This is a genomic window from Nocardioides sp. P4_G4, from assembly GCF_056401085.1.
This window is the reverse complement of record NZ_JBFUKA010000026.1, coordinates 1-45,847: the sequence shown is the minus strand read 5'-3', so window position 1 is coordinate 45,847 and position 45,847 is coordinate 1. Positions and strand designations below refer to the sequence as shown.

Genomic DNA, 45,847 nt, shown 5'->3' with positions numbered 1-45,847 from the left:
ACCTCGACCCGACGAAGCTCCCCCGCCACGGAGGGACCGCCACCTCGGTGGTCATCACCATGGACTTCGACACCCTCGTCAGTGGGCTCGGGGTCGCGACCACCGACACCGGCCACCGCATCAGCGCCTCCGAAGCCCGGCGCCTGGTCTGCAACGCCGGCCTCATCCCGGCCGTCCTGGGGGGTAGGTCCGAGGTCCTCGACCTCGGAAGGTCGAAGCGGCTCTACGAGAACGGCCCGCGGCGGGCGATGGATCTCCGCGACAAGCACTGCCGTGCCGAGGGCTGCGACATCCCCGCCGCCTGGTGCGAAGCACACCACCTCGTCCCCTGGAGCAAGGGCGGCAAGACCGACCTCGCCGACGGACTCCTCCTCTGCTCCCACCACCACCACGTGGCCCACGACGACAGCTACCTCCACGACCGACTCCCGAGCGGCGACCTGAGGTTCCACCGCCGCAGATAGGACCGGCCGGCGAAGGGTCGGAGATCACCCCCCGAGTCCCAGCGATGGACTAACGGGGCGTCAGTAACGGCCGGCGTCGCCACTGGCGACATGGACGTGCAGGTGCTTCGAGTCCTGGTAGCGCCCGAGGTTCGTGACGACTCGTGCCGCCCCGTGCTGTCGTTCGACCTGCCGAGCCACCGACTGCACGACATCGAGCAGCTCTCGCAGGAGCCGCTCGTCGGCGCCCGCCAGGTCGGTGAAGGAGGGCACGTGGACCTTCGGCACCACCACGACGTGCACGGGCCAGTGCGGCCGCGTGTGGTGGTAGGCGAGCACGCCGGTGCCGTGGTGGACGACGTCGAGCGCCGAGATGTCCCCGAGTGCGACGTCGCAGTAGAAGTCATCGCCGGAGTAGCCGCTCGAGGTCATGGTCGATCCTGACATCGCCATCGGCGGTGGGGCGCCGACTCCGCAAAGTCATACGAGCGCGACTCACGTGACAACGCCCCGCGAGGTCGACCACGACCTGGTGGTCATGGCCGACCCCGAGGGCAACGGGTTCTGCGTGGAGTGAGGCGCGACCTCAGTGGCGGGCGGGGCGCTTCCACACCTGTGCCGTCCGCAGGAGCACGGCCGCCATGACCGCGACGACGCCGAAGGTCGCGATGCCGGTCTCGCCGGCCACGAGGGCCAGGCTCGTGGGCGTGGTGGACGCGACGAGGGTGAACCCCCAGGCGAACGTCATGTTGGCGAAGGTGTGGCCCATCGTCACGGACCACACGCTGCCCGAGCGGTCCCACAGCCAGGCGTAGAAGACCCCGGCGGCGGTGATGGTCAGGACCGCCAGCGGTGCCGCGATCCAGCGCGGCCCCACGGTGTCGTACGTCGTCGCGAGCAGGATCAGCGGCAGGTGGAAGCAGCCGTGGATGAAGCCGGTGACGACCGCGGCGCGGCGCCGGGAGGTCAGCTGCTGGATGCGGGGCAGCATGAACCCGCGCCAGCCGATCTCCTCGCCCACCAGGACGACCATCATGACGAGGAAGTTGAGCACCGAGCTGACGACGACGTTGGCGACCGTGAAGCCGGTGACGTGGAGGGGCTCCAGGTGTCCCGCCCCCACCAGCAGGGCGATGCCGAACGCCCCTCCGCAGAGGAGGATCGGCATGCCGAACGCCGAGCCCCAGGTCTGCCTGCCGGCCCGGCCCACGCCGATGCTGCGCCACAGCTCGCGACGACGCCCCCTCCTGAACATCGTGAACGTGAGCACCGTGACTGCCACGGTCGGCAGGAGTGCGCTGATGAGCACGTTGACGTGGGCGTCGGGGATCCACAGGACGAGACCGAGCGCCATGGCGAAGGTGAGGGAGACGAAGGCGAGGACCTCACGCAGCGGGGAGCCCTGCTGAACCGATGTGGGGGTGGATGTCGGGGATGGTCCGACCGTAGGCGGCGGGGTGAATGTCTGGATGGGTGTCCGGGTCGATGTCATGTCTCCAGACTCACCGTGCGACCACCCCGGCCGCGTCTGGCTCGGGACCCCACATGACAGGCCTCGGGACAGAGCCGGGTCGTCCCGCGGGCCACCCGGAGCGGACGACTCAGCGACCGCCCGGGACCGCGAGACCGGACTCGTAGGCGTACATCACCAGCTGGGCGCGGTCCCGGAAGTCGAGCTTGGTGAGGAGGTGGCTGACGTGTGTCTTCACGGTGCCGTAGCCCAGGTGCAGCTGGGCCGCGATCTCGTGGTTGGACAGGCCCTGGGAGACGGCGAGCAGCACCTCGCGCTCGCGGTCGGTGAGCCCGTCGTCGTACGTCGGGTCGCGTCCGGCGGGCAGTGCGGCGAACCGTTCGATCAGGCGGCGGGTCACGCGGGGGTGCAGCAACGCCTCGCCCGCGGCGACCACCTCCAGCGCCTCCAGCAGCTGGTGCGGGCGGGTGTCCTTGAGCAGGAAGCCGCTCGCCCCCGACCTCAGGGCCTCCAGCACCAGGTCGTCGTCGTCGAAGGTCGTGAGCACCAGGATCCGGGTGGCACGGCACGCCGGGTCGGCCAGGATGGTCCGGGTCGCGGCCAGGCCGTCGAGGTGGGGCATCCGGACGTCCATCAGCACCACGTCCGGGGCGGTACGCCGGCACAGCGTGATCGCCTCCAACCCGTCCCGGGCCTCGCCGACCACCTCGACACCCTCCGCCGACCGCAGCAGCAGCACGAACCCGGCGCGCACCAGGTCCTGGTCGTCCACCACGGCGACCCGGATGCTCGACGGGCCACTCATCTGCGGGCCCTCATCGACGGGCCAGCGGGAGCGTGGCGTGGACGCGGAAGCCCCGGCCGCGCGCGCCGTGCTCGACCGTACCGCCGAGCAGTCGGACCCGTTCCTCGAGGCCGACGAGGCCGTGGCCCCGGGCCTTCCGGCCCGCGGCGCGTGGTGGACCGGGGTCGGTGACCTCGATGTCGAGCACCCCGGCCGATGCGGTGACACCGACGGTGGCGGTGGTGGCGGCGGAGTGCTTGACGATGTTGGTCAACGACTCCTGGACGATGCGGTACGCCGTCAGCGAGACGGCCGCGTCCATCGGCGGCGCCGGACCCGACCGGACCAGGTCGACCTCGAGGCCCGCGGCCAGGAGGTCGTGGGCCAGCGCCGGCAGGTCGTCGACACCCTGGCCCGGCGGGCGCGTCCCCTCCTGGGTCTCCTCGCGCAGCATGCCCAGCATCGAGCGGGTCTGGTCGAGGGCCCGACGACTGGTCTCGGCGATGGTCTCGAGCGCCTGCGCGGCGGCGTCGGGGTCGGTGCGGATGACGTGGGCGCCCACGCCGGCCTGCACGGCGATCAGCGACATGCTGTGCGCCACGACGTCGTGCAGCTCGCGCGCGATGCGCAGCCGCTCCTCGGTGACCACCGCGTGCAGCACGGCCCGCTGCTGCTCGCGCCGGGACCGGACGACCTCACCCGCCGCCCACGCGGCGACCACGAGCGCGAAGGCGAGCAGGACGTCCTTCGTGCGAAGGTCCGGGACACCGGCCAGCCCGAGCACGACGAAGCAGGCGAGACCGGCGCCGAGCCCGATCGCGGCGTCGCGGCGCCGGCCGTACGTCGCGAGCGAGTAGAGGCTCAGCAGCATCAGGACCGACAGCAGGCCGATGTAGTGGAAGGTGCCGCTGACGACCAGGGCGCCCACGAGGAACACGGCGTACGACGCCCGGGGCCTCGTGCGGCGCCACGCCAGCGCGCCGGCCGCGACGACCGTGGCCACCGCTGCGAGCAGGTCGGGCTCGTGCAGCCGGGGGTCGATCCCGGCGACGTCCGTGGCGAGGAGGGAGGTGAGGGCCAGCGCCGCGGCCACGATCCCCAGGGCGGGGTCGAGCCAACGGTCCAGGCGTCGCCACAGCGAGTTCCCCCCGCTGCCCCGGAACGCCGGTGCGACCGACTCGGCGCCCATCCCAGGAGGCTACGCGCGGAGGTGGGGCTCGCGCCTCTGTCCCGGGACGTAGGTCCCGGGACGTATCGCCCAGGGTCGGGGTCGGTCAGGCGGTCTTCGGGAACCGCACGCCGGTGTTGGCGTGGCACCGGTAGCCGAAGGGGTTCTTCGCGAGGTACTGCTGGTGCTGGTCCTCGGCGTAGAACCAGCCGGCCTCGGAGGCCGGTCGGATCTCGGTGGTGATCGAGCCCAGGCGGCGACGGGCGAGCTCGTCGCCGTACACCTTGGTCAGCTCGCGAGCAGTGGTCTCCTGCTCGGGGGAGGTGACGTAGAGGGCCGAGCGGTACTGCGTGCCGACGTCGTTGCCCTGCTGCATGCCCTGGGTCGGGTCGTGGATCTCGAAGAACTTCTTGACCAGGTCGGCGTACGAGACCACGGTCGGGTCGAAGACGATCCGCACGGCCTCGGTGTGACCGGTGCGGCCGGAGCAGACCTCCTCGTACGACGGGTGCGGGGTGTGGCCACCCGCGTAGCCGACCGACGTCGACCAGACGCCCGGCAGCTGCCAGTAGATCTCCTCGGCGCCCCAGAAGCAGCCGAGGCCGAAGATCGCCACCTCGTGGCCGGCGGGGACCTCGTCGGTGACGACGGGCGTCTTGAGGACCACGTGCTCGCCGAGGGCCCAGGGTGAGGAGTCGCGGCCGGGGAGGGCCTCGTCGGGGGAGGGGAGGGTGGAGGGCTTGCCGAATCCGAACATGGCCCCATTCTCCCCGGGCGGACAAGGGCAGCCGGTCCGGCGGCCCGCGACCTCACCCGAGCCGGTAGAACCGCCAGAAGCCGAAGTCCTCGATCGGGAGCGTCTCGCAGGTGGAGAACCCCGCGTCGCGCCCGTACGCCGCCAGGGTCGAGGGTCGCATCACGGTTCCCGTGCCCACGCTCGGCGGCGACGAGAGGCCGTCGGGCAGGCACACGAAGAGGCTGAAGCCGTACATCAGCCGCTCGAGCTCGTCGCCGTCCGGGGCGAACGCGTCGGCGACCGCCTCGTCCATCACCACCAGCGGTGCGCCCGGGGCCAGGGTGCGTCGGACGGAGGCGAGCACCTCGACGGGGCGCGGCATGTCGTGGACGCACTCGAAGGCGAACGCCGTGTCGTACCCCTCGCCCTCCAGGGTGCCGGCGTCCGCATGGGTGAACGTGACCCGGCCGTCGACGCCCGCAGCCCGCGCGTTGTCCCGCGCCATCGCCACCGAGGGGGCGTCGATGTCGATGCCGGTGAACGTCGCGTCCGGGTAGGCGCGCGCGAGCGAGATCGTCGACCAGCCGGCCCCGCACCCGACGTCCAGGACCCGCCCCCCGGGTGAGGAGAGCCGGGCGTGGAGGTCGGGGACGGAGGCGAGCGCGTCGGCGAGACGTCTCTCGTACCAGGGCCGGTTGGCATCGGCCTGGCCCGTACGCGCGTCGTCGCCGAGGTCGTCCCAGCTCACACCGCTGCCGTCGTGGTAGGCGCGGAGCAGCTGGGGCAGGACCGGACCCACGGCGCCGATGAGACGCGCGACCGGGGCGAGGTAGTCGAGGCTGCTGGCGTCGGTCAGCACCTCGCGCATGCCGTCAGGCAGGGAGAAGAGGGGGTCGGAGGTCGTCTCCGGGGACGAGATCGAGGACGGGTCGACGGTGAGGAGCGAGGTCACGGCCTGCTGCTCCAGCCACTCGCGGGTGTAGCGGGGATCGGTCCCGGCGCGCGTCGCCAGCTGCGCGGCGGTCGCCGGACCCTCGTCGGCCAGGCTGCGGTAGTAGCCGAGGCGGTCCCCGAGATGGATCGAGAGAAGGTCGACCGCGCCGAGGATGGCGCCGAGGACCCGCTCCGCGGCGACCTCCCGCGCGTCGTCTCTCGAGCCGTCGGTGGGGGTGTCGGTGGGGGTGTCGGTGGGGATGGTCATTGTCGATGGTCCCGCCACGCGGCCCGGGAGGAAACCCCTGCGCCCCACGAGGTTCCGGACCCGCCGAGCGCCGGGTCTAGGCTCGCTGCCGTGACTTCCTCCGAACACGTGAGCAAGGCCGGCTTCGAGACGCGGGCGATCCACGCGGGCTACGAGCCCGACGAGATGACCGGCGCGGTGATCCCGCCCATCTACGCGACCAGCACCTACAAGCAGGACGGTGTCGGCGGGCTGCGTGGCGGCTACGAGTACAGCCGCTCGGCCAACCCGACGCGCACCGCGCTCGAGGGTGCGTTGGCGGCCGTGGAGATGGGGGAGCGGGGCTTCGCGTTCGCCAGCGGCCTGGCCGCGGAGGACACCGTGGTCCGCGCCCTCACCCGGCCGGGCGACCACGCGGTGATCCCGGACGACGCGTACGGCGGCACGTTCCGCCTCTTCGACAAGGTCGAGAAGGTCTGGGGCCTCGACCACAGCCCGGCGCCGGTGAGCGACGTCGACGCCGTCCGCGCCGCCATCCGGCCGGGCAGCACCCAGCTGGTCTGGGTGGAGACGCCCACCAACCCCATGCTCAACGTCGGCGACATCGAGGCCCTCGCCGCGGTCGCCCATGACGCCGGCGCGCTGCTGGTCGTCGACAACACCTTCGCCTCGCCCTACCTCCAGCAGCCGCTCACGCTGGGTGCCGACGTGGTCGTCCACTCGACGACCAAGTACGTCGGGGGGCACAGCGACGTGGTCGGCGGCGCGATCGTCGTGCGCGATCACGAGCTGGCGGACGCGATCACCTTCCACCAGAACGCCATGGGTGCGGTGGCCGGACCCTTCGACTGCTTCCTCACCCACCGCGGGCTGAAGACGCTCGGCGTGCGGATGGACCGGCACTGCGACAACGCCGAGAGGGTCGTCGAGTTCCTCACCTCGCACGCCGCGGTGACCGAGGTGATCTACCCCGGCCTGGAGTCGCACCCCGGCCACGCGGTCGCCGCGAAGCAGATGAAGCGCTTCGGCGGCATGGTGTCCTTCCGGGTCGCCGGTGGCGTCGAGCAGGCGCTGCGCGTCTGCGAGTCCACCGAGGTCTTCACCCTCGGGGAGTCGCTCGGCGGCGTCGAGTCGCTCATCGAGCACCCGGGGAGGATGACGCACGCCAGCGTGGCCGGCACCGACCTCGAGGTGCCTGCCGACCTCGTCCGCCTCAGCGTGGGCATCGAGACGATCGACGACCTGCTGGCCGACCTCGACCGTGCCCTGGGCACCAGCGCGAGCTGACGGGCGCACGGTTGTGACCGACCCCGACATCCGCTTCACGCTCGCCAACGAGCGGACGTTCCTCGCGTGGGTGCGCACGGCGATCGGGCTGGTCGCGGCCGGGGTCGCGGTCTTCCGCCTCCTCGACGAGTCGGTGGCGACGACCGTCCTGACCGTGGTGCTCCTCGCCTCGGGGGCGCTCGCGGGGTGTGTGGGCTTCGCCCACTTCCGCGGGGCCGACCGGGCGATCCGTCGCGGGGAGACCATGCCGACCAGCATGGTCACGGTCACGGTGATGACCGCCGGTGTGCTCGTCGCCGCCGCGGTGGCCACGGTGAGCGTGTTCCTCACATGAGCACCGTCAATCCTGTGGGCACCGTCAGTCCTGTGGGCACCGTCGTCTGCGTCGACTTCGGCTCCACCTTCACCAAGGCGGCGCTGGTCGACCTCGACACCGGCGCCATCGTCGCCGCCGCCAGCCACCCGACCACGCTGCCGGACCCGGACGGGGTGGGTGACGTCCTCGACGGGTACGACGCGTGCGTGGCCGCGCTGGTCACCCAGGACACCCGGGCGGCGGACGCCGACGTGCTGGCCTGCTCCAGTGCCGGCGGTGGCCTGCGCATCGCCGTGGTCGGCAACGAGGAGCTCGTGACCGCCGAGGCCGGGCGGCGGGTCGCGCTGTCCAGCGGCGGCAAGGTGGTCGCCGTCCGGGCAATCAGTCGCGACGACGACCTGTCCGACCTCGAGGACCCCGATGTCGTGCTCCTGACCGGGGGTACCGACGGTGGCAACGCCGAGCCGCTGCTCGCCGCCGCCCGCGGCATCGTCGACGGCGGCTGGCGTGGGCCGGTCGTGGTCGCGGGCAACGTCGAGGCGCAGACGGAGGTGGCCGCGGTCCTCGGCGGGCTGCCCGTCGTGCTCGCCGACAACGTGGTGCCCCGGATCGGCGTGCTGGCCCCCGACAGCGCCCGGGCGGCGATCCGCGAGATGTTCCTGTCGCACGTGATCGGGGGCAAGCACCTGAGCGCGCACACGTCCGCCGACGGCCACGTCTTCACCGCCATGGTCCGCGGGGCCACCCCCGACGTGGTGCTCACCGGGGTCGAGCTGCTGGCCCGCGGGCTCGGCCCCGAGGATCCCGGCGCCGGGGACGTGGTGGTCGTCGACATCGGCGGCGCCACCACCGACGTGCACACCGTCGTGGAGCTGGACCCCGAGGACGCCGGCCTGTCCCGTGAGGTCGTCGGACTCACCCCGGTCACCCGCACGGTCGAGGGCGACCTCGGGATGCGCTGGTCCGCGGTCAGCACGGTCGCCGCCGCCGGTCTGGTCGAGCTCGCCGATGCGGCGGCACGACGGCACGCGGACCCCGGCTTCCTGCCCGCCGACGACCCGGAGCACGAGGACGAGGAGCGCGAGGTGGACGAGGCCATCGCTCGAGCCGCCGTCGACCTCGCCCTCAAGCGGCACGCCGGTCGCAGCCGGGTCGTCGTCAGCCCGGAGGGTCGCGTGGTCGAGCGCAGCGGCAAGGACCTGCGCGAGGTCGACCTGCTCGTGGGCTCCGGCGGTGTGCTGCGGCACGGCGCGGAGGGCGTCGTACGACGCGTGCTCCTGCCCAGCACGGGGGAGCACATCGAGGGTGGCTGKCAGCTGCCGCGGGCGCCGCGCGTGGTCGTGGACCGTGACTACGTGCTGGCGGCGGCCGGCCTGCTCGTCGCCGATCACCCCGCAGCAGCGCACCGGCTGGTGCAGCGACTGGCCACCGGAGCCGGTGAGTAGCCTGCACCCGTGAGGGAGACGATCCGGTGAGCCCGGAGGACGTGGGTCGGGCGGTGCCCGCCGACAGCGCGGGGGTGGACGACGACGGGAGTGGCAGCGAGGAGGACTCGCGCCGCGAGCGGTTGACCACCCAGCTGGTCCAGCAGTGGTCCAGCCTGCGGGCGGAGCGTCGTCCCGAGCCGATCGCCATCACGACCGGCAGCAGCAACTTCAGCCGCGCGCAGGTGCCGTGGGGCCTCGACCTCGCCGCCGCGTGGTCGTGGCGGCTCATCATCATCTCGGCGGCGGTGCTCGGCATCGCCTGGGTGCTCGCCTACCTCGCGGTCATCACGCTGCCGCTGGCCGTGGCCCTGCTGATCACCGCGCTCGTCGGTCCGGCCGTCGCCCGTCTGCAGTCGATCGGACTGCCACGACCGCTCGCGACCGGCGCGGTGATGATCGTGGGCATCGCCCTGGTGGTGATGCTCCTGGCGTACGTCGGGCAGCAGGTCGCCACCGGCGCCCAGGACCTCGCCGACTCCGTGGTCGAGGGGCTCGACCAGGTCCGCCAGTGGTTGCTGACCGGTCCGCTCAACCTGAGCGACAGCCAGCTCAACGGCTGGCTCGAGTCGGCGCAGCGCACCATCACCGAGCAGTCGCGCGCCGGCGGTGCGGTCACCCGGGTGACCGAGGTCGGCACCGTGCTGGGGCACGTGGTGGCGGGCTTCTTCATCATCCTGTTCGCCACGTACTTCTTCCTCGCCGACGGGAGCCGCATCTGGGCCTGGCTGGTGCGCCTCGCGCCCCGCGCCGCCCGCGAGCACGTCGACGGCTCCGGTCGGGTCGCGTGGATCTCGCTCACCCAGTTCGTCCGCGCCACCGTGCTGGTCGCGCTCGCCGACGCGATCGGCGTCATGGTGGTCGCCGCGATCCTCGGGGTGCCGTTCGTGCTCGCCATCGGCGTGCTCGTCTTCCTCGGCGCGTTCATCCCCATGGTCGGGGCCACCGTGGCCGGCCTGGTCGCCATCCTGGTCGCCCTCGTCGACCAGGGCCCGATCACCGCGCTGCTCATGCTGGGCGGGGTGATCCTGGTCCAGCAGATCGAGGGGCACATCCTCCAGCCGTTCCTGATGGGCCGCTTCGTCTCCCTGCACCCGCTCGGCGTCATCGTGGCGATCGGCTGCGGCGTGCTGGTGGCCGGGATCGCGGGCGCGCTGGTCGCCGTACCCCTCGCCGCCGCCGGCAACGCGGTCGTCAACCACCTCGCCCGGGACCGCGATCGGGAGGACTTCGAGTCGCCGGTGACCACCGACGACGAGGAGGAGGATCTCGAGGAGGGACTCGACCGTGAAGAGCACGACCACCACGAGCACGACCACCAGCAGCACGACGACCACGAGCACGACGACCACGAGCACGACACCGAAGGGCACCGCAGTGACTGACCAGCAGACGAGGCCGGTGACGCTCGGCGACATCGAGGAGGCCCGCGAGGTGCTCGCCGACATCGCGGTGCGCACCCCGATGGAGGAGTCGCGCTGGCTCTCCGCGCTGGCCGGCGGCCCGGTCAGCCTCAAGTGCGAGAACCTTCAGCGCACCGGCTCCTTCAAGATCCGTGGCGCCTACGTGCGCATCTCCCGGCTCTCGGCGCAGGAGCGTGAGCACGGAGTGGTGGCCGCGAGCGCCGGCAACCACGCGCAGGGCGTGGCCCTGGCCGCGACCACCCTGGGGATCGCCTCCACCGTCTTCATGCCCGAGGGGGCGCCGATCCCCAAGGAGAAGGCGACGCGCGGGTACGGCGCGGAGGTGCGCTTCCACGGCCGCTACCTGGAGGACGCCCTCGTCGAGGCGCGGCGCTTCGCCGAGGAGACCGGAGCGGTGCTCATCCACCCCTTCGACCACCGCGACATCGTCGCCGGGCAGGGCACCGCCGGCCTCGAGGTGCTCGAGCAGGAGCCCGACGTCCGCACCGTGCTGGTGCCGACCGGCGGCGGGGGACTGCTGGCCGGCATGGCCATCGCCATCAAGGCGATGCGCCCCGACGTCCGCGTGGTCGGCGTCCAGGCCGAGGGGGCTGCCGCGTTCCCGGGCTCCCTGCGGGCGGGCGCCCCGGTCCCGCTGGACACCATGACGACGATGGCCGACGGGATCGCGGTCGGGCGTCCGGGCGACATCACCTTCGCCGCCGTCCAGGAGCACTGCGACGACATCATCACGGTGTCGGAGGAGTCGCTGTCGCGCGCGCTGCTGGCCCTGGTGGAGCGGGCCAAGATGGTCGTGGAGCCGGCCGGTGCGGCCGCGGTCGCGGCGATCCTGGACGACCCGACCGCTTTCGAGACCCCGGCCGTGGCCGTGCTCTCGGGCGGCAACATCGATCCGCTGCTGCTGAGCAAGGTGATCCGCCACGGTCTCGTCGCGGCGGGCCGCTACCTCTACCTCCGGGTCGTCATCCCCGACCTGCCCGGCGGCCTGGCCGCCCTGCTGCACGAGGTCGGGGAGGCGGGCGCCAACGTGCTCGAGGTGGCCCACGAACGGATCTCGCCGCGCCTGACCCTCAACGAGGTCGAGGTGCTGATCCAGCTCGAGACCCGCGGCGTCGAGCACGCCGAGACCGTGATGGCGCGACTGCGCGCACGCGGCTACCGCGTCTACCCCTGACCGACCGCCCTGCCGGGGGAAGGCAGGAGGCCGGTCGGGCGGGGCCCGACCGGCCTCGTGGCTGGTCTCGTGCGGTCCTGCGTGGCAGCGCCACGTCAGGAGGTCTGCAGGTCAGGACGTCTGCAGGTCAGGAGCGGTAGGGCTCCGCGTCGAGGATCTCGACCGTGACGTCCTTGCCGTTGGGGGCCGAGTAGGTGACCGTGTCGCCCTTGGACTTGCCGTTGATCGCGGCGCCCATGGCGGACTGCGGCGAGTAGACGTCCAGCTTGTCGCCCTCCGCGAGGTTCTCGCGGGCACCGAGGAGGAACTTCTCCTCCTCCTCGAAGTCGGTGAGCCGGACGGTGACGACCATGCCGGGCTCGACGACGCCGTCGTTGGGCGGGGTCTCGCCGACCTCGGCGCGACGCAGCATGTCCTCGAGCTGACGGATGCGGGCCTCCTGCTTGCCCTGCTCGTCCTTGGCGGCGTGGTAGCCGCTGTTCTCCTTGAGGTCGCCCTCGTCGCGGGCGGCGGAGATCTTCTCGATGATCTCCTGGCGGCGGGGGCCCTTGAGGTCCGCGAGCTCGGCCTGCAGCTTGTCGAAGGCGTCCTGCGTGAGCCAGATGGTGCCGGCGTCCTGGGTCATGGCGGTGTACTCCTACGGTGTCGAATCTGCCTTCGGTGTCGGTCTGAAGAGCAGTGGTGGGTGCGACGATCCGCACCCGACGTGGGTGGTGGTGGTGCTGGTCTGCGTCCGTTCCGGGCGCTCGCGGCCGACGACGGGCCGGCGCTGCCGGTCGAGCAGTTCGGCCACAGTAGCAAGTGAAGGCTGGCTGCGCAGGTCGAGCGCACACCCCGGGGGAGGGGGGAGGGACCGGGATCGTCAGCGCGGACGCTGCTGGTCGGGCGTCGTGCAGCCGATCAGCTCGACGCTGGTGGCCCGTCGCTCGGTGCGCACCTCGACGTCGTTGCGCCCGTCGGTGGGCGTGAAGGCGAGCTCGCCCACGATGCTGTGGTCCTCGGCCAGCGCCCGCACCCGGCAGCTCGCGTCCGCCCCGTCGTCGAGGGCGACCTCCACCACGGCGGTGGCCGCGTGCTCGCCTGCGACGTCGTACGCGGCGAGCTCGGACTCGACGGTGGGGGTGCCGTGGGACCACGCCGCCCAGAGGACCCAGCCGACGAACACGGCGGCCAGGAGGGCGATCCCAGTGACCAGCGCGGGACGCCGCCAGGGCGCGGGCGCGCCGTACCGCTCGGAGAGATCGGTGGTCGACGGCCCTGGGTTCACGCCCCCAGCCTAGAAACTAGACTCCGACCATGCAGCAGCAGACCCCCCCGAGCCCCTCTGCACCGACCTCCGACCGGCCCCGCGCCGGCCTTCGTCTGATGCACGTGCACGCCCACCCCGACGACGAGTCCAGCAAGGGCGCCGCATCGACCGCGAAGTACGTCGCCGAGGGCGTGGACGTGCACGTGGCCACCTGCACGGGCGGCGAGCGCGGGTCGATCCTCAACCCGAAGATGGAGCGGCCCGACATCTTGGAGAACATCACCGAGGTGCGCCGCCAGGAGATGGAGCGGGCGCGCGACATCCTCGGGATCCGCCAGGACTGGCTGGGCTTCGTCGACTCCGGCTGGCCCGAGGGCGACCCCAAGCCCCCGCTTCCCGAGGGCTGCTTCGCGCTGGTGCCCGTGGAGGAGGCCGCCGAGCGCCTGGTGCGGCTGATCCGGTCGTTCCGACCGCACGTCGTCACGACGTACGACGAGAACGGCGGCTACCCGCACCCCGACCACATCCAGTGCCACCTGGTGAGCGTCGCGGCCTTCGAGGCTGCCGGCGACCCCGAGCGCTATCCCGACGCGGGGGAGCCGTGGYAGCCCTCCAAGCTCTACTACCACCACGGCTGGAGCTGGGCGAAGATCAACGCCCTGCACGAGGCGATGCTCGCCCACGACCTCGAGTCGCCCTACACCGAGCGCCTCGCGACCTGGGAGCGCGACCACGACTGGGACAACCGGATCACCACGAAGGTGCCGTGCGGGGACTTCTTCGGCGTGCGCGACCAGGCGCTGCTCGCGCACGCCACCCAGATCGACCCGGACGGCTTCTGGTTCGCCATCCCGCGCGAGATCCAGCAGCACACGTGGCCCACCGAGGACTACGAGCTCGTGGTGAGCCACGTCGACTCGCCGACCCCGGAGGACGACCTGTTCGCCGGCATCACCGTCGACGGGACCTGATGGTCCAGCGTCGGGGGGTCTGACGGATACTGGAGCCATGCTCGATCTGCTGCTGATCACCCTGACCGACAAGACGCCCGAGCCGGAGGACGTGAAGGCCGGCTGGACCGCCCTGATCATCTTCCTGCTGCTCGCGGTCGCGGTCGCCGTGCTCGGCTTCAGCCTCGTCAAGCAGCTGCGCAAGGCGCAGTCGGCCAAGGACGCCGGGGTGTACGGCGACGAGCCCGTCGACCGGACCGCGGCCACGTCCCCCGAGGACCGGTCCGACCCGGGCCCGGCCGGACCGGTCGCGCAGGCCGGCGACGAGCCGACCGCCCGCCCGGACGACGGGGTCGACCACCGCTCCTGAGCCGGGTCAGGCGTTGACGTCGCTGGGGTGCACGGCCAACGGCGTCACCGCGATGTCCATGTAGGGGAACAGCGGCAACCCCGACAGCAGGTCGTGGAGCGCGTCGTTGGACTCCACGTCGAGGATCGACACGTTGGCGTACTCGCCGACCACCCGCCACAGGTGGGGCCAGCGACCCGAGCGCTGCACCTCCTGGGCGTAGGCCTTCTCGCGGGCGACGAGGTCGGCCCTGACCTCCGGGTCCATGTCCAGGGGGAGCCGGACGTCCATCCGCACGTGGTACAGCACGCGATCAGCCCCGCACCGGGTCGAGGACGAAGCCGTACGCCACGGTGGCGCTGCCGTCGGCCTGCTGGTGGGGGTCCAGGACCAGCTCGGGCTTGACCGCCGAGGCGATGTCGTCGTCGTTGTGCTCGTCACCGGGGAAGTAGAGCTGCGCGGTGAGCAGCTCGTGACCGGGCGCGGACACCTTGACGTGCAGGTGCGCGGGACGCCAGGCGTGCCACCCGGCGGCCGCGATCAGCTTGCCGCAGGACCCGTCGGTGGGGATCTGGTAGGGCGCGGGCTGCACCGTGTGGATCTCGAAGGCGCCGTCCTCCCCGGTGGTGAAGGTGCCGCGCAGGTTCCACTCCGGGATGCCGGGGGCGAACTGGGAGTAGAAGCCGTCCGAGTCCGCGTGCCACAGCTCGACCCTGGCGCCACCGAGCGTCGAGCCGTCGGTGGAGGTGACCCGGCCGGTCCAGGTCAGCGGCGTGCCACCCTCGCCGTCGCGCATGGGGATGGTGCCGTCGGCGCCCTGCTCAGGGGCGTCGGGCACGTAGTAGGGACCCTCGATCGAGCCCTTGTTGCCCTCGCGGTGCTCGGTGTTGACGTCCTCGACGACGTGCTCCAGCCACACGTCGAGGAACAGCGGCCACTCGCCGTCCTCGCCGACGCCGATCATCCAGGCCTTGAGGGCGYTGAACTCGTCGTAGGTGACCTTGTGCTTGCGGACGGTGGCGTAGATGGCGTCGAGGACCTCGCGAGCCATGGCGTCGACGCGCTCGGCGGGGACGTCCCTGACGGCGGCGTACGGCGACTTGTCGGCGTGGAAGCGCTCGGTGGCGCTGGCGCCCGAGGCGGCCGCGGTCGCGGACTCGTGGACGGGGCTGCTGGTGCTGGTCATGGCGGTGCTCCTTGATCGGTGTGGGTGGCGGTGCAGGTGTCGGTGCGTCGAACGGGAGTGGTGCGTCGAACGGGGGTGGTGCTTCGAGCGGGAGTGGTGCCGGTCAGTCCTGGCGGTAGCGCGCGAGCTTGTCAGGGTCGAGGACGGCGCCGAGGCCGGGGCCGCCACGGACGACGAGCTCGCCACCACGGATCTCGAGCGGCTCGGCGAGCAGGTCGTCGGTCATGTCGAGGAAGTTGGAGAGCTCTCCGGCGCGCCGGGAGGTGAGCTCGAAGGCCGACCCGAACGCGAGCGAGCACAGCGACCCGAGCTGGCCGTCGATCTGGTTGCCCATGACCAGCTCGATGCCGAGACCCTCGGCGAGGTGGTGCACCCGGCGGCTGGTGGTGAAGCCGGTGCGGGCGGTCTTGATGCTGGCGGCGGTGGCCGATCCGCCGAGGACCTCCCGGGTCACCTCGGCCGGGGTCACGACGGACTCGTCGGCGATGAAGGGCACGTCGAGCTGCTGGACGAGCCAGCGCCGCCCGACCACGTCGTCGGCCGGACACAGCTCCTCGGCGAAGGTGAGTCCGAGGTCGGCCATCTCCCGCATGGCCCGGGCGGACTCGGAGGCCGACCAGCCGCGGTTGGCGTCGACGTACAGCTCGATCTCGTCGCCCAGGCCCTCGCGCAGCGCCCGGACCACGGCGGTGTCGAGGGTGTGCGGTCGGCGACCGACCTTCACCTTGAAGGTGGTGATGCCGTAGGTGTCGCGCATCCGCTCCGCCTCGGCGACCATCGCGGCGGGCTCGTCGAAGCCGAGCATGTGCGAGACGCGCATGCGGTCGGTGTAGCCGCCGAGGAGCTCGGTCACGCTGTAGCCCAGCGCCTGGCCCAGCGCGTCCCAGATGGCCATGTCCAGGGCGGACTTGGCGGTCGGGTTGCCGATGGTGCGGGACAGACGGGAGTGGATCTGCTCGCGCTCCATCACGTCGAGGCCGGTGACCTGCGGCGCGAAGATGCCCCCGATCACGGCGATGATCCCGGCCTGCGTCTCGCCGTACGTGAAGGGCCGCGGGGGCGCCTCCGCCACGCCGACGACGCCCTCGTCGGTGGTGACGCGCACCAGCACGTGCTCGGCGACGTGCACCTCGCCGCTGGCGAACCTGAGCGGCTTGGAGTAGGGGATGGCGAAGGGGATGGCTTCGACCTGGGTGATCTTCATCGGCGGGCCTCATCGACGGTGCTGGTGGCGTGGGGGGCTGGGGGTGTGTCGGTGCCGGCCCCGGCGATCGTCTCGACCACCGCGAGCACGGCCGCGTTGGTCTCCCCGGAGCGCCAGACCAGGGCGAGCTCGACGGTGGCCGCGTCCGTGACGTCGCGGAACACGACGCCGCTGAGGGGGGCGGCGCGCACCGAGGCCGGCACCAGGGCCACCCCGAGGTCGGCCGCGACGAGCGGCAGCAGCACGGAGATGCCGGCCGCCTCGTGCTCGCGGTGCGGGACGAAGCCGGCGTCGCGGCAGCTGCGGAGCACGGCGTCGTTGACCGCCGAGCTCGAGCCGGCGAAGAGGACGAAGGGCTCGGTGCGCAGGTCGGCCATCGAGATGACCGGCTCGGTGGCCAGCCGGTGGTCGGCCGCCACGGCCAGGACCAGTGCCTCGGACTCGATGACGCGGTGCTCGAGCCCGTCGCCGCTCATCGGGGGCCGCAGCACGCCGATGTCGAGGCGGCCCTCGTGCAGGCCCGCGACCTGGGACGGGGTCAGCAGGTCGGCGTGGATCTCCAGCGCGATCCCGGGCAGCTCGCGCTTGACGATGCGGGCCATCCGGGGGAGCTGGGTGTGGGCGGCGCTGCCGGTGAAGGCGATCCGGACCAGGCCCTGGCGGCCCTCGGCGATCCGGCGGACCCCGCGAACGCTGTCCTCGACGGCGGCCAGGATGCGGGCGGCCTCGACCTTCAGGAACTCGCCGGCCGGGGTGAGCCGCACCTGGCGGGTCGTCCGCACGAACAGCGGGGTGCCGAGCTCACCCTCGAGCTGTCGGATCGACTGGGACAGCGCGGGCTGGGCCATGTGGAGGCGCTCGGCCGCCCGGCCGAAGTGGCGGGTGTCCGCCACCGCGGCGAAGTAGCGCAGGTGCCGCAGCTCCATCGGTGCCTCCGGTTGCGTCGGTGTCAGGTCTGTGGGTGGCGTGACGAGGGCACGTGACGCTGCTCACGCGTGACCTCGATCGGTTCACGGTACGACCGACATTGGGCAACAACAAGGACCGATTTCATGCCGATTGAAAGGTTCAGCCAATCAATGGCGGGCCAGGTCAGGCCCCGGTCAGGCCCCGGTCGGGAGCAGGACGCGGCCGCCGGTGCGCTCGACGACCTCCTCGGCGGTGACCCCGGGGGCGAGGTCCACGAGGGTGAAGGCCTCGCCGGTGACGTCCAGGACGCCCAGGTCGGTGACGACCCTCGAGACGACCCCGCGGCCGGTGAGCGGGAGGTCGCAGGAGGCCACCAGCTTGGGCGCGCCGGCGCGGGTGGTGTGCTCCATCAGCACGATCACGCGCCGGGCGCCGCTGACCAGGTCCATCGCCCCGCCCATGCCCTTGACCATGGCGCCGGGCACCATCCAGTTGGCCAGGTCGCCGTTGACGGCGACCTGCATGCCGCCCAGCACGGCGGTGTCGACGTGGCCGCCGCGGATCATGGCGAAGCTGAGGGAGGAGTCGAAGTACGACGCCCCGGGCAGCACCGTGACCGTCTGCTTGCCGGCGTTGATGAGGTCGGGGTCGACCTCCTCGTCGTAGGGGAAGGGGCCGACCCCGAGGATGCCGTTCTCGGCGTGCAGGGTGACCGTCGACCCCTCCGGCAGGTGGCCGGGGATCATCGTGGGCAGCCCGATGCCGAGGTTGACGTACTCGCCCGGCTGCAGCTCGAGCGCCGCCCGGGCGGCCATCTCGTCGCGGGTCCAGCTCATGACGCGGTCTCCTCACGGGGGCGGGTGGTGGCGGGGGGGGGGTCCACGGGGGGCGGAGCCCCTCGTGTGGTGCGCTTCTCGATGTCCTTGCGGGCGGTCTGCTCGGGGGTCAGGGCGAGCACCCGCTGCACGAAGATGCCGGGCAGGTGGACCTCGTCGGGCCCGATCTCGCCGACCTCGACGACCTGCTCGGCCTCGACGATCGTCAGCCGCCCGGCCATCGCGGCGGCGGGGTTGAAGTTGCGGGTCGAGGCGTGGAAGACGCAGTTGCCAGCACGGTCGACGACCGCGGCCCGCACCAGGGCGACGTCGGTGACGATCGACTCCTCGAGGACCATCTCCGTGCCGTGGAAGGTGCGCACCTCCTTGGGTGGCGACTCGAGCACGACGTTGCCCTCGGTGTCGTAGCGCCACGGCAGGCCACCCTCGGCGACGAGGGTCCCGACGCCGGTCGGGGTGAAGAACGCGCCGATCCCGGAGCCCCCGGCCCGCAGCCGCTCGGCCAGCGTGCCCTGGGGGGTCAGCTCGACGGTCAGCTCGCCGGAGAGGTACTGGCGGCCGAACTCCTTGTTCTCCCCGACGTACGACGCGATGACGCGGCTGATGCGCCGCCGCTCCAGCAGCAGGCCGAGGCCGGCGCCGTCGACACCGCAGTTGTTGGACACGACGGTGAGGTCGTCGGCGCCCTGGTCGAGGAGGGCCTCGATAAGGAAGGTCGGGATGCCGGCCAGGCCGAAGCCGCCGACCGCGACGCTCGACCCGGACGGGATGTCGACGACCGCGTCGGCCGCGCTGGCGATGACCTTGTCGAGGCTCATGACGTCTGCTCCGTGTCTGTGTCCGAGGGTGTGAGGTGCTCGATGATCGCCGGGGTGATGGTCGCCGGCTGCTGGGCGTTGGCGAGGTGGGCCGAGTCCGGTACGACGAGCAGCCGTCCGTCCTGCACGCCCTCGGCGATGGCCTCGAGGTGCGGGGGCGGGGTGGCCGGGTCGTCGGCCCCGGCGATGGCCAGGGTCGGGGCGGCGATGGCGGCCAGGTCGGCGCGCAGGTCCATGGCCGCGATGACCTCGCAGCAGGAGGCGTAGCCCTCCGCGGGGGTCGCCGCGACGACCGCCTCGCTCGCGGCCCTGACCTCGGGGTGGGCCTCGAGGTAGGCCGGTGTGAACCAGCGCGCCACGACGGCCTCGGCGACGGCGGGGCTCCCGTGCTCGCGCACGGTCGCCGCGCGGTCGTGCCAGCCGCTGGACGGGGTCAGGTGGGCGCCGGTGCACAGCACCACCAGCCGGTCGACCCGCTCGGGGTTGCGGGCGGCCAGGCGCATGCCGGTCATCCCGCCGAGCGAGAGGCCGACGACGTGCGCCCGCTCGACACCGAGGGCGTCGAGCAGCCCGACGACGTCGTCGGCGAGGTCGTCGATGTCGTAGGGACCCTCCGGGACGGGGGAGCCGCCGTGACCGCGGGTGTCGTAGCGCACGACGCGGAAGTGACGGGCCAGCTCGTCGGCCTGCGCGTCCCACATGGACAGCGTGGAGCCCAGCGAGTTGGAGAGCACGACGACCGGGGCGTCCTCGGGTCCCGTCACGACGTGGTGGACGGCGACGGCCGACATCAGGCGACCCGCTCGAAGATCGCGGCGAGGCCCTGGCCGCCACCGATGCACATGGTCTCCAGCCCGTAGCGCGACTCGCGTCGCTGCAGCTCGTGGGCCATCGTGGCCAGGATGCGGGCGCCGGTGGCGCCGACCGGGTGGCCCAGCGAGATGCCGGAGCCCTGCGGGTTGAGCCGCTCGTCGGTCGGGTCGAGCTTCCACTCGCGCAGGCAGGCGAGCACCTGGGCGGCGAAGGCCTCGTTGAGCTCGATGAGGTCGATCTCGTCCAGGGTGAGCCCGGCCCGCTCGAGGGCGGCCGCGGTCGCGGGCACCGGACCGATGCCCATCACCTCGGGACCGACGCCGGCCACGGCCCACGACCGGAGAGCCAGCAGCGGGCGCAGCCCGCGTCGCTCGGCCTCCTCGCGGGTCGTGACGACGCACATGGCGGCGCCGTCGTTCTGTCCGCTCGCGTTGCCTGCGGTGACGGTCGACTCCGGGTCGAGCTTCATCCGCACCGGCCGCAGGGCGGCGAGCTGGTCGAGGGTGGTGTCGGGACGGGGGTGCTCGTCGCGGTCGACCACGACGTCGGGGGCGCCGCGGCGGCCGGGCACGGTGACCGGCACCAGCTCCTCGGCGAAGTGCCCCGCGTCGTGAGCGGCTCCGGCGCGCTGCTGGGAGCGCACGGAGAGCTCGTCCTGCTCCTCGCGGGTGATGCCGTACTCGCGGCGCAGGTTCTCGGCGGTCTCGAGCATGCCGCCCGGCACCGGGTGGTCCCGTCCGCCGGCGGTCTCCCGGGCCCGGACGAGCCGGTCCATCAGCTCGATGCCGCCGCTGCGGACACCGGTGCGCAGCCCCAGGGCGTAGTGCTCGACGTTGGACATCGACTCGACGCCGCCGGCCACGACGACCCTCGCAGCACCGGTGGCGACCTGCCCGGCGGCGTACAGGACCGCCTGGAGGCCGGAGCCGCAGCGGCGGTCGAGCTGGAGGCCGGGGACGCCGGTGCCGAGACCGGCGTCGAGGGCGGCGATCCGGCCGATGGCCGGGTTCTCACCGCTGGGGTAGCAGTTGCCCAGGACCACGTCGTCGACGTCGCCCTCCCCGAGACCGGTACGCCGCACCAGCTCGGCGAGCGTGGTCGAGGCGAGGTCGACGGCGCTCAGGGAGGAGAGTGCTCCGCCCCACCGGCCGACGGGGGTGCGTACGGGCTCACAGATCACGATGTCGGACATGGATCGACCGTAGGCGGTGTGACCAGTATCCGGAAGTATCTATTTCGCGACGACTGAGACTCTGCGAGTCTGGATGCATGGAGCTCCGTCATCTGCGCTACTTCCGGGCCGTCGCCGAGGAGCGGCACTTCGGCCGGGCCGCCACCCGGCTGCACATGGCACAGCCGCCCCTGTCGCAGCAGATCCGCCAGCTCGAGGACGAGCTCGGGGTCCGGCTGCTGCGCCGGACCACCCGACGCGTCGACCTCACGCCCGCCGGCGAGGCCTACCTCACCAGGGTCCGGGCCATCCTGACGGCCGTGGACGCCGCCGGCGAGGAGGCGCAGCGAATCGGCTCGGGCCTCGAGGGGCGGCTGGTGGTGGGCTGCGTCGGCTCCGCGACGTACTCGCTGCTGCCTGCGCTGGCCCGGGCCCTGCGCGACGAGCTCCCCGGCATCGACTACGCCTTCCGGGGCGAGATGCTCTCACCCGACCAGGTCGCGGCCCTGCGCGACGGCACCATCGACCTGGCGCTGCTGCGCCCCCTCGGGGACCCCGATGCCCACGCCGACCTCACGTGGCACGTGCTGCGCCGGGAGCGGTACGTCGTGGCGCTGCCGGAGGGCCACCGGCTGGCCGGCCGCACGCGACTGCGGATCGCGGACCTCCGCGACGAGGGCCTCGTCGTGCACTCCGGCGGCGGCCGCTCGGCCATGTACGACGCCGTGGTCGGCCTGTGTCGCGAGGCCGGCTTCGAGCCGACCGTCCGGCACGAGGTGGCGGAGACCTCGACGCTGGTGACCTTCGTGGCCGCGGGGCTCGGCGTGGCGATCGTCCCCGAACCCGTGGCCGAGCTGGGGGTGGCCGGGGCGACGTACCGACCGCTGGTGGGCAAGGCCCGGATGGAGCTGCTGGCGGTCACCCGGACGGACGACGACTCGGCGGCCCTGGCCCGCACCCTGGCGGTGCTGCGCACCCAGGTCACGGGTCCGACGGCACCTTGATCCCCTCTGGAGCGGCGGAGCCGCAGGTGTCGTCAGCAGCGGCGGAGTCGGAGGTGGCAGTCCCACGCGGTGCGCTCGGCCTCCGCGCCGTGACCGTCGGAGGCCGTGACGACACGGGCCACCCGCTCGGCCCGCTCCACGTCCACGGCGAGGCCGTCCAGGTCGGCGAGCAGGTCCTCGACGGTCATCAGCACGCGGGGGTCCTGCGGACCACCGGTGCCCTCGGCGAGGTTGGTGCTGTCGTGGCCCACCCAGAGCAGGGTGCCACCCGGTCGCAGCGACTCCACGAGGTGCCGCACCGCCGGACGCCGGGCGTCGGCGGGCACCTGGAAGTAGGCGACGACGGCGAGGTCGTACCCCTCGCCCCGCCACTGCGTGGCGTCGGCGCACACCCAGTCCACCGGGAGGTCGCCGGCGAGCCGCTGCCCCTTGTCGAGGGCCACCCGGGAGAAGTCGACGGCCGTGACGTCCCAGCCCAGCGAGGCCAGCCAGATCGCGTTGCGACCCTCGCCGCAGGCCAGGTCGACGGCCCGACCCGGCGGCAGGTCCGCGCACTCGGCCTCGACCTGCTGGTTCGGTCCCCGGGACCAGACCAGCTCGCTCGCGGCGTACCTCTCGTCCCAGTCGGCAGCATCCATGTGGCCCACGCTAGCCCTGCCGCTGGGGTCGCGCGTCTGTCATATTGGAGAGATGATCCGGTCCCTCCTCACAGCGCTGGCCATGCTCGCCGTGCTGGTGGGGTGCGGGTCCGACTCCTCGTCCGACTCGGCGTCCGAGTCCGCCTCGCAGCGCTCCGCCGACGCGGACGCCGGGGTCATCGCCCCGGAGGAGGCCAATGACCTCGTCCAGAACGGCGCGGTGCTCGTCGACGTGCGCAACCCCGACGAGTACGCCGCCGGGCACATCGATGGCGCGGTGTCCGTCCCCCTCGAGTCCGGTGACTTCGACACCGCCGCCGGCGCCCTGGACCCTGCCGAGGCCTATGTCCTGTACTGCGAGACCGGCCGCCGGGCCGGGGTCGCGCTGGAGCGGATGACAGCACTGGGCTTCGCCGACGTCGTCAACGCCGGCGGGATCGATGACCTCACCGACGTCGTCGGGCCGGTCGTCAAGGGCGACTGACCCGGGCGGGAGCACCCGCCCGGACCCGATGTCGCCGGCTCAGACGTCCCCTGGGCCCTCGTCCACGGTGCGCGCGTGCGGCCGACCGGGGTCGGCGATCGCCGGGAGGACCTCGCCGGCCCGCAGCGCCTCGAGCTGGGCGCACACCGCGGTGCCGTAGAACAGTGCGACCGAGGACAGCAGGGCCCACAGGAGCAGCGCGAAGACCCCGGCGAGCGGGCCGTACACGGTGCCGAACGAGCCGCTCAGCGACACGTAGAGCGCCAGGCCCACGGTCGCGAGCGCGCTGAGCACGACGGCGACGCCCGAGCCGAGGGCGAGCCAGGACAGCGCGGGCTGACGGCGCCGCGGTGCGTGGTCGAGCAGCACCGCGATGGTGAGCACGAGGAGGCCCAGCCCCACCGGCCAACGCAGCAGGTTCCACCACCGGACGGTGTCCGCCGACCACCCGTAGCTGTCGGCCATCGCCTCGCCGAAGGCGCCGCCGCCGACAATCATGAGGAAGCCGAGGCCGACGGGGCCGGCCAGCACCCCGGTCAGGACCGCCGCCCGGCCGTACTTGGCCAGCGCCGGTCGGTCGCGCCGGATGCCGTAGATCCGGTTGGCGCCCCGCTCGACCTGGGCCATCGCGGTCGTCATGGAGACCAGGGCGAAGCCGAGGCCGAAGACGAGCGCGACCTCGCCGGCCGCCTCCGCCTGGTCGGACTTCTCCACCGCGGTGGTGAGGGCGTCGCCCTCGCCCGCGCCGGGGGAGAGGGAGTCGACGACGTGGGCCACTACCTGGGCGGGCCGCTCCTCGTCGAGGTCGGCCGCGAGCCCGGTCAGCGCGAGCAGGAACGGCACGACCGCCAGGCACGCCTGGAGGGCGAGCGCGCGCGAGTTGGTGAACCCGTCGCCGTACCGGAAGCGGACGAAGGACTCGACGACGATCTTCCTCAGCCCGTGCTGGCGGGCCAGGTGCCAGGCGTCCATGGCATCGAGCTCGTCACCGTCCATCTCGGTCGTGACGGGGACGGTGCGGGCGGTCGTCATGGACGCACCCTATGGACGCATCCCGGGCTCGCCACCGCCGGGATCGGGACCGGGCGGACGCCAGACCCACAGCAACCTCACAGGTCCGACCCACCGGGTACCCAGCAAGGGGGCGGAGTGTGGCCACCATGACACCGAGCCGCGCCGCCTTCGACCTGGCCGTCCGCCGGGGAGCAACCGCCCTGCTGGCCGCCTCGCTGGTCCTCGTGACCTACTGGTGGATGGACGGCGGTGGGCTCGGCGACCTCGGCGGCTGGACGTCCGGCCTCATCTCCGTCGGCCGCTGGACCGGCCTGGTCGCCTCGGTGCTCCTGCTCGCGCAGGTCCTGCTGATGGCGAGGCTGCCCCTGCTGGAACGCGCGTTCGGGCAGGACCGCCTGACCCACGTGCACCGCACGGTCGGCTTCACCTCGTTCAACCTGATGCTGGCGCACGTCGTGCTCATCACCTGGGGGTACGCCGCCGGCTCGCTGCTGCGGTGGCCCGTCGAGCTGTGGGACCTCACCCGCACCTACCCCGCGATGCTGCTGGCCGACGCCGGCTTCGTCGCCCTGGTCCTGGTCGTGGTCACCAGCATCCGGGCGGCTCGCGCGAGACTGCGCTACGAGTCGTGGCACCTCATCCACCTCTACGCCTACCTCGGGGCCGGACTGGCCCTGCCGCACCAGCTGTGGACGGGGCAGGAGCTGGTCTCCTCGACCGGTCGCGCCATCTTCTGGTGGACCGCCTGGGGCGCCGCGACGGTCTCGGTGCTCGTATGGCGGGTGGCGCTGCCGGTGGTCCGCAACCTGCGGCACGGCCTGCGCGTCGAGGAGGTCGTCGAGGAGGAGCCCGGCGTCGTGTCGGTCGTCGTCACCGGCAAGCACCTGGACCGGTTGCCGGTGCAGGGCGGGCAGTGGATGAGCTGGCGGTTCCTGGGTCGCGACGGCTGGTCGCGGGCCAACCCCTACTCCCTGTCCGCGGCCCCCGACGGCCGACGACTGCGGATCACCGTTCAGTCCGTGGGTGACGGCAGTGGCTCGACGGCCACCCTGACCCGCGGCAGCCGGGTCCTCGTGGAGGGCCCCTACGGCCGCCTGAGCCCCCGCAGCCGGCACGGCGACAAGGTCGCGATGATCGGTGCTGGCGTGGGCTCGGCGCCCCTGGTCGCGCTGGCGGAGGAGCTCGCCCCTGCGGGCGACGTGGTGGTGCTCCACCGCGCGAGCGGGCCCGGCGCCTTCACCGAGGACCTGCGCCGCCTCGCGGCCCGCGGGGTGCGAGTCCTGCACCTGCCCGGGCGACGTCGGGGCCCCGACTCGTGGCTGGGTGATGCCCACGCCGGCCGCTTCACCGACCTGGCCGCCCTGCGCCACTGGGTGCCCGACATCGCGCACCGGGACGTCTACGTGTGCGGCCCCACGCCCTGGGCGGACCTGGTCGTCGCCGACCTGCGCCGCGCCGGCGTCCCCGAGACCCACATCCACGTCGAAGCGTTCGGCTGGTGACGAGATGAAGACGGTGACGAGATGAGACGGATCGCCCTGTGGTTCGCGAGCACGGTCGTGGTGCTGATGCTGCTCGCCGGCTACCACACCTCCTTCGCCGGCCCGCTGGCCACCACCAGCACGACCTCGGTCTACAGCGCCGGCGCGCTGGCCGACCCGTCCACCGCCGGCTCGTCCGCGGCACCGGCCGCGGGCTCCGCGCCGGGGTCCGGGAGCAGCTCGTCCGGGAGCACGGGCTCGTCCGGGAGCACGGGCTCCGGGTCCACCAGCTCCGGGTCCACCAGCAGCGGGTCGACCGCGAGCAGCACGGTCACCGGCGACACGGTCCAGACCCAGTGGGGTCCGGTGCAGGTCGCGGTCAGCGTGGCGGGCTCGAAGATCACCGGTGTCTCGGTGCTGCAGTACCCGGACAGCAACGGCACCGACGCCCAGATCAACGGCTACGCCCTKCCGATCCTGGTCGACGAGACCATGAGCGCCCAGAGCGCCAACATCGACATGGTGAGCGGGGCGACGTACACCAGCAACGGCTACCAGCAGTCACTGCAGAGCGCGCTCGACCGGGCGGGGCTGTGAGCGCGGCCCGTACGGCGCCGCCCGTGCCCGTGTGGCGCGACGTCGTGCAGGTGATGGGGCTGCCCGTCAGCGTGGCCCTGCGAGGCAGGCACGCCGGCGACGAGGTCTCCCGGGCGGCCTGGGGACGGGTGCAGGACGACCTGCGTTCGGCCGACGCGATGTTCAGCCGCTACCGCGAGGACTCGTGGGTGAGCCGGCACAACGCGGGGCTGGTCAGCGTGGCGGACGCACCGCCGGAGGTGCGCGAAGTCCTGGCGCTGGCGGAGGAGGCGCGCGTCGCCTCGGGCGGCGCCTTCGACGTCCGGCGCCCCGGAGCCGACGGGCGCACGACCCTCGACACGGACGGGGTGGTGAAGGGCTGGGCGGTGCAGCGGGCGGGGCGCCACCTGACGGCGCTCCCGGGCACCGACGCGTGCCTCGGCGGGGGCGGCGACCTCGTGTGCTGGACCGCGGAGCCCGACGGCGACCCGTGGCGGATCGGGATCGAGGACCCGCACGACCCCACGGCGCTGGTCGCCCGGGTGCCGTGCCGGCGAGGGGCGGTCGCCACCTCCGGCTCCGCCCACCGTGGTGAGCACGTCGTGGACGCGCGCACCGGACGGCCGCCGTCCGGCATCGCCGCGGTCACGGTGGTGGCCCCCGACCTCGTGGCGGCCGACATCGACGCCACCGCGGCCTTCGCGCGCGGGCCCGGTGCCCTCACCTGGCTGCGGACCCGACCCGGTCGCGGCGGGCTGGTCGTCTGGGCGGACGGCCGTACCGAGCTCGTCTGAGGTCGGGCGCAGTCAGGCCGTCGTGGCCGCCCGGGGACCGCCGGGGACCCGCAACGGCAGCCGGTTGCCCCCGATCGGGTTGGCCTCCGCGACCACGTCCATCGAGTCGATGATGTTGCGCAGGTTGATGATCAGCGCGCCGTAGACCGGCCACTCGGCCGAGCGCTCCGTCTCGCGCATGCCCTCGGTGAAGTCGTTGAGCCGCTCACGCACCACGTGCAGGGCGTCGGGGTCGGCCGCGGCGGCGGCCCGTCCCGTGTCGCCCAGCATCTCGATCCACGGGACCGCGAAGTCGTCGCCCCAGGTCTCCTTGTGGGCCGACTGGCCACCGAGCGTGCGGGCCAGGCTGCGGGTCTCCGCCACGGACTGCTCCATGCGGCGCAGCAGCCCGTGCCACTGCTCGGGGTTCTTCATCTGGCGCGCGGAGCGGCGCGGGTTCATCCGGGCGCTCTCCTGCGCCTGGCGCACCAGCGCCCACGCCTGGTCCACCTCGCGGTCGAGGTCCCGGCTCCGGTCGATCCACCCGGTGACGTCCTCGTCCTGGCACCCGTCCCCGAGGCCGCCGGACATGTCGGCGAGGAGCTCGCCGATCCGGTCGTCGATGCGGTCCAGGGCTTTGGCGGCCGTGTGCCGGCGCAGCGGCGGCCACACGATCACGTTGACCAGCAGCCCGACGGCGACGCCGATGGCGGTGTCGAGCAGCCGGGAGATGAGCATCACGTCGCTCTCGAACCCGGTGGTGAGCACCACGAGCCCGGTGGTGGCGATGGTGGTGGCCTCGGCCCCGAGCCACGGGACGGCGCCCAGCAGGAGGGCCACCACGAGGAGCAGGGTGATGGCGCCCGTGGTGAGCCCGAAGGACTCGCCGACGACGGTGGCCAGCAGCACCGCGACCACCGTCGCCGCCACCTGCTGGGTGCCCTTGGAGAACGTGCGGTAGACGGTCGCGTGCACCACCAGCAGCGCCGACCACGGGGCCAGGAACGGCTGCGGCAGGTCCAGCACGCTGGCCGCCACCACCCAGGCTGTGACGGCGGCCAGCACCGTCTTCAGCAGCTGCAGGACGTCGTTCCACCAGATCGGGTCGCTGATCCGCTCGTCGATCCGTTCCCTCAACTTCGTGCTCATCCGGTCGACACTACGGACAACCTGCGATCGGGAGCGGATCGCCGATCGCCCCCACCACCCGGGCGGGTGACCGGCCGCTGCCGGAGGGTGGACCTGCTCGCACTGGGTGTGGGTTCGGTGCCACCAGGTGACACCGAACCCACAGTGAAGGGTCCGGGCGGGCCGGACATGATGCCCGGATCAGGGGGTCAGGCGCGGCCGAAGAGCTTCGACAGGAAGCCGCCGGACTCGCGCTCGGCCTTCGGATGGCCGGGGCAGCGGTCGTCGCGGGGGACGCCGGCCATCACCTGGTTGACGTGCTGGCCGCAACCGGCCCAGGTGGTCTTGCCGCAGGTCTTGCAGCGGACTGCTCGGCACATGGTGTGCTCCGTTCTGTGAGGGGTTCTCGGGTGGTGAGGGCGGGGAGGGCCTGGACGGCGGTGTACGCCGCGACGGCGAGGACGAGCCCGGTGAACGCGGCCGACAGCCGACGCGTGTCGACCCGGTCGGCGACGCGGGCGCCGACGACGGCCACCATGGCGGCAGCCGTGGTGAGCGCGACGACGGGCCACCAGTCGGGGGCCACGCCGCTGCCGGCCCGGGCCAGGAGCGCCACGCCGCTGGTCAGGGTGATGACGACGAGCGAGGTGCCGGCGGCGTACTCCATCGGCAGGCTGAGCGCCACCAGCAGGGCGGGCACGACCAGGAAGCCGCCACCCACGCCGAGGAAGCCGGTGAGCAGCCCGACCGCCGTCGCGGTGACGACCACCTTGAGGGCCCGCGGGCACTGGCAGGCGAAGGTCGGGCTGAAGGTGATGATCGGGTCGTCCAGCCCCGGGCGCCGGGCCGACCGCTCGGCGGGGTCGGCGCGACGGCCGCGCCACTGCCGGACGGCGAGCAGGGTGCCGACCGCCAGCATCAGCACCGCGAACGCGCCGAGCAGCATCGTCTCGGGGACGGCGGCCGACGCCCGGGCCCCGGCGATCGCGCCGCCGGTCGCGACCAGGCCGAAGGCGACACCGCGGGCGAGCAGGACGTTGCCGGCCCGGTACGCCGCGACGGCGCCGACGAGCGAGGTGACCCCGACCACCACCAGCGAGCCGGTGGTGGCCTGCGCGGGGCTCTGCCCGAGTGCGTAGACGAGCACCGGGACGGCCAGGATGGAGCCGCCACCGCCGAGCGCGCCCAGGCTGAGCCCGATGAGCGCGCCCGCGACGAGGGCGAGGGCGAGGGTCACGCGTCGGGCCCCACCAGGTGGAGTCCGACCTGCTCGGCGTTGTCGAACGAGTCGTCGATGGCGACGAGCGAGCGTCCGGCGGCGTCGAGCATCGAGGCAGCGACGGAGGCACGGTAGCCCCCGGCGCAGTGCACCCAGACCTCGCCCGCGGGCACCTCCGCGAGGCGGTCCCAGAGCTCGTGGAGCGGGATGTTGACAGCCCCGTCGATGCGGGCGGCGTCGTGCTCGTCGGCTCGGCGCACGTCCAGGACGACCACCTCGCGGTGGTGACGGACCTGGGCCAGGTCGGCGAAGGTCGCTGTGGCGAACGAGCTCAGCTCGCGGTCACTCCAGTCCTCCGGCTTCCCGGTGGCGCGGGCCGCCGGGCGGTCGATCCCGATCCGGGCCAGCTCGCGCTGGGCCTCGGCGACGTCCTCGACGGTCTCGCCGAGCAGGGTGATCGGGGTGCCCCATGCGACCAACCAGCCGAGGTACGTCGCGAAGCCGCCGTCCAGGCCGAAGTTGAGGGTTCCGGCCACGTGGCCGGCCGCGAACGCCGTACGGCTGCGCAGGTCCACGACCCACTCGCCGGCCTCGATGCGGCGCCGCAGCTCGGCGGCGTCGGCGACCGCGGGCGGGGTGAGGTCGGGCTCGGACGGACCGGCGGCGTTGGCCGGTGCCATGTGCGCGTAGTAGGCCGGCCACGGGCCGAGGCCGGCCAGCAGCTCGTCGACGTAGGCCTGCTCGTCCTGGGTCAGGACGGGATTGGCCTGCTTCTCACGACCGATGGTCGACGAGGTCGCGTCGGACCGGGTGGCACCGGACCTGGTGGTGGAGCAGAAGGATCCGAAGCCGTGGGTCGGGAAGACGCCCGCGTCGTCGGGCAGCAGGTCGGCCAGCCGGTGGGCGGAGGCGTGCTGGTGGCGCACCAGGTCGTGGGTGTGCTCGGGACCGAGGAGGTCCGGGCGCCCGGTGGCGCCGTACAGCAGGGAGCCACCGGAGAAGACGCCGACCGAGTGGTCGAGTCCCGCGTCGGTGTCCGTCAGGGCGTAGGAGAGGTGGGTGAACGTGTGGCCGGGGGTTGCCAGCGCGGTGACGCGTATCCGTCCACCCACCTCGACGACCTGTCCGTCCGCCACGGGGGTGCGGGTGAAGGACACGTCGTCCTCGCCGTTGACGAGGTACTGGGCACCGGTGCGCTGCGCGAGGGCGAAGCCGCCGGTGACGTAGTCGTTGTGGATGTGGGTCTCGAAGACGTGGGTGAGGCGTACGTCGTGCTGGTCGAGCAGGGCGAGGACCCGGTCGATGTCGCGCTGCGGGTCGACCACGAAGGCGACCTCGCCGTCGTGCACGAGGTAGCTGCGGTCGCCGAGCGTGGGGGTCTCGATCGGGACGACGGTGAGGCTCGACATCACAGACCCACCCCGACCGAGCGACCCGACTCGAGCCAGGCGCGCGTGCCACCGGCCACGGACACGGCGTCGAAGCCGGACGCGACGAGGAGGTCGGTCATCGCCTTCGAGCGGTTGCCCGAGGCGCAGATGACGTGAACCCGTCACGCCGGCCTCGCGCTCGGCGGCGTACTGCCCGACGGAGATCTCAGGAGTCCTGTCAGCCATGAGAAATACCCTAGGGGGTATCCAACGAAATGGCAAAACACCCCCGGGGGTATGCTGGCGACATGGACTACACGCTGAGCACGACGCTGGCGCTGCCGTACGACGAGGCCGTGGCCGCGACCCGGGACGCCCTGGCCGACCAGGGCTTCGGGATCCTCACGGAGATCGACCTGGCGGCCACGATGAAGGCCAAGCTCGACGTCGACCTGCCCCCGCAGGTGATCCTCGGCGCCTGCCGACCGCCGCTCGCCTACGAGGCGATCCAGGTCGACCCGTCGATCGCGGCCGTGCTCCCGTGCAACGTGGTGGTCCGATCGGTGGACGCGGCCACGACCATCGTCGAGGCCTTCGACCCGGCCGTCATGATGGGCATTTCCGACCACGCCGCCCTGGCCAGGGTGGCCACCGACGCCCGCCAACGCATCTCCGCGGCCCTCGCCGCGCTCACGCAGGAGGACTGATGGAGCTCGACCCCACCGAGATGACCCCGGTGATCAACCGCATCAAGCGCGCCCAGGGCCAGCTGGCCGGCGTGCTCCGCCTGCTGGAGGAGGGACGTGACTGCGAGGACGTCGTCACCCAGCTCGCGGCGGTCTCCAAGGCGCTCGACCGGGCCGGCTTCGCCATCGTCGCCAGTGGCCTGCAGCAGTGCCTCACCGCCGGCGACGGCATCGACTCCGTCGACGTCAAGAAGATGGAGAAGCTCTTCCTCTCCCTGGCCTGAGAATCGGCAGCACCACGCCCACGGTCATCCCCCGACCGTGGTCGCACGGCACGCCGGACGGGACGCCCACGGCGTGGTGGGTGCCGTCGTGGCACAGCCGCAGCTCGCCACCGGCGGCGGTCACGACCTGCTCGACGATCGAGAGGCCCAGCCCGGCACCGGGGCGGCTGCGCGCCTCGGCGGACCGGGTGAAGCGGTGGGTGGCCTCGACCAGCAGGTCGGGGGGCATGCCGGGCCCCGCGTCGGTGACCTCGACGACCGCGTGCGCGCCGCTGCGGCGTACGCGCAGGTGCACCGGCGCCGCTCCGTGGCGCAGGGCGTTGTCCAGGAGGTTGGAGACCACCCGCTCGAGGGCAGGGGCGGCGATGCCTGCCGGTACGGCCTCCGGGGGCAGGTCCACCTCCAGCTGCGAGGCGTGCTCGGGGTGGGCGAGGCGCCGGCGCTCCACCACGCCCGCCACCAGGGCGGTGACGTCGCACTCGCCGCCGTCGGTCGCACCACTGCCCAGGGTCAGGAGCTGGTCGGCGAGGTCGGCGAGCCGGGCGACGTCGACGGCGAGCTCGTCGAGGACGGCCTCGTGCTCGGTCACCGTCCGCGTACGCCGCCGCGCGAGCTGGATCCTCGACGTCAGCAGGGTCAGCGGGGTCCGCAGCTCGTGGCTCGCGTCGTCGACGAAGTGCCGCTCGCGGCCCAGGGCGTCCTCGAGGGCGGTGAGCATCTCGTTGAGCGTGTGCCCCAGCCGCGTGACCTCGTCGTCCCGCCCGGGCGGCACGTCGAGGCGCAGGGAGGCGGCCCCGGCGGCGATCTCCGCGGCCCGCCGCCGGTAGCGCTCGACCGGGGCCAGGGCCGCCCGGGCGAGCCGGTCGCCCACCAACGAGGCCACCACCAGCGCCGCCAGCCCGGCCAGGGCAAGCTGTGCGAGCAGCTCGCGCAGCGCCTCGTCGCGGTGGTCGCGCCGGACGCCGACCAGCAGGTGGCCACCGCCGTCGAGCGGGGTGGCCCGCACCCGGTACGGCGCGTCCGAGGCAGGCAGCAGGGTGCCGACGTCGACGGTGCGGACGCCCGTGGAGGCGGCCAGCACGCCCGCTCCCACCATCGGCGCCGCCGGCGCGGAGGCGCCCCGGTCGAGGAGCGCCCCGGAGTCGTCGACCACCTGCCACGCCACCCCGGTCGCGTCGGCGGTGGTGGAGCCGGTGCCGGCGCCGGACTCGGGGGTCAGGGTCCCGTCGCTCGCCACGAGCGGGGCGATCGTCGCGGCGGCGCGCGCGAGCTCGGAGTCGAGGCCGCGGTCCAGCGCGTACTCCACCCGCCAGTAGACGAAGGCGCCGRCCGCGGTCAGCAGCACGAGCATCGCCGCCGCGAATCCGGCCACGAGCCGCAGCCGCAACGGCCACCGCGAGAGCCGCGGCACGCCGGTGCGACTCACCGGGGGACCTCGACGCGGTAGCCGGCTCCGCGCAGCGTGGTGATGGTGGAGGTGCCGAACGGCCGGTCGATCTTGGCCCGGATCGAGGCGAGGTAGACGTCGATGACGTTGCTGCGCAGGTCCGTCTCGCCGTCCCAGACCTCGTCGAGGATCGTGAAGCGCGAGACCACCTGGCCGGCGCGGGAGACCAGCAGGTGCAGCACGTCGAACTCCCGGGCGGTCAGCTCCACCTCCGTCCCACCCCGACGGACGCGTCGCGCACCCGGGTCCACGACCAGGTCGCCGACCTCGATCGGCGACCCCGCGTCGTACGTGCTGCGCCGGTGCAGCGCCCGCAGCCTCGCCAGCAGCTCGTCGAGGTCGAAGGGCTTCGGCAGGTAGTCGTCGGCGCCGGCGTCGAGGCCGTCGATCCGGTCGCGCACGTCGCCGCGGGCGGTGAGCATGAGCACCGGGGTCGTGACGCCCGCCTCGCGCAGCCGCCGGCACACCGTCACCCCGTCCATCCCGGGCAGCATCCAGTCGAGGAGCAGCACGTCGTACGGGAGCCCGCCCGGAAGCGCGCGACCGTACGCCGAACGGCCGTCGCCGACCACCTCGACCTCCCAGCCGGCCTCGGTCAGCGACTGGGCGAGCAGCTCGGCGAGGCGGGCGTCGTCCTCGGCCACCAGGATGTGCACGCCCCCACCCTCTCGCAGCGGCGGTGACTTCATCGTCCCTTCATGCGGGCCTCCCTAGCGTCCCCGCCATGGACGACACACTCACGGGCGAGACGCTCGCCGTCGACGCGGTGGGAGTGACCAAGGACTTCGGGTCGCTACGCGCCGTGGACGACATCACCGTCAAGGTCGCCTCCGGGGAGGTGTACGGCGTGCTGGGACCCAACGGGGCCGGCAAGACGACCTTCCTCCGGATGCTCTTCGGCCTCATCCGTCCCGACGCCGGGACCCTGCGCGTCTTCGATCGCACGTGGGAGGAGGACGGCATCGCCACCCTCGACGGGGTGGCGGGCTTCATCGAGAGCCCGCGCTTCTACCCCTACCTGACCGGCCGGCAGAACCTCGACGGCCTCGCCCTCCTCGACGCCGGCGCCGGCCACGACCGGATCGACGAGGTGCTCGACGTGGTCGAGCTCGGCGACCGGGCGTCCGACAAGGTGGGCGGGTACTCCTACGGCATGCGCCAGCGCCTCGGGGTGGCGGCCAGCCTGCTGCGCGACCCGCGGCTCCTGGTGCTCGACGAGCCGGCCAACGGCCTGGACCCGGGCGGCATCCGCGACATGCGTGCGCTGGTCAAGAGACTGGCCGACAGCGGGCTGACCGTGCTGCTGAGCTCGCACCACATGGACGAGGTCGAGGAGATCTGCGACAACGTCACGATCATGCGCCGGGGCACCGTGGCGTTCCACGGCACGATCGACCACCTGCGCACCCTCGCCCCGGACCCCGGCTACGCCCTGGCGACCACGGACGACCCGCGGGCGCTCGCGCTCGCGACCGGCATGCCGTCGGTCCGGGTGGCCACCGACGAGGAGGGCGGGCTCGTGGTCATCGGGCAGCAGGATGCCGTGTCGGCGTACGTCGCCGCGCTGGTGCGCGCCGACGTCGCCCTGCGCTCGTTCACCCCGACCCGCACCCCGCTCCAGTCGCTCTTCTTCATGCTCACCGACGAACCGGGGAGGGCCGCGTGATGACGACCACCACCGCCGACCCGACGGCTCGCGCCACGGCCACGGGCCCGGGCCGTGCCCGCTCCCGCACCGCGGGGCTCGGGGCGGCGCTGCGCTGGGAGGTGCGCAAGCTGCGCGCGCAGCTCAGGACGAAGGCCGTCCTGGCGCTGGCCGTGCTGGCGCCGGTCCCGATCGTGCTCGTGCTCCACGCCCAGGCGCGCCCGCCCAAGGACACCCTCTTCGGCCGGTTCGCCACCGAGAACGGCTTCGCCCTGGCCCTGCTGGTGCTCGGCTTCGCCGGCCAGTGGCTCCTGCCGCTGCTGACCGCGGTGGTGGCCGGAGACATCTTCGCCAGCGAGGACCAGCACGGCACCTGGAAGACCGTGCTCACGCGGTCGGCGAGCCGGGGCCGGCTGTTCTGGGCCAAGACGATCGCGGCGTGCGGGTTCACCACCCTGGTGCTCGTGCTGCTCGGGGCGTCGACCATCGCGGTCAGCCTGCTCGTGGTCGGTCACCAGCCACTCACCGGACTCACCGGGCAGACGATCCGTCCCGGTGCCGCGCTGGGGCTGGTGGCTGCGAGCTGGGCGTCGGTCCTGCCGCCCATGCTGGCCTTCACCGCCCTGGCGCTGTTGCTCTCGGTGTGGTCCCGCAACCCCGCCGTCGGCATCGCGGCGCCGGTCGTCATCGGGATGGTCCTGCAGCTCGTCGGGTCCGCCGGCGGCGTCGAGGCGGTGCGGCCCTTCCTGCCGACCACCCCCTTCGAGGCCTGGCACGGACTGCTGGCCGAGCCGCGCTTCACCGGTCCCCTCGTCGAGGGGACCGTCGCCAGTGGCGTCTGGACCGTGCTGGCCCTCGCCACCGCGTACGTCGTCCTGCGCCGTCGCGACATCACCGGAGGCTGAACCCATGCGTCGTACCGTCCTCACCGTCCTCACCGCGGTCCTCCTCCTCGCCGGCCTCACCGTGGGCGCCCTGGCCGCGGGCGGGGGCAGCACGGTGACCCGCGCCCGCCTGGAGCGCTCGCTGCCCGCGACCTTCTCCCAGCTCTACGTCCAGCGCGCCTCGATGCTGGGCCGCTCCGGCCTCACCCCGGGATCCCTGCACGCGAAGGCCATGTGCGACAAGCACGGCCCGGACGTCGCCGACGTCGGACCCGGTGCCGACTGGGTGTGCCTGATGAGCTGGGACGACCCGCAGGTGCCGATGCCCCCCGAGGGCTACGGCAAGTTCGAGGTCAACGTGCACAGCAACGACTGCTACACGGTCGGCAGCCCGAGCAAGCTGACCGGCTACCTGACGATGACCGACGTCGAGGGCCGCGAGGTGACCAACCCGGTCTTCGAGTTCGACGGGTGCTTCGACCCGGGCAGCAGCGATGCCCCGACCGGCGTCTCGTTCCCGTCCCTGGTCAGTGTCACGAGCACCACGGCGGCCACCGACGCGGACGGGCACCCCTCGGTCCAGCTCGGCTGYGGCACCGGGGCCGACGGTTGCGCCGGCACGGTGGTCGCGACCGTGGGCGGGACGCGGCTCGGCTCGGTCCCGTTCCGGATCAAGGAGGAGGCGACGGCGACGCTGACGTTCCCGGGCACCATCCCCGCGGGTACCACCGAGGTCGAGCTCACCGTGCGTCCGACGACCGGTGCGGGCCCCTCCTCGCCGGTCACGCTGCCCGTGCAGGGGGCCCCGGCCCAGCCCTGACCCGACCGGTGGTCGGTGGTCGGTGCCACAGTGCAGCCATGTCTCGGAGACAGCACGGCACGACCGCTGAGCAGCTGCGAGCCCAGTCCCGCCGCTTCTACGACGGTGGCGTGCTGCCGGTCGGGGACCGGGTGGGGCTACCCCCGGACCCGGCCCACGACCCGCGGATCGTGCTCGAGCGCCACGACGAGACCGGCCTCGAGGTCTTCAGCCTCGAGCGGCGGATCGCGTACGACGACCGGCACCTCGGCGAGATCCTGGTCCCGGCGACGACCGACTTCCGCACCGACCTGACCTCGACGCCCGCGCTCTTCACCTGGCTGGTGCCCAAGACCGGCGCCCACCTGCCGGCGGCCCTGGTCCACGACGCCCTGGTCGCGGGTGGCGGCGACGCGTCCTACGAGTCGACCGAGGGGCACGCGATCGACCGGGTCGAGGCCGACCGGGTCTTCCGCGACGCGATGGCCGACACGGGCACCGGGGTCGTCCGACGCTGGATCGTCTGGTCGGCGGTGACCGCGGCGACGATCTTCGTGCGTGACGGCCTCTCCGGACCGGGCTGGCCGCCGCTGCTGCGCTGGTCCCACCGGCTCGGTGCCGGGATGTCGATCGCGGCGATCGTCTACCTCGGCTACTGCGCGACCGGCGACCTGTTCGACCGGGACTGGCCGCTGGCGTGGGCCGTGCCGTGGATGGGGGAGCGGCCGTGGTGGGAGGAGCTGCTCGGTGGCCTGACCGGTGCCGTGGTGGTCCCGCTCGTGCTGAGCCTGCTGTGGGGACGCTTCCGGATGGCCGGGGCGATCGCGGGGGTGATGCTCGCCGTGCTGCTGCACGTCACCGTCGGGCTGGCCGCGATCTCGCTGGGCTACCAGCTGGCCGAGCGCCTCGCCGCCCGCGCCCCACGCGTGGCCCGGGCGCTCGCCATGGCGGTCGTCGGCGGGGCGCTCGTGGTCTTCGGGTGGTTCACCCTCGGGTGAGGCCGACCTCGGCCAGCCAACGGGCGGCGAAGGTGCCCCGCGGCAGGTCCTGGGTCACCAGGCCGACGCCGGTGTGGAAGGCCACCACCAGCAGGCCCAGGGCGCCGGCACCCACGACCACGCCCCGCACCCGTTGCGGGACCCAGTCCCGGGCCGTGCGCGACGCGTGGTGGGCCCGGTGCCACCAGCCGGCCACCGAGGCGGCGACGACGGCGGAGACGATGCTCGCGAGCACCGCGCCGAGCACGGTCCCCATGAGTCCGAGGCGGGAGCTCAGCACGGTGGCGGTCGCGGCCGCCACGGCTCCGCCCACCACCTGGGGCAGGGAGAGGTCGAGGGAGGACTGGGGGCTGGGTTCGGTCATCACGTACCTGGGTCGGGGGCAGGCGTCCTGAGGTACGACGCCCGGCGGAGGCGCGGTGTTCCCCGACGTGAGGCGACTCACCCGCTCGGTGCGGGAGTGCGGGGCGGGAGCGCGGGGCGGGGCGGGAGCCGGGGGCGGGGGTGGGTCAGCGCAGCGAGTACGTCGCGACGGAGACGCCGACGTAGTGCGTGACGAACGCCAGGATCGTGAAGGTGTGGAACACCTCGTGGAAGCCGAACCAGCGCGGCCACGGGTTGGGCCGCTGGGTGCCGTAGACGACGCCGCCGATCGTGTAGAGCGCTCCCCCCGCCGCGATCAGAACCATCACCGCGGTGCCCGTGCCGGCGCCGTAGCGGTCCATGGCGCCGCTGATGAAGTCGCCGAAGAAGAACACCGGCGCCCAGCCGAGCGCCATGTAGATGGGGGCGGAGAGCCAGCGCGGCGCACCCTTCCAGAAGACCTTCATCAGCACGCCGGCGATCGCGCCGCCCCAGCAGATCGCGAGCATGGTCCACCGGTCGCTGCCCTCGAGCAGGAGGAGCGCGAACGGCGTGCAGGAGCCGGCGATGAGCACGAAGATGTTGGAGTGGTCGAAGCGCTTGAGCCGCGAGTGGGTGCTCGGCGACCAGGTGCCGCGGTGGTAGACCGCGGACACCGTGAAGAGGATCAGGGCGGAGGCCGTGAAGACGGCCGAGCCGACCCGCGTGGTGGCGTCGGGGGAGAGCACGATCAGGACGATGCCCGCCGCGAGGGTGAGGGGGGCAGTGGCCAGGTGCAGCCAGCCCCGCAGGTGCGGCTTGACGTCGGCGATCGCCTCGTGGATCGCCTCCGTCGCGCCGTCGACGCGCTCGTGGAGCCCGTCGAGCCGGTGGCGGAGTACGTCGTTCATGCGCCAAAAGTACCGGTAGGCACCCCAGACGTCACTGTCGTGGGAAGGATGTGACCCCTGGGGCGAGCGCCTCAGGCGATCCCGCGGTCGTCGGGTGCGCCGTCCCGCTCGTCGTCGCCGCCGTGGGTGAAGAAGGAGAAGGAGCCGTCGGTCTCCAGCACGCACAGCTCGATGTCGCTGAGCCGGCGGATGCCCTGCTGGCGGGCGGCCTCGTGGACGTCCTGGATGGTCATCCGCTCCCCGCCGAGGGTCTCGAGCAGCGGCTCCCCGTCGCGCACGACGATGCGGGCGCGTCCGGCCAGCCACGGCCGGAACCGCGGGTGGTGGAAGGCCAGCGAGTTGAGCGCGAGGCCGGCCACCGAGAAGGTCGCCACCGCGATGACCGCGGCGGTCACCGAGTAGTCCTCCTGCAGGATCCCCTGGCTGACCAGGTCGCCGACCGTGACGAGCAGGATCATGTCGAACGCCGAGAGCTGGGCGACCTCGCGCTTGCCGCCGACGCGCACCACGAGCCACAGGAAGAGGAAGATCGCCAGGGACCGGATCAGGATGTCCATCAGGGCATCCTCCAGCTGGTGAAGGCCGCCGACACGACCGGTTCGTCGCGGACCAGCACGCTGACCTCGCAGTCGTCGGTCTCGCCGAACTGGCCCGGCGACACGCGGGCGTCCAGGCTGACCTCCAGGGTCGTCCCGGTGGGCGGCGGGTCGAACTCGTAGATGATCCACGGCGGCACCGTGGTCTCCGCCGAGGGGTTGGGGTACCAGTTCTGGAAGTCGAGGTCGTTGAAGAACTCGTCGCAGAAGCGCATCCGCACGGTCTCCCCGAGTCCGTCGGCGGCATCCACGATCACGTGCAGGGGCGCGGGCTGTCCGGCCCGCGTGACCTGCGGATACTCGACGGTGAGGGTGTAGCCGCCGCCCTCCGCGGTGACGTCGCCGCGACGCGGACCGAGCAGGTCGAAGGCCGACACCACCACCACGAGCACCAGCAGGCCGACCCCGACCCGACGGAAGCGGCGATCCCGTCGCCCCGGAGGGGTGTCGCGCAGGTCCGAGGTCGTGTCGTCCACCCCGAGCATCGAGTCGTCACCGGCCGGCGGGTGCAGGGCTTGGTCGGGCACGGGGGACACCCTAGGCCGGTTAGGATCGGGTCGTGGCGAAGTGGAAGGACGCGGTGCGTCGGGTGCTCTACCCGGCCTACGAGCACCGGGTCGTGAAGAACCTGCCCGCCGATCGCATCCCTGCGCACATCGGCGTCATGCTCGACGGCAACCGCCGCTGGGCCAAGGCCGTGGGCATCGACACGGCCGGCGGCTACCAGGCCGGCGCCGACAACATCTTCCCGCTCCTCGGCTGGTGCGAGGAGGTCGGCGTCAAGGTCGTGACGCTCTGGCTGCTCTCCAGCGACAACCTCACCAACCGCCCGCCCGAGCAGATGGCCGGGCTCCTGCAGATCATCGAGGGCGCGGTCGAGTCGCTCGCCGCGACCGGGCGCTGGCGCATCCACCCCGTCGGGGCCCTGGACCTGCTCCCGGCCAGCACCGCGCAGAAGCTCAAGGCCGCCGACGACGCGACCCGCGACGTCGACGGGATCCTGGTCAACATCGCCGTCGGGTACGGCGGGCGCCGCGAGATCGCGGACGCCGTACGGTCCCTGCTCCACGAGCACGCGGCCCGGGGCACCTCGCTCGAGGAACTGGCCGACGTCATCGACGTCGACCACATCTCCGACCACCTCTACACCAAGGGCCAGCCCGATCCCGACCTCGTGATCCGCACCTCCGGGGAGCAGCGTCTCGGCGGCTTCCTGCTGTGGCAGTCCGCGCACTCGGAGTTCTACTTCTGCGAGGCGCTGTGGCCCGACTTCCGCCGCGTCGACTTCCTGCGGGCCATCCGTGCGTACGCCGAGCGCGAGCGTCGCTTCGGGTCCTGAGGCGCGGTAACACAGCGTTCACCCCGCGTTCTGGCGTGTCGCTGCGGAACGGCTTCGCGCCGGGCGTACTTTCGGCCTCATCGGCGGGTGGGGAAGCCCGCTGAATCGGGAGGCAGCTGTGGGAGTCACGCACCACTTCGAGGAGCCGTCCGGTCCATGAGTTGAACAGGACCGGGTGTGGTGCGTCGCGCCGGTCCGATAGGGGTAGGCACTCCGTGAGCTCGAACAAGCAGGTCAGCCAGAACCGCACGTATGTCCTCGACACCAGCGTCCTGCTGGCCGATCCCGGCGCCCTGCGTCGCTTCGCGGAGCACGAGGTCGTCCTCCCGGTGGTCGTCATCACCGAGCTCGAGGGCAAGCGCCACCACCCGGAGCTCGGGTTCTTCGCGCGCTCGGCGCTGCGGAGCCTCGACGAGCTGCGCATCCAGCACGGTCGGCTCGACGAGCCGGTCCCGGTGGGGGACGAGGGCGGCACCGTGCGCGTCGAGCTCAACCACACCGACCCGACCTCGCTGCCCTCGGGCTTCCGGCTGGGTGACAACGACACGCGGATCCTGGCCGTCGCCCGCAACCTCGCCGACGAGGGCCACCAGGTCACGCTCGTCTCCAAGGACATGCCGTTGCGCATCAAGGCGTCGGCGGTGGGACTCGACGCCGAGGAGTACCGCGCCGAGGCGATCAGCGACTCCGACACCGGCTACACCGGCATGGCCGAGCTCGAGGTGACGTCCGGCCAGCTCGACGAGCTGTACGACGACGGGGTCGTCGACCTGGCCGAGGCCCGGGATCTGCCGTGCCACAACGGTCTGGTCCTGCTCTCCGACCGGGGTACGGCGCTGGGCCGGGTCGGTCCCGACAAGCAGGTGCACCTGGTGCGCGGCGACCGTGAGGCGTTCGGCATCCACGGCCGCTCCGCGGAGCAGCGGATCGCCCTGGAGATGCTGCTCGATCCCGAGGTCGGCATCGTGTCGCTCGGTGGCAGGGCCGGCACCGGCAAGTCGGCCCTGGCCCTGTGCGCCGGTCTCGAGGCCACCCTGGAGCGCGGCCAGCACAAGAAGGTCGTCGTCTTCCGCCCGCTGTTCGCCGTGGGCGGGCAGGAGCTCGGCTACCTGCCCGGCTCGGAGTCGGAGAAGATGTCGCCCTGGGGCCAGGCGGTGTTCGACACCCTCGGCGCGCTCACCACGCCGGACGTCATCGACGAGGTGATGGACCGCGGCATGCTCGAGGTGCTGCCGCTGACCCACATCCGGGGCCGCTCCCTGCACGACGCGTTCGTCATCGTCGACGAGGCCCAGTCGCTGGAGCGCAACGTGCTCCTCACGGTCCTCTCCCGCATCGGGGCCAACTCCAAGGTGGTGCTCACCCACGACGTCGCCCAGCGCGACAACCTCCGGGTCGGTCGCCACGACGGCATCGTCGCGGTCATCGACAAGCTCAAGGGTCACCCCCTCTTCGCCCACGTGACCCTGACGCGGTCCGAGCGCTCGCCGATCGCGGCGCTCGTCACCGAGATGCTGGAGAACGTCACCCTCTGACCCGCTCCGCACGGTCCGGCTCGCGCCCACGTCCCGGGCGCGAGCCGGACGTGCTCTCGCCCGGTCCCGTGCTCGGCCGTCCGTGCGATCGATCACCACGAGGCCATCCCGCTGGGGCTGATGTGACCGATGTGACCCTGGTGACTCGTGAGGCGGCGATCTGGTGGAAAGTGGGACGGGTTTGTCCGTTTGGTTTGCATGGGCTCCCGCACTCCTGCATGGTTGCCCGTGATCGTTTCGTGATCTGTACCCCCTGTCGCACCTGTTCCCCCCACTTCTTGACAGGCCGCGACATCGTCCTGCCCTCTACCCCCCGGTGAGTTCCCCTGTGCCCCTGACGTCCGCGCCCAAGACCGACTCGAAGCCGCAGAAGCACGTCCCGCGCCACCGCGCCCCCGGCAGGCACAAGGCCGGTCGATCCCTCCCGGCCCGCCTGGTCCGCACCTCCGTGGTGCTGACCGGCGTCGCTGCCGCCGTGACCGGCGTGAGCGTCTCCGGCGGCGTGCTCGGCTCACCCACCGGGACCGGTGCCGGCGACCTGGCGTCGGCCGCCGTGGGTGGCGTGACCGTGGCCTCCGCGGACTCCGATCCCAGCGCCCTCGAGCGCCGCGAGTCCGTCGTGCCCGTCTCGCGCTCGGACCGCCGCGGTGCCACGGACGCGACCAAGCGCGCCGCGCTGTCGGTCGCCAAGGGCCCGGCCGTCACCCGCACCGAGGACCTCTCCAGCGCCGACCCGCGCGACATCGCCCGGGCGCTGCTTCCGCAGTACGGCTTCGACTCCTCGCAGTTCTCCTGCCTCGACTCCCTCTACATGAGCGAGTCCGGCTGGCGCATCGACGCCGACAACCCCAGCTCCTCGGCCTACGGCATCCCGCAGGCGCTCACGCAGCTGCACGAGCTGCCGGCCGACTACATGACCTCGGCCGAGACCCAGATCCGGTGGGGCCTCGGCTACATCCAGGACACGTACGGCACCCCGTGCAGCGCCTGGTCCTTCAAGGCCGGCAACGGCTGGTACTGAGCCGCCGGTCCGGCCCGGGCGTCAGCGCGCCTCGAAGACCGTGACCGCGCCGGCGTACTCGCGCTCGCCCTCGAACTCCGGCAGCACGAGCCCGTCCCCGGTCGAGTCCAGGTAGGCCTGTGCGGCTGCGTGGTCGCCGAAGACCGCGAGCGTCTCGAGGTCGTGGCGTCGTACGTCGGCGAAGCGGCGGCGCAGCACGGACTCGCCGGTCTCGCTGCTGAACTGGGTACGTGCGGGCCGGCCGCCGGCGGCGCGGTGCAGGTCGGCGAGGTGGTCCTGGCCGTTGGTGACAGCGACGAAGGTGCCGCCCTGCCGCAGCACGCGGCGGACCTCGTTGAGGGCCCGCTCGAGGTCGCGCACGTGGTAGAGCATCCACCCGGCGTACACCACGTCGAAGGACGCGTCGTCGAACGGCAGGTAGCAGATGTCGGCCTGGCGGGCGTCGACCCCGCGGGCGGCCGTGAGCTCGACGAAGCGGGGCGAGAAGTCGGTGGCGACGAGCGTGACTCCGGGCAGGTCGTCGATGCGCTCGGCCATCGCGCCGGTGCCACAGCCGACCTCGAGGACGTGGGCGTCCCCGACCAGGGCGCGGTCGATCGCCCGCAGCGCCTCGGTCTCGGGGTCCTGCCCGTCGGCGGTGGGTCGCCACACCGAGCGACGGGTCTCCAGCCGGTCCTCGGTGGCGTACTGGTCGCGCACGTGGGCGGGGTCGTCCATCTGGCTCACGGGTGTGTCATCCGTTCCACGTCGAGGGCATCGTCGAGCTGCTGCTCGGTGAGGTCGCCGCGGTCGACGTACCCCATCGAGAGCACAGTCTCGCGGATCGTGGTGCCGTCCTTCATGGCCTGCTTGACGATCTTCGCCGCCTCCTCGTAGCCGAGGTGCTTGTTGAGCGGTGTCACGACCGAGGGCGAGGACTCGGCGTACGCGCGCATCCGCTCCACGTCGGCGGTGATGCCGTCGACGCAGCGCTGCGCGAGGAGGGTCGAGGAGGTGGACAGGAGACGGATGGACTCGAGCAGGTTGCGGGCCATCACCGGCATCATCACGTTGAGCTCGAAGCTGCCGGCCGCGCCGGCCCAGGCGACGGTGGCGTCGTTGCCGACCACCTGCGCGCAGACCATCAGCGTCGCCTCGGGCAGCACCGGGTTGACCTTGCCGGGCATGATGCTCGACCCCGGCTGGAGGTCGGGCAGGTGGATCTCGGCCAGGCCTGTGGTGGGACCCGAGGACATCCAGCGCAGGTCGTTGCAGATCTTGGTGAGGCCGACGGCCCAGGTCCGCAGCGCCCCGCTCAGCTCGACGAGGGCGTCGCGGGTGCCCTGGGCCTCGAAGTGGTTGCGGGCCTCGGTGAACTCCTGGCCGGTGTCGGCGGCGAGCCGCTCGATCACGGCGGCGGCGAAGCCGGGGGGCGTGTTGATCCCGGTGCCGACCGCGGTGCCGCCCAGCGGCAGCTCGCGGACGCGGGGGAGGACCGCCTCGAGGCGCTCGGCGGCGTAGCGCACGGTGGCGGCGTATCCGCCCATCTCCTGTCCGAGCATCACCGGCGTCGCGTCCATCAGGTGCGTGCGACCGGACTTGACCGCGTCGGCGAACTCGGTGGCCTTGGCCTCGAAGGAGGTCGCCAGCACGTCGAGCGCGGGCAGCAGGTCCTCGACGACGGCGAGCGTCGCGGCGACGTGGATCGAGGTCGGGAAGGTGTCGTTGCTGCTCTGCGAGGCGTTGACGTGGTCGTTGGGGTGCACCTCGACGCCGGCACGGGCGGTGAGGGACGCGAGCACCTCGTTGGTGTTCATGTTGGAGCTGGTGCCCGAGCCGGTCTGGAAGACGTCGATCGGGAAGTGGTCGTCGTGCGCGCCGGCGGCCACCTGAGCGGCGGCATCGGCGATCGCGCTCGCCTGCTCGGCGGTGATGACGCCGAGGTCGCCGTTGACCCGCGCGGCGGCGCCCTTCACCAGGGCCAGCGCCTGGACGTGGCGGCGCTCGAGGGTCGTCCCGCTGATCGGGAAGTTGTCGATCGCGCGCTGGGTCTGGGCCCGCCACAAGGCGTCGGCGGGGACCTCGACGTCGCCCATGGAGTCGTGCTCGGTGCGTGTCTGGCTCATGACCGCGACGCTACCCCGGTGCGGAGGCCCGCTGTCCTCACCCTCCGGGCTGCTCCTGGGCCGTACGGCGGGCCACGTAGAGGAAGTACTCCTCGGGTCGGTCCTGGAGCAGGACGTCGTACGCGCGCTCCTCGGCGGCCCCGAACACGCCCTCGAGGGCGGTGAGGAGCTCCGGGGAACGCGCCGCCGACCACACGACGAGCACCCCGCGGTCGTGGAGGATCTCGCGGCAGCGGGCGAGGAAGTCGCGGCCGTAGACGTCCGCGTTGCCGTCGTGCACGAGGTAGCCCGGGCCGTTGTCGACGTCGAGCAGCAGCAGGTCGTGGGTGTCGCGGGCCTCCGCGATGGCCATCAGGATGTCGGCGTTGACGATCCGGACCCGCTGGTCGGCGAGCAGCGCCGGCCCGTGCGGCACCGTGCCGTCGCGCATCCAGCCGATGAGCGACTCCTCGATCTCGACGACGGTGGCGCGCTCGACGCGCACGTCGGCGAGGATCCGCTGGAGCGTGAAGCCCAGGCCGAGCCCACCGATCACCACGTCGCGGGGGTCGTCGAGGAGGTCGAGGGCCACGCCCGCCATCTCGATCTCGGTGCTCGTCTCGAGGGTGTCCTGTCC

At 72.7% G+C, this 45,847-nt stretch carries 52 protein-coding genes; 22 read left to right on the top strand and 30 right to left on the bottom strand.

Translation table 11 applies throughout. The features are described 5' to 3' along the window. The coding region (locus AC1DQF_RS08215) for an HNH endonuclease signature motif containing protein (RefSeq protein ID WP_477524726.1) at positions 1 to 464 on the top strand (464 nt) is incomplete at its 5' end. Positions 465 to 524: 60 nt separating this feature from the next. Here the strand turns inward: AC1DQF_RS08215 and AC1DQF_RS08210 are convergent. From AC1DQF_RS08210 to AC1DQF_RS08185, 6 genes are all read right to left on the bottom strand, one after another. Next, a complete protein-coding gene (locus tag AC1DQF_RS08210; protein WP_477524725.1) occupies positions 525 to 875 on the bottom strand; it encodes an HIT domain-containing protein in 351 nt (116 codons plus the stop codon). Positions 876 to 1,029: 154 nt separating this feature from the next. Continuing rightward, positions 1,030 to 1,797: a CPBP family intramembrane glutamic endopeptidase gene (locus AC1DQF_RS08205; RefSeq protein ID WP_477524724.1), complete on the bottom strand. Its 768-nt coding sequence runs from the start codon at positions 1,795 to 1,797 to the stop codon at positions 1,030 to 1,032. Between the two features lie 247 nt (positions 1,798 to 2,044). After that, positions 2,045 to 2,719: a response regulator gene (locus tag AC1DQF_RS08200; RefSeq protein ID WP_477524723.1), complete on the bottom strand. Its 675-nt coding sequence runs from the start codon at positions 2,717 to 2,719 to the stop codon at positions 2,045 to 2,047. 10 nt (positions 2,720 to 2,729) lie between these two features. Beyond that, the gene (locus AC1DQF_RS08195) at positions 2,730 to 3,887 is read right to left on the bottom strand and encodes a sensor histidine kinase (RefSeq protein WP_477524722.1); all 1,158 of its coding nucleotides are present in this window, start codon (positions 3,885 to 3,887) and stop codon (positions 2,730 to 2,732) included. Positions 3,888 to 3,972: 85 nt separating this feature from the next. Further along, a complete protein-coding gene (msrA, locus tag AC1DQF_RS08190; RefSeq protein WP_477524721.1) occupies positions 3,973 to 4,623 on the bottom strand; it encodes a peptide-methionine (S)-S-oxide reductase MsrA in 651 nt (216 codons plus the stop codon). 52 nt (positions 4,624 to 4,675) lie between these two features. Next, positions 4,676 to 5,803 (bottom strand): methyltransferase domain-containing protein, encoded by a 1,128-nt coding sequence (locus AC1DQF_RS08185; protein ID WP_477524720.1) that lies wholly within the window; start codon positions 5,801 to 5,803, stop codon positions 4,676 to 4,678. 90 nt (positions 5,804 to 5,893) lie between these two features. Here AC1DQF_RS08185 and AC1DQF_RS08180 point away from each other — a divergent pair, with 90 nt between their 5' ends. Genes AC1DQF_RS08180 through ilvA form a run of 5 tightly spaced genes read left to right on the top strand, consistent with a single transcriptional unit; the run spans position 5,894 to position 11,467 of the window. Then, the gene (locus AC1DQF_RS08180; RefSeq protein ID WP_477524719.1) at positions 5,894 to 7,069 is read left to right on the top strand and encodes a cystathionine gamma-synthase; all 1,176 of its coding nucleotides are present in this window, start codon (positions 5,894 to 5,896) and stop codon (positions 7,067 to 7,069) included. A 13-nt stretch (positions 7,070 to 7,082) separates the two neighbouring features. After that, positions 7,083 to 7,403, top strand: a complete 321-nt coding sequence (locus AC1DQF_RS08175) for a YidH family protein (RefSeq protein WP_477524718.1) — start codon at positions 7,083 to 7,085, stop codon at positions 7,401 to 7,403. Between the two features lie 32 nt (positions 7,404 to 7,435). Beyond that, complete coding sequence (locus AC1DQF_RS08170; protein ID WP_477524717.1) at positions 7,436 to 8,830, top strand: glutamate mutase L; 1,395 nt, start codon at positions 7,436 to 7,438, stop codon at positions 8,828 to 8,830. A 26-nt stretch (positions 8,831 to 8,856) separates the two neighbouring features. After that, positions 8,857 to 10,254, top strand: a complete 1,398-nt coding sequence (locus tag AC1DQF_RS08165) for an AI-2E family transporter (protein WP_477524716.1) — start codon at positions 8,857 to 8,859, stop codon at positions 10,252 to 10,254. Continuing rightward, positions 10,247 to 11,467 carry a threonine ammonia-lyase gene (ilvA, locus tag AC1DQF_RS08160; protein ID WP_477524715.1) on the top strand — a complete coding sequence of 407 codons (1,221 nt, stop codon included), beginning with the start codon at positions 10,247 to 10,249 and terminating at the stop codon, positions 11,465 to 11,467. Before AC1DQF_RS08165 ends, ilvA begins: the two co-directional genes overlap by 8 nt. 127 nt (positions 11,468 to 11,594) lie before the next feature. Here the strand turns inward: ilvA and greA are convergent, their stop codons facing one another. Together greA and AC1DQF_RS08150 are read right to left on the bottom strand one after the other, a co-directional pair. Further along, the gene (greA, locus tag AC1DQF_RS08155) at positions 11,595 to 12,092 is read right to left on the bottom strand and encodes a transcription elongation factor GreA (protein WP_477524714.1); all 498 of its coding nucleotides are present in this window, start codon (positions 12,090 to 12,092) and stop codon (positions 11,595 to 11,597) included. Positions 12,093 to 12,329: 237 nt separating this feature from the next. Beyond that, positions 12,330 to 12,734 carry a DUF4307 domain-containing protein gene (locus AC1DQF_RS08150; RefSeq protein ID WP_477524713.1) on the bottom strand — a complete coding sequence of 135 codons (405 nt, stop codon included), beginning with the start codon at positions 12,732 to 12,734 and terminating at the stop codon, positions 12,330 to 12,332. 29 nt (positions 12,735 to 12,763) lie between these two features. Between AC1DQF_RS08150 and mca the strand changes: the two genes are divergently transcribed. Then, positions 12,764 to 13,687, top strand: coding sequence for a mycothiol conjugate amidase Mca (mca, locus tag AC1DQF_RS08145; RefSeq protein ID WP_477524712.1), 924 nt, complete (start codon positions 12,764 to 12,766; stop codon positions 13,685 to 13,687). Positions 13,688 to 13,724: 37 nt separating this feature from the next. Further along, entirely contained in the window at positions 13,725 to 14,036 is a 312-nt protein-coding gene (locus AC1DQF_RS08140; protein WP_477524711.1) for a hypothetical protein, read from the top strand. 6 nt (positions 14,037 to 14,042) lie between these two features. Here the strand turns inward: AC1DQF_RS08140 and catC are convergent, their stop codons facing one another. The 8 genes from catC to AC1DQF_RS08100 all read right to left on the bottom strand — a co-directional run bounded on the left by catC (position 14,043) and on the right by AC1DQF_RS08100 (position 20,973). Next, entirely contained in the window at positions 14,043 to 14,324 is a 282-nt protein-coding gene (catC, locus tag AC1DQF_RS08135) for a muconolactone Delta-isomerase (RefSeq protein ID WP_477524710.1), read from the bottom strand. Positions 14,325 to 14,328: 4 nt separating this feature from the next. Then, positions 14,329 to 15,201: a catechol 1,2-dioxygenase gene (gene catA, locus AC1DQF_RS08130; RefSeq protein ID WP_477524709.1), complete on the bottom strand. Its 873-nt coding sequence runs from the start codon at positions 15,199 to 15,201 to the stop codon at positions 14,329 to 14,331. 103 nt (positions 15,202 to 15,304) lie between these two features. Next, the gene (locus AC1DQF_RS08125) at positions 15,305 to 16,405 is read right to left on the bottom strand and encodes a mandelate racemase/muconate lactonizing enzyme family protein (RefSeq protein ID WP_477524708.1); all 1,101 of its coding nucleotides are present in this window, start codon (positions 16,403 to 16,405) and stop codon (positions 15,305 to 15,307) included. Beyond that, entirely contained in the window at positions 16,402 to 17,331 is a 930-nt protein-coding gene (locus AC1DQF_RS08120) for a LysR substrate-binding domain-containing protein (RefSeq protein ID WP_477524707.1), read from the bottom strand. Before AC1DQF_RS08120 ends, AC1DQF_RS08125 begins: the two co-directional genes overlap by 4 nt. Positions 17,332 to 17,508: 177 nt before the next feature. Beyond that, positions 17,509 to 18,150 carry a CoA transferase subunit B gene (locus tag AC1DQF_RS08115; RefSeq protein ID WP_477524706.1) on the bottom strand — a complete coding sequence of 214 codons (642 nt, stop codon included), beginning with the start codon at positions 18,148 to 18,150 and terminating at the stop codon, positions 17,509 to 17,511. Beyond that, complete coding sequence (locus AC1DQF_RS08110; protein WP_477524705.1) at positions 18,147 to 18,968, bottom strand: CoA transferase subunit A; 822 nt, start codon at positions 18,966 to 18,968, stop codon at positions 18,147 to 18,149. Before AC1DQF_RS08110 ends, AC1DQF_RS08115 begins: the two co-directional genes overlap by 4 nt. Continuing rightward, positions 18,965 to 19,759, bottom strand: coding sequence for a 3-oxoadipate enol-lactonase (pcaD, locus tag AC1DQF_RS08105; protein WP_477524704.1), 795 nt, complete (start codon positions 19,757 to 19,759; stop codon positions 18,965 to 18,967). The genes AC1DQF_RS08110 and pcaD overlap by 4 nt, the downstream gene beginning before the upstream one ends. Beyond that, positions 19,759 to 20,973: an acetyl-CoA C-acetyltransferase gene (locus AC1DQF_RS08100; protein ID WP_477524703.1), complete on the bottom strand. Its 1,215-nt coding sequence runs from the start codon at positions 20,971 to 20,973 to the stop codon at positions 19,759 to 19,761. Before AC1DQF_RS08100 ends, pcaD begins: the two co-directional genes overlap by 1 nt. A 77-nt stretch (positions 20,974 to 21,050) precedes the next feature. Between AC1DQF_RS08100 and AC1DQF_RS08095 the strand changes: the two genes are divergently transcribed. After that, complete coding sequence (locus AC1DQF_RS08095; protein WP_477524702.1) at positions 21,051 to 21,956, top strand: LysR family transcriptional regulator; 906 nt, start codon at positions 21,051 to 21,053, stop codon at positions 21,954 to 21,956. 32 nt (positions 21,957 to 21,988) lie between these two features. On the opposite strand, the gene AC1DQF_RS08090 is transcribed toward AC1DQF_RS08095, so the two are convergent. After that, the gene (locus tag AC1DQF_RS08090) at positions 21,989 to 22,594 is read right to left on the bottom strand and encodes a class I SAM-dependent methyltransferase (RefSeq protein ID WP_477524701.1); all 606 of its coding nucleotides are present in this window, start codon (positions 22,592 to 22,594) and stop codon (positions 21,989 to 21,991) included. Between the two features lie 52 nt (positions 22,595 to 22,646). On the opposite strand from AC1DQF_RS08090, the gene AC1DQF_RS08085 reads away from it, so the two are divergent. Next, positions 22,647 to 23,078 (top strand): rhodanese-like domain-containing protein, encoded by a 432-nt coding sequence (locus AC1DQF_RS08085; protein ID WP_477524700.1) that lies wholly within the window; start codon positions 22,647 to 22,649, stop codon positions 23,076 to 23,078. A 39-nt stretch (positions 23,079 to 23,117) separates the two neighbouring features. Here the strand turns inward: AC1DQF_RS08085 and AC1DQF_RS08080 are convergent, their stop codons facing one another. Continuing rightward, positions 23,118 to 24,110, bottom strand: coding sequence for a YihY/virulence factor BrkB family protein (locus tag AC1DQF_RS08080; protein WP_477524699.1), 993 nt, complete (start codon positions 24,108 to 24,110; stop codon positions 23,118 to 23,120). Between the two features lie 128 nt (positions 24,111 to 24,238). Between AC1DQF_RS08080 and AC1DQF_RS08075 the strand changes: the two genes are divergently transcribed. The 3 genes from AC1DQF_RS08075 to AC1DQF_RS08065 are packed head-to-tail and all read left to right on the top strand — an operon-like array spanning position 24,239 to position 26,943. Continuing rightward, entirely contained in the window at positions 24,239 to 25,594 is a 1,356-nt protein-coding gene (locus AC1DQF_RS08075; RefSeq protein ID WP_477524698.1) for a ferredoxin reductase family protein, read from the top strand. A 21-nt stretch (positions 25,595 to 25,615) separates the two neighbouring features. Beyond that, positions 25,616 to 26,170 carry an FMN-binding protein gene (locus tag AC1DQF_RS08070; protein ID WP_477524697.1) on the top strand — a complete coding sequence of 185 codons (555 nt, stop codon included), beginning with the start codon at positions 25,616 to 25,618 and terminating at the stop codon, positions 26,168 to 26,170. Positions 26,171 to 26,193: 23 nt separating this feature from the next. Continuing rightward, positions 26,194 to 26,943 (top strand): FAD:protein FMN transferase, encoded by a 750-nt coding sequence (locus AC1DQF_RS08065; protein WP_477524696.1) that lies wholly within the window; start codon positions 26,194 to 26,196, stop codon positions 26,941 to 26,943. Positions 26,944 to 26,955: 12 nt separating this feature from the next. Here the strand turns inward: AC1DQF_RS08065 and AC1DQF_RS08060 are convergent, their stop codons facing one another. The 3 genes from AC1DQF_RS08060 to AC1DQF_RS08050 form a co-directional block, all read right to left on the bottom strand. Next, entirely contained in the window at positions 26,956 to 28,071 is a 1,116-nt protein-coding gene (locus AC1DQF_RS08060) for an FUSC family protein (protein ID WP_477524695.1), read from the bottom strand. 283 nt (positions 28,072 to 28,354) lie between these two features. After that, positions 28,355 to 29,287 carry a sulfite exporter TauE/SafE family protein gene (locus tag AC1DQF_RS08055; RefSeq protein ID WP_477524694.1) on the bottom strand — a complete coding sequence of 311 codons (933 nt, stop codon included), beginning with the start codon at positions 29,285 to 29,287 and terminating at the stop codon, positions 28,355 to 28,357. Beyond that, positions 29,284 to 30,678, bottom strand: a complete 1,395-nt coding sequence (locus AC1DQF_RS08050) for a rhodanese-like domain-containing protein (RefSeq protein ID WP_477524693.1) — start codon at positions 30,676 to 30,678, stop codon at positions 29,284 to 29,286. Before AC1DQF_RS08050 ends, AC1DQF_RS08055 begins: the two co-directional genes overlap by 4 nt. Positions 30,679 to 30,947: 269 nt before the next feature. On the opposite strand from AC1DQF_RS08050, the gene AC1DQF_RS08045 reads away from it, so the two are divergent. Beyond that, a complete protein-coding gene (locus tag AC1DQF_RS08045) occupies positions 30,948 to 31,346 on the top strand; it encodes a DUF302 domain-containing protein (RefSeq protein ID WP_477524692.1) in 399 nt (132 codons plus the stop codon). Beyond that, positions 31,346 to 31,609 (top strand): metal-sensitive transcriptional regulator, encoded by a 264-nt coding sequence (locus tag AC1DQF_RS08040; protein WP_056925264.1) that lies wholly within the window; start codon positions 31,346 to 31,348, stop codon positions 31,607 to 31,609. Before AC1DQF_RS08045 ends, AC1DQF_RS08040 begins: the two co-directional genes overlap by 1 nt. Here AC1DQF_RS08040 and AC1DQF_RS08035 read toward each other — a convergent pair. Then, positions 31,572 to 33,035, bottom strand: coding sequence for a sensor histidine kinase (locus AC1DQF_RS08035; RefSeq protein WP_477524691.1), 1,464 nt, complete (start codon positions 33,033 to 33,035; stop codon positions 31,572 to 31,574). The genes AC1DQF_RS08040 and AC1DQF_RS08035 overlap by 38 nt on opposite strands. Beyond that, positions 33,032 to 33,712 carry a response regulator transcription factor gene (locus tag AC1DQF_RS08030; RefSeq protein ID WP_477524690.1) on the bottom strand — a complete coding sequence of 227 codons (681 nt, stop codon included), beginning with the start codon at positions 33,710 to 33,712 and terminating at the stop codon, positions 33,032 to 33,034. Before AC1DQF_RS08030 ends, AC1DQF_RS08035 begins: the two co-directional genes overlap by 4 nt. A gap of 68 nt (positions 33,713 to 33,780) precedes the next feature. Here AC1DQF_RS08030 and AC1DQF_RS08025 point away from each other — a divergent pair, with 68 nt between their 5' ends. The 4 genes from AC1DQF_RS08025 to AC1DQF_RS08010 are packed head-to-tail and all read left to right on the top strand — an operon-like array spanning position 33,781 to position 37,382. Beyond that, positions 33,781 to 34,722 carry an ABC transporter ATP-binding protein gene (locus AC1DQF_RS08025; RefSeq protein WP_477524689.1) on the top strand — a complete coding sequence of 314 codons (942 nt, stop codon included), beginning with the start codon at positions 33,781 to 33,783 and terminating at the stop codon, positions 34,720 to 34,722. Further along, positions 34,722 to 35,606, top strand: coding sequence for an ABC transporter permease (locus tag AC1DQF_RS08020; protein WP_477524688.1), 885 nt, complete (start codon positions 34,722 to 34,724; stop codon positions 35,604 to 35,606). The genes AC1DQF_RS08025 and AC1DQF_RS08020 overlap by 1 nt, the downstream gene beginning before the upstream one ends. A 4-nt stretch (positions 35,607 to 35,610) precedes the next feature. Then, positions 35,611 to 36,405 (top strand): hypothetical protein, encoded by a 795-nt coding sequence (locus AC1DQF_RS08015; protein ID WP_477524687.1) that lies wholly within the window; start codon positions 35,611 to 35,613, stop codon positions 36,403 to 36,405. Positions 36,406 to 36,443: 38 nt separating this feature from the next. Continuing rightward, complete coding sequence (locus AC1DQF_RS08010; RefSeq protein WP_477524686.1) at positions 36,444 to 37,382, top strand: DUF1353 domain-containing protein; 939 nt, start codon at positions 36,444 to 36,446, stop codon at positions 37,380 to 37,382. Here AC1DQF_RS08010 and AC1DQF_RS08005 read toward each other — a convergent pair. The 4 genes from AC1DQF_RS08005 to AC1DQF_RS07990 form a co-directional block, all read right to left on the bottom strand. Beyond that, positions 37,369 to 37,746, bottom strand: a complete 378-nt coding sequence (locus AC1DQF_RS08005) for a hypothetical protein (RefSeq protein WP_477524685.1) — start codon at positions 37,744 to 37,746, stop codon at positions 37,369 to 37,371. The genes AC1DQF_RS08010 and AC1DQF_RS08005 overlap by 14 nt on opposite strands. A gap of 145 nt (positions 37,747 to 37,891) precedes the next feature. Next, positions 37,892 to 38,635, bottom strand: coding sequence for a PAQR family membrane homeostasis protein TrhA (trhA, locus tag AC1DQF_RS08000; protein WP_477524684.1), 744 nt, complete (start codon positions 38,633 to 38,635; stop codon positions 37,892 to 37,894). Positions 38,636 to 38,706: 71 nt separating this feature from the next. Further along, positions 38,707 to 39,192 carry a DUF421 domain-containing protein gene (locus tag AC1DQF_RS07995; RefSeq protein ID WP_477524683.1) on the bottom strand — a complete coding sequence of 162 codons (486 nt, stop codon included), beginning with the start codon at positions 39,190 to 39,192 and terminating at the stop codon, positions 38,707 to 38,709. Beyond that, a complete protein-coding gene (locus tag AC1DQF_RS07990) occupies positions 39,192 to 39,758 on the bottom strand; it encodes a hypothetical protein (RefSeq protein ID WP_477524682.1) in 567 nt (188 codons plus the stop codon). The genes AC1DQF_RS07995 and AC1DQF_RS07990 overlap by 1 nt, the downstream gene beginning before the upstream one ends. A gap of 32 nt (positions 39,759 to 39,790) precedes the next feature. Here AC1DQF_RS07990 and AC1DQF_RS07985 point away from each other — a divergent pair, with 32 nt between their 5' ends. The 3 genes from AC1DQF_RS07985 to AC1DQF_RS07975 all read left to right on the top strand — a co-directional run bounded on the left by AC1DQF_RS07985 (position 39,791) and on the right by AC1DQF_RS07975 (position 43,126). Then, positions 39,791 to 40,570: an isoprenyl transferase gene (locus AC1DQF_RS07985; protein ID WP_477524681.1), complete on the top strand. Its 780-nt coding sequence runs from the start codon at positions 39,791 to 39,793 to the stop codon at positions 40,568 to 40,570. Between the two features lie 215 nt (positions 40,571 to 40,785). After that, positions 40,786 to 42,105: a PhoH family protein gene (locus AC1DQF_RS07980; protein ID WP_477524680.1), complete on the top strand. Its 1,320-nt coding sequence runs from the start codon at positions 40,786 to 40,788 to the stop codon at positions 42,103 to 42,105. 328 nt (positions 42,106 to 42,433) lie between these two features. Beyond that, on the top strand, positions 42,434 to 43,126 hold the full coding sequence (locus AC1DQF_RS07975; protein WP_477524679.1) for an aggregation-promoting factor C-terminal-like domain-containing protein: 693 nt from the start codon (positions 42,434 to 42,436) through the stop codon (positions 43,124 to 43,126). A 21-nt stretch (positions 43,127 to 43,147) separates the two neighbouring features. Here AC1DQF_RS07975 and AC1DQF_RS07970 read toward each other — a convergent pair whose 3' ends face one another. The 3 genes from AC1DQF_RS07970 to AC1DQF_RS07960 all read right to left on the bottom strand — a co-directional run. Next, positions 43,148 to 43,843: a class I SAM-dependent methyltransferase gene (locus AC1DQF_RS07970; RefSeq protein ID WP_477524727.1), complete on the bottom strand. Its 696-nt coding sequence runs from the start codon at positions 43,841 to 43,843 to the stop codon at positions 43,148 to 43,150. Positions 43,844 to 43,848: 5 nt separating this feature from the next. Continuing rightward, entirely contained in the window at positions 43,849 to 45,231 is a 1,383-nt protein-coding gene (locus tag AC1DQF_RS07965; protein WP_477524678.1) for a class II fumarate hydratase, read from the bottom strand. 37 nt (positions 45,232 to 45,268) lie between these two features. Further along, a partial coding sequence (locus AC1DQF_RS07960) for a spermidine synthase (protein WP_477524677.1) occupies positions 45,269 to 45,847 on the bottom strand: 579 nt, incomplete at its 5' end.

Bases quoted from the DNA above. Each gene is read 5' to 3' on its own strand.
- AC1DQF_RS08210 (WP_477524725.1), bottom strand. From the start codon at position 875: ATGACCTCGAGCGGCTACTCCGGCGATGACTTCTACTGCGACGTCGCA.
- AC1DQF_RS08205 (WP_477524724.1), bottom strand. From the start codon at position 1,797: ATGGCGCTCGGTCTCGTCCTGTGGATCCCCGACGCCCACGTCAACGTG.
- AC1DQF_RS08200 (WP_477524723.1), bottom strand. From the start codon at position 2,719: ATGAGTGGCCCGTCGAGCATCCGGGTCGCCGTGGTGGACGACCAGGAC.
- AC1DQF_RS08195 (WP_477524722.1), bottom strand. From the start codon at position 3,887: ATGGGCGCCGAGTCGGTCGCACCGGCGTTCCGGGGCAGCGGGGGGAAC.
- msrA (WP_477524721.1), bottom strand. From the start codon at position 4,623: ATGTTCGGATTCGGCAAGCCCTCCACCCTCCCCTCCCCCGACGAGGCC.
- AC1DQF_RS08185 (WP_477524720.1), bottom strand. From the start codon at position 5,803: ATGACCATCCCCACCGACACCCCCACCGACACCCCCACCGACGGCTCG.
- greA (WP_477524714.1), bottom strand. From the start codon at position 12,092: ATGACCCAGGACGCCGGCACCATCTGGCTCACGCAGGACGCCTTCGAC.
- AC1DQF_RS08140 (WP_477524711.1), top strand. From the start codon at position 13,725: ATGCTCGATCTGCTGCTGATCACCCTGACCGACAAGACGCCCGAGCCG.
- AC1DQF_RS08125 (WP_477524708.1), bottom strand. From the start codon at position 16,405: ATGAAGATCACCCAGGTCGAAGCCATCCCCTTCGCCATCCCCTACTCC.
- AC1DQF_RS08120 (WP_477524707.1), bottom strand. From the start codon at position 17,331: ATGGAGCTGCGGCACCTGCGCTACTTCGCCGCGGTGGCGGACACCCGC.
- AC1DQF_RS08115 (WP_477524706.1), bottom strand. From the start codon at position 18,150: ATGAGCTGGACCCGCGACGAGATGGCCGCCCGGGCGGCGCTCGAGCTG.
- AC1DQF_RS08110 (WP_477524705.1), bottom strand. From the start codon at position 18,968: ATGAGCCTCGACAAGGTCATCGCCAGCGCGGCCGACGCGGTCGTCGAC.
- pcaD (WP_477524704.1), bottom strand. From the start codon at position 19,759: ATGTCGGCCGTCGCCGTCCACCACGTCGTGACGGGACCCGAGGACGCC.
- AC1DQF_RS08100 (WP_477524703.1), bottom strand. From the start codon at position 20,973: ATGTCCGACATCGTGATCTGTGAGCCCGTACGCACCCCCGTCGGCCGG.
- AC1DQF_RS08095 (WP_477524702.1), top strand. From the start codon at position 21,051: ATGGAGCTCCGTCATCTGCGCTACTTCCGGGCCGTCGCCGAGGAGCGG.
- AC1DQF_RS08090 (WP_477524701.1), bottom strand. From the start codon at position 22,594: ATGGATGCTGCCGACTGGGACGAGAGGTACGCCGCGAGCGAGCTGGTC.
- AC1DQF_RS08085 (WP_477524700.1), top strand. From the start codon at position 22,647: ATGATCCGGTCCCTCCTCACAGCGCTGGCCATGCTCGCCGTGCTGGTG.
- AC1DQF_RS08080 (WP_477524699.1), bottom strand. From the start codon at position 24,110: ATGACGACCGCCCGCACCGTCCCCGTCACGACCGAGATGGACGGTGAC.
- AC1DQF_RS08075 (WP_477524698.1), top strand. From the start codon at position 24,239: ATGACACCGAGCCGCGCCGCCTTCGACCTGGCCGTCCGCCGGGGAGCA.
- AC1DQF_RS08060 (WP_477524695.1), bottom strand. From the start codon at position 28,071: ATGAGCACGAAGTTGAGGGAACGGATCGACGAGCGGATCAGCGACCCG.
- AC1DQF_RS08050 (WP_477524693.1), bottom strand. From the start codon at position 30,678: ATGTCGAGCCTCACCGTCGTCCCGATCGAGACCCCCACGCTCGGCGAC.
- AC1DQF_RS08045 (WP_477524692.1), top strand. From the start codon at position 30,948: ATGGACTACACGCTGAGCACGACGCTGGCGCTGCCGTACGACGAGGCC.
- AC1DQF_RS08040 (WP_056925264.1), top strand. From the start codon at position 31,346: ATGGAGCTCGACCCCACCGAGATGACCCCGGTGATCAACCGCATCAAG.
- AC1DQF_RS08025 (WP_477524689.1), top strand. From the start codon at position 33,781: ATGGACGACACACTCACGGGCGAGACGCTCGCCGTCGACGCGGTGGGA.
- AC1DQF_RS08020 (WP_477524688.1), top strand. From the start codon at position 34,722: ATGACGACCACCACCGCCGACCCGACGGCTCGCGCCACGGCCACGGGC.
- AC1DQF_RS08010 (WP_477524686.1), top strand. From the start codon at position 36,444: ATGTCTCGGAGACAGCACGGCACGACCGCTGAGCAGCTGCGAGCCCAG.
- AC1DQF_RS08005 (WP_477524685.1), bottom strand. From the start codon at position 37,746: ATGACCGAACCCAGCCCCCAGTCCTCCCTCGACCTCTCCCTGCCCCAG.
- trhA (WP_477524684.1), bottom strand. From the start codon at position 38,635: ATGAACGACGTACTCCGCCACCGGCTCGACGGGCTCCACGAGCGCGTC.
- AC1DQF_RS07995 (WP_477524683.1), bottom strand. From the start codon at position 39,192: ATGGACATCCTGATCCGGTCCCTGGCGATCTTCCTCTTCCTGTGGCTC.
- AC1DQF_RS07970 (WP_477524727.1), bottom strand. From the start codon at position 43,843: ATGGACGACCCCGCCCACGTGCGCGACCAGTACGCCACCGAGGACCGG.
- AC1DQF_RS07965 (WP_477524678.1), bottom strand. From the start codon at position 45,231: ATGAGCCAGACACGCACCGAGCACGACTCCATGGGCGACGTCGAGGTC.